Source organism: Methylobacterium sp. GXF4, from assembly GCF_000272495.1.
GTDB classification, from domain to species: Bacteria; Pseudomonadota; Alphaproteobacteria; order Rhizobiales; family Beijerinckiaceae; genus Methylobacterium; species Methylobacterium brachiatum.
Map to the genome: position 1 here is coordinate 1 of NZ_AKFK01000053.1, position 56,040 is coordinate 56,040.

53 protein-coding genes (1 of these 53 only partly in view) are annotated in these 56,040 nt (G+C 69.6%); 31 read left to right on the forward strand and 22 right to left on the reverse strand.

Annotated elements, in window-relative coordinates; all coding sequences use genetic code 11:
* Both WYO_RS32140 and WYO_RS29845 read left to right on the forward strand, forming a co-directional pair.
* The coding region (locus WYO_RS32140) for a DUF1236 domain-containing protein (protein WP_007561973.1) at positions 1-549 on the forward strand (549 nt) is incomplete at its 5' end.
* A 260-nt stretch (positions 550-809) separates the two neighbouring features.
* The gene (locus tag WYO_RS29845; protein ID WP_007561974.1) at positions 810-2,810 is read left to right on the forward strand and encodes a methyl-accepting chemotaxis protein; all 2,001 of its coding nucleotides are present in this window, start codon (positions 810-812) and stop codon (positions 2,808-2,810) included.
* Between the two features lie 21 nt (positions 2,811-2,831).
* Here WYO_RS29845 and hrcA read toward each other — a convergent pair whose 3' ends face one another.
* Positions 2,832-3,887, reverse strand: a complete 1,056-nt coding sequence (gene hrcA, locus WYO_RS10245; RefSeq protein ID WP_007561975.1) for a heat-inducible transcriptional repressor HrcA — start codon at positions 3,885-3,887, stop codon at positions 2,832-2,834.
* Positions 3,888-4,053: 166 nt separating this feature from the next.
* On the opposite strand from hrcA, the gene rph reads away from it, so the two are divergent.
* The 3 genes from rph to hemW are packed head-to-tail and all read left to right on the forward strand — an operon-like array spanning position 4,054 to position 6,607.
* On the forward strand, positions 4,054-4,767 hold the full coding sequence (gene rph, locus WYO_RS10250; protein ID WP_007561977.1) for a ribonuclease PH: 714 nt from the start codon (positions 4,054-4,056) through the stop codon (positions 4,765-4,767).
* The gene (gene rdgB / locus WYO_RS10255; protein WP_007561979.1) at positions 4,764-5,393 is read left to right on the forward strand and encodes an RdgB/HAM1 family non-canonical purine NTP pyrophosphatase; all 630 of its coding nucleotides are present in this window, start codon (positions 4,764-4,766) and stop codon (positions 5,391-5,393) included. The genes rph and rdgB overlap by 4 nt, the downstream gene beginning before the upstream one ends.
* A 38-nt stretch (positions 5,394-5,431) precedes the next feature.
* Entirely contained in the window at positions 5,432-6,607 is a 1,176-nt protein-coding gene (gene hemW, locus WYO_RS10260; RefSeq protein ID WP_007561981.1) for a radical SAM family heme chaperone HemW, read from the forward strand.
* Here hemW and WYO_RS10265 read toward each other — a convergent pair whose 3' ends face one another.
* On the reverse strand, positions 6,608-7,885 hold the full coding sequence (locus WYO_RS10265) for a penicillin-binding protein activator (RefSeq protein WP_007561983.1): 1,278 nt from the start codon (positions 7,883-7,885) through the stop codon (positions 6,608-6,610).
* 135 nt (positions 7,886-8,020) lie between these two features.
* On the opposite strand from WYO_RS10265, the gene rsmI reads away from it, so the two are divergent.
* Positions 8,021-9,007: a 16S rRNA (cytidine(1402)-2'-O)-methyltransferase gene (rsmI, locus tag WYO_RS10270; protein WP_007561985.1), complete on the forward strand. Its 987-nt coding sequence runs from the start codon at positions 8,021-8,023 to the stop codon at positions 9,005-9,007.
* Complete coding sequence (locus WYO_RS10275) at positions 9,004-9,393, forward strand: YraN family protein (protein WP_007561987.1); 390 nt, start codon at positions 9,004-9,006, stop codon at positions 9,391-9,393. Before rsmI ends, WYO_RS10275 begins: the two co-directional genes overlap by 4 nt.
* Before the next feature lie 9 nt (positions 9,394-9,402).
* On the opposite strand, the gene WYO_RS10280 is transcribed toward WYO_RS10275, so the two are convergent.
* The 3 genes from WYO_RS10280 to WYO_RS10290 all read right to left on the reverse strand — a co-directional run bounded on the left by WYO_RS10280 (position 9,403) and on the right by WYO_RS10290 (position 12,129).
* Positions 9,403-9,792, reverse strand: coding sequence for a response regulator (locus WYO_RS10280; protein WP_007561989.1), 390 nt, complete (start codon positions 9,790-9,792; stop codon positions 9,403-9,405).
* Between the two features lie 257 nt (positions 9,793-10,049).
* Positions 10,050-11,150 (reverse strand): L,D-transpeptidase, encoded by a 1,101-nt coding sequence (locus tag WYO_RS10285; RefSeq protein ID WP_007561991.1) that lies wholly within the window; start codon positions 11,148-11,150, stop codon positions 10,050-10,052.
* 82 nt (positions 11,151-11,232) lie between these two features.
* Positions 11,233-12,129, reverse strand: coding sequence for an extensin family protein (locus WYO_RS10290; protein WP_007561993.1), 897 nt, complete (start codon positions 12,127-12,129; stop codon positions 11,233-11,235).
* A 181-nt stretch (positions 12,130-12,310) separates the two neighbouring features.
* On the opposite strand from WYO_RS10290, the gene WYO_RS10295 reads away from it, so the two are divergent.
* Together WYO_RS10295 and WYO_RS10300 are read left to right on the forward strand one after the other, a co-directional pair.
* Complete coding sequence (locus WYO_RS10295) at positions 12,311-14,386, forward strand: M3 family metallopeptidase (protein WP_007561995.1); 2,076 nt, start codon at positions 12,311-12,313, stop codon at positions 14,384-14,386.
* A gap of 84 nt (positions 14,387-14,470) precedes the next feature.
* Positions 14,471-15,340, forward strand: a complete 870-nt coding sequence (locus WYO_RS10300) for a hypothetical protein (protein ID WP_007561998.1) — start codon at positions 14,471-14,473, stop codon at positions 15,338-15,340.
* Positions 15,341-15,347: 7 nt separating this feature from the next.
* Here the strand turns inward: WYO_RS10300 and WYO_RS10305 are convergent, their stop codons facing one another.
* Entirely contained in the window at positions 15,348-15,566 is a 219-nt protein-coding gene (locus tag WYO_RS10305; protein WP_007562000.1) for a hypothetical protein, read from the reverse strand.
* A 223-nt stretch (positions 15,567-15,789) separates the two neighbouring features.
* Positions 15,790-16,182: a DUF2267 domain-containing protein gene (locus tag WYO_RS10310; protein ID WP_007562002.1), complete on the reverse strand. Its 393-nt coding sequence runs from the start codon at positions 16,180-16,182 to the stop codon at positions 15,790-15,792.
* 298 nt (positions 16,183-16,480) lie between these two features.
* Here WYO_RS10310 and WYO_RS10315 point away from each other — a divergent pair, with 298 nt between their 5' ends.
* The 10 genes from WYO_RS10315 to WYO_RS10360 all read left to right on the forward strand — a co-directional run bounded on the left by WYO_RS10315 (position 16,481) and on the right by WYO_RS10360 (position 28,361).
* Complete coding sequence (locus tag WYO_RS10315; protein ID WP_007562003.1) at positions 16,481-17,080, forward strand: cysteine hydrolase family protein; 600 nt, start codon at positions 16,481-16,483, stop codon at positions 17,078-17,080.
* A gap of 227 nt (positions 17,081-17,307) precedes the next feature.
* Positions 17,308-19,038 (forward strand): ubiquinone-dependent pyruvate dehydrogenase, encoded by a 1,731-nt coding sequence (gene poxB, locus WYO_RS10320; RefSeq protein ID WP_007562006.1) that lies wholly within the window; start codon positions 17,308-17,310, stop codon positions 19,036-19,038.
* A gap of 66 nt (positions 19,039-19,104) precedes the next feature.
* Positions 19,105-19,848 carry a (Fe-S)-binding protein gene (locus WYO_RS10325; protein WP_007562007.1) on the forward strand — a complete coding sequence of 248 codons (744 nt, stop codon included), beginning with the start codon at positions 19,105-19,107 and terminating at the stop codon, positions 19,846-19,848.
* Positions 19,845-21,416 carry a lactate utilization protein B gene (locus tag WYO_RS10330; protein ID WP_007562009.1) on the forward strand — a complete coding sequence of 524 codons (1,572 nt, stop codon included), beginning with the start codon at positions 19,845-19,847 and terminating at the stop codon, positions 21,414-21,416. Before WYO_RS10325 ends, WYO_RS10330 begins: the two co-directional genes overlap by 4 nt.
* On the forward strand, positions 21,413-22,000 hold the full coding sequence (locus tag WYO_RS10335) for an LUD domain-containing protein (protein ID WP_007562012.1): 588 nt from the start codon (positions 21,413-21,415) through the stop codon (positions 21,998-22,000). Before WYO_RS10330 ends, WYO_RS10335 begins: the two co-directional genes overlap by 4 nt.
* A 69-nt stretch (positions 22,001-22,069) precedes the next feature.
* Positions 22,070-22,930, forward strand: coding sequence for a transglutaminase family protein (locus WYO_RS10340; protein ID WP_007562013.1), 861 nt, complete (start codon positions 22,070-22,072; stop codon positions 22,928-22,930).
* Between the two features lie 69 nt (positions 22,931-22,999).
* Positions 23,000-24,379: an ethanolamine ammonia-lyase subunit EutB gene (locus WYO_RS10345; protein ID WP_007562016.1), complete on the forward strand. Its 1,380-nt coding sequence runs from the start codon at positions 23,000-23,002 to the stop codon at positions 24,377-24,379.
* Positions 24,376-25,161 carry an ethanolamine ammonia-lyase subunit EutC gene (eutC, locus tag WYO_RS10350; protein WP_007562018.1) on the forward strand — a complete coding sequence of 262 codons (786 nt, stop codon included), beginning with the start codon at positions 24,376-24,378 and terminating at the stop codon, positions 25,159-25,161. Before WYO_RS10345 ends, eutC begins: the two co-directional genes overlap by 4 nt.
* Positions 25,162-25,741: 580 nt before the next feature.
* Positions 25,742-27,472 carry a dihydroxy-acid dehydratase gene (gene ilvD, locus WYO_RS10355; protein WP_007562020.1) on the forward strand — a complete coding sequence of 577 codons (1,731 nt, stop codon included), beginning with the start codon at positions 25,742-25,744 and terminating at the stop codon, positions 27,470-27,472.
* Positions 27,459-28,361 carry a tetratricopeptide repeat protein gene (locus tag WYO_RS10360; RefSeq protein WP_007562022.1) on the forward strand — a complete coding sequence of 301 codons (903 nt, stop codon included), beginning with the start codon at positions 27,459-27,461 and terminating at the stop codon, positions 28,359-28,361. Before ilvD ends, WYO_RS10360 begins: the two co-directional genes overlap by 14 nt.
* Positions 28,362-28,379: 18 nt before the next feature.
* On the opposite strand, the gene WYO_RS10365 is transcribed toward WYO_RS10360, so the two are convergent.
* From WYO_RS10365 to WYO_RS10375, 3 genes are all read right to left on the reverse strand, one after another.
* Positions 28,380-29,003 carry a glutathione S-transferase family protein gene (locus tag WYO_RS10365; protein ID WP_007562025.1) on the reverse strand — a complete coding sequence of 208 codons (624 nt, stop codon included), beginning with the start codon at positions 29,001-29,003 and terminating at the stop codon, positions 28,380-28,382.
* A 124-nt stretch (positions 29,004-29,127) separates the two neighbouring features.
* Positions 29,128-29,751, reverse strand: coding sequence for a glutathione S-transferase family protein (locus WYO_RS10370; protein WP_007562026.1), 624 nt, complete (start codon positions 29,749-29,751; stop codon positions 29,128-29,130).
* A 112-nt stretch (positions 29,752-29,863) separates the two neighbouring features.
* Positions 29,864-30,370, reverse strand: a complete 507-nt coding sequence (locus WYO_RS10375) for a peptide deformylase (protein ID WP_007562028.1) — start codon at positions 30,368-30,370, stop codon at positions 29,864-29,866.
* A gap of 162 nt (positions 30,371-30,532) precedes the next feature.
* On the opposite strand from WYO_RS10375, the gene WYO_RS10380 reads away from it, so the two are divergent.
* Positions 30,533-31,147: an NIPSNAP family protein gene (locus tag WYO_RS10380; protein WP_007562031.1), complete on the forward strand. Its 615-nt coding sequence runs from the start codon at positions 30,533-30,535 to the stop codon at positions 31,145-31,147.
* Between the two features lie 382 nt (positions 31,148-31,529).
* On the opposite strand, the gene xth is transcribed toward WYO_RS10380, so the two are convergent.
* A complete protein-coding gene (xth, locus tag WYO_RS10385) occupies positions 31,530-32,324 on the reverse strand; it encodes an exodeoxyribonuclease III (RefSeq protein ID WP_007562032.1) in 795 nt (264 codons plus the stop codon).
* A 96-nt stretch (positions 32,325-32,420) separates the two neighbouring features.
* Between xth and WYO_RS10390 the strand changes: the two genes are divergently transcribed.
* The 3 genes from WYO_RS10390 to glpX all read left to right on the forward strand — a co-directional run bounded on the left by WYO_RS10390 (position 32,421) and on the right by glpX (position 35,650).
* Positions 32,421-33,107, forward strand: coding sequence for a ceramidase domain-containing protein (locus WYO_RS10390; protein ID WP_039902682.1), 687 nt, complete (start codon positions 32,421-32,423; stop codon positions 33,105-33,107).
* A gap of 98 nt (positions 33,108-33,205) precedes the next feature.
* A complete protein-coding gene (locus WYO_RS10395) occupies positions 33,206-34,522 on the forward strand; it encodes a homoserine dehydrogenase (RefSeq protein WP_007562036.1) in 1,317 nt (438 codons plus the stop codon).
* Positions 34,523-34,666: 144 nt separating this feature from the next.
* On the forward strand, positions 34,667-35,650 hold the full coding sequence (gene glpX / locus WYO_RS10400; RefSeq protein ID WP_007562038.1) for a class II fructose-bisphosphatase: 984 nt from the start codon (positions 34,667-34,669) through the stop codon (positions 35,648-35,650).
* A gap of 26 nt (positions 35,651-35,676) precedes the next feature.
* On the opposite strand, the gene WYO_RS10405 is transcribed toward glpX, so the two are convergent.
* Positions 35,677-36,618, reverse strand: coding sequence for a L,D-transpeptidase (locus tag WYO_RS10405; RefSeq protein WP_007562040.1), 942 nt, complete (start codon positions 36,616-36,618; stop codon positions 35,677-35,679).
* A 341-nt stretch (positions 36,619-36,959) separates the two neighbouring features.
* On the opposite strand from WYO_RS10405, the gene WYO_RS10410 reads away from it, so the two are divergent.
* From WYO_RS10410 to WYO_RS10430, 5 genes are all read left to right on the forward strand, one after another.
* Positions 36,960-37,187: a hypothetical protein gene (locus WYO_RS10410; protein ID WP_128754979.1), complete on the forward strand. Its 228-nt coding sequence runs from the start codon at positions 36,960-36,962 to the stop codon at positions 37,185-37,187.
* A gap of 485 nt (positions 37,188-37,672) precedes the next feature.
* Positions 37,673-38,917, forward strand: a complete 1,245-nt coding sequence (locus WYO_RS10415) for an MFS transporter (protein ID WP_007562044.1) — start codon at positions 37,673-37,675, stop codon at positions 38,915-38,917.
* Between the two features lie 505 nt (positions 38,918-39,422).
* Entirely contained in the window at positions 39,423-40,715 is a 1,293-nt protein-coding gene (locus WYO_RS10420; protein WP_007562046.1) for an MFS transporter, read from the forward strand.
* 7 nt (positions 40,716-40,722) lie between these two features.
* Positions 40,723-41,943 carry a CoA transferase gene (locus tag WYO_RS10425; RefSeq protein ID WP_007562048.1) on the forward strand — a complete coding sequence of 407 codons (1,221 nt, stop codon included), beginning with the start codon at positions 40,723-40,725 and terminating at the stop codon, positions 41,941-41,943.
* Between the two features lie 17 nt (positions 41,944-41,960).
* Positions 41,961-42,773, forward strand: coding sequence for an enoyl-CoA hydratase/isomerase family protein (locus WYO_RS10430; RefSeq protein WP_007562051.1), 813 nt, complete (start codon positions 41,961-41,963; stop codon positions 42,771-42,773).
* 10 nt (positions 42,774-42,783) lie between these two features.
* Here the strand turns inward: WYO_RS10430 and WYO_RS10435 are convergent, their stop codons facing one another.
* Positions 42,784-43,251 carry a YbaK/EbsC family protein gene (locus WYO_RS10435; protein ID WP_007562053.1) on the reverse strand — a complete coding sequence of 156 codons (468 nt, stop codon included), beginning with the start codon at positions 43,249-43,251 and terminating at the stop codon, positions 42,784-42,786.
* A gap of 291 nt (positions 43,252-43,542) precedes the next feature.
* Here WYO_RS10435 and WYO_RS32370 point away from each other — a divergent pair, with 291 nt between their 5' ends.
* On the forward strand, positions 43,543-43,674 hold the full coding sequence (locus tag WYO_RS32370; protein ID WP_007562055.1) for a hypothetical protein: 132 nt from the start codon (positions 43,543-43,545) through the stop codon (positions 43,672-43,674).
* A gap of 188 nt (positions 43,675-43,862) precedes the next feature.
* On the opposite strand, the gene WYO_RS10445 is transcribed toward WYO_RS32370, so the two are convergent.
* The 4 genes from WYO_RS10445 to dctP form a co-directional block, all read right to left on the reverse strand.
* Positions 43,863-44,126 (reverse strand): hypothetical protein, encoded by a 264-nt coding sequence (locus tag WYO_RS10445; protein WP_007562057.1) that lies wholly within the window; start codon positions 44,124-44,126, stop codon positions 43,863-43,865.
* A 74-nt stretch (positions 44,127-44,200) separates the two neighbouring features.
* Positions 44,201-45,553 carry a TRAP transporter large permease gene (locus WYO_RS10450; protein WP_007562059.1) on the reverse strand — a complete coding sequence of 451 codons (1,353 nt, stop codon included), beginning with the start codon at positions 45,551-45,553 and terminating at the stop codon, positions 44,201-44,203.
* The gene (locus WYO_RS10455; protein ID WP_007562061.1) at positions 45,553-46,242 is read right to left on the reverse strand and encodes a TRAP transporter small permease; all 690 of its coding nucleotides are present in this window, start codon (positions 46,240-46,242) and stop codon (positions 45,553-45,555) included. The genes WYO_RS10450 and WYO_RS10455 overlap by 1 nt, the downstream gene beginning before the upstream one ends.
* Positions 46,239-47,261: a TRAP transporter substrate-binding protein DctP gene (gene dctP / locus WYO_RS10460; protein ID WP_007562063.1), complete on the reverse strand. Its 1,023-nt coding sequence runs from the start codon at positions 47,259-47,261 to the stop codon at positions 46,239-46,241. Before dctP ends, WYO_RS10455 begins: the two co-directional genes overlap by 4 nt.
* Before the next feature lie 196 nt (positions 47,262-47,457).
* Between dctP and WYO_RS10465 the strand changes: the two genes are divergently transcribed.
* Together WYO_RS10465 and WYO_RS10470 are read left to right on the forward strand one after the other, a co-directional pair.
* Positions 47,458-48,111 (forward strand): GntR family transcriptional regulator, encoded by a 654-nt coding sequence (locus tag WYO_RS10465; RefSeq protein ID WP_007562065.1) that lies wholly within the window; start codon positions 47,458-47,460, stop codon positions 48,109-48,111.
* 113 nt (positions 48,112-48,224) lie between these two features.
* On the forward strand, positions 48,225-49,166 hold the full coding sequence (locus WYO_RS10470; protein ID WP_007562067.1) for a class I SAM-dependent methyltransferase: 942 nt from the start codon (positions 48,225-48,227) through the stop codon (positions 49,164-49,166).
* On the opposite strand, the gene WYO_RS10475 is transcribed toward WYO_RS10470, so the two are convergent.
* From WYO_RS10475 to WYO_RS10495, 5 genes are all read right to left on the reverse strand, one after another.
* Positions 49,142-49,822 (reverse strand): GntR family transcriptional regulator, encoded by a 681-nt coding sequence (locus tag WYO_RS10475; RefSeq protein ID WP_007562069.1) that lies wholly within the window; start codon positions 49,820-49,822, stop codon positions 49,142-49,144. The genes WYO_RS10470 and WYO_RS10475 overlap by 25 nt on opposite strands.
* 60 nt (positions 49,823-49,882) lie before the next feature.
* The gene (locus tag WYO_RS10480) at positions 49,883-52,783 is read right to left on the reverse strand and encodes an FAD-binding and (Fe-S)-binding domain-containing protein (protein ID WP_244424137.1); all 2,901 of its coding nucleotides are present in this window, start codon (positions 52,781-52,783) and stop codon (positions 49,883-49,885) included.
* Positions 52,784-53,158: 375 nt separating this feature from the next.
* On the reverse strand, positions 53,159-54,964 hold the full coding sequence (locus WYO_RS10485) for an IlvD/Edd family dehydratase (protein WP_007562073.1): 1,806 nt from the start codon (positions 54,962-54,964) through the stop codon (positions 53,159-53,161).
* 11 nt (positions 54,965-54,975) lie between these two features.
* The gene (locus tag WYO_RS10490; protein WP_007562076.1) at positions 54,976-55,710 is read right to left on the reverse strand and encodes an SDR family oxidoreductase; all 735 of its coding nucleotides are present in this window, start codon (positions 55,708-55,710) and stop codon (positions 54,976-54,978) included.
* A gap of 90 nt (positions 55,711-55,800) precedes the next feature.
* Positions 55,801-56,040 carry the end of an SDR family oxidoreductase gene (locus WYO_RS10495; RefSeq protein ID WP_007562078.1) on the reverse strand. It continues 528 nt past the right edge of the window, so only the last 240 of its 768 coding nucleotides appear in the window; its start codon lies beyond the right edge, outside the window — the gene reads right to left on this strand; the stop codon is at positions 55,801-55,803.

Sequence of the window (56,040 nt, forward strand, 5' to 3'; positions counted from 1 at the left end):
CCGGCCGCCCGCGGTGCCGAAGGCCCCGGCCGTGCCGGTCCGGGCGCCGGCGATCGGAACGGTCCTGGCGGCAATCCCGGTGCTGCCGAGCGGGGCGGCCGTGATGGCGGCCCGGCCGAGCAGCGTGGCGGGCGTGACGAGACCGGCCCGGGCCAGCGCGGCGACCGCAACGGGCGCGACGAGACCGGCCCGGGTCAGCGCGGCGATCGCGGTGCGGCAGGCGAGCGTGGCGACCGCGGTGGACGCGACGGAGTCCGGGGTGGCCGCGGCGGCGGCTCCGCCCGCGGCGCCGTCACGCGCCTCGACACCCGCCAGCGCACCGAGTTCCGCAGCTCGATCACCCGCCTCGGCGTCTCGCCGCTGCGGGACGTGGCGTTCGGGCTGGCGGTCGGAACCGCGATCCCGCGCTCCGTCAGCCTGCACCGGCTGCCGCCGGCGATCGTCGAGATCGTGCCGGAATACGAGGGCTACGACTTCATCCTGGTGCGCGACGACATCGTGATTGTCGATCCCGACACCTACGAGATCGTCGACGTGATCCCGGCGTAAGCCGCGCCGTCGTTACAGCGCTGCGCGCAGGAGAATTTTTCCTGCGCGCAGCTACAGTCGTTTTGAACACGACGGAATTAAGTTAGAACAGTTCAATGTTTAAATAATCTTCTCAAAATCGATCAAGTTCACACGAACATAATACTATTTTGCCATATGGTGATATATAAAACTTGAGTTAAGTATAAACTTACATCGTAGATATTCGGCGCGTGACGTGCAATGGAGGTCGATACTCTTTCGTTGCTTGGAATTGTGCCGTGTCGAAGCTGAATGATGGGTCCGTCGAAAGAGAGCAAACCGCGCGGCTGCGCCTCGGTTTGGCCGGCCGGGCGACGTTGCTCATCCTGGCGGTCGTGTGCATCTCTTTCGCGGCGAGCTCAGCCTATCTCTACAGGACACAAGCCTCGGCGCTGCGGACGAAGATCGACACCGAGATGTCGGGTCTCAGTGCCTCCGCCGCGCAAAGCGTCGGCAACTGGCTGCGGGGTAAGCTCGATCTGACTCAACTGATGGCCCAGCAGGCATCGCTCGCGACCGCCGGGGCAGCGGCGAATGCCGTGATCGGTGCCCCCGCCGTCCGGGAGACGTTCTATGTCAGTTATGTCGGCCGTCCGGACGGCTCCTACGATATGGTGCCGCAGGATGAGGTGCCACCCGATTACGATCCCCGCCAACGCCCCTGGTACAAGGAGGCCGTGGCCGCCAATGGCCCGGTCCTGACCGAGCCCTACACCTCCGCCAGCCGGGGCGCCCTGGTCATCACCGCCGCGGCGACCGTACGCGATGCGGGTGGTACCCTGCTGTGTGTCGGCGGCGGCGATTTCGAGGCTGGCACCCTGGCCCGCATGATCGCGGGGGTCGCGACCGGCAGCAGCGGCTATGCCTATCTGGTGTCGGGAAACGGCACGGTGCTGGTCCATCCGCGCGCCGAGCTGATCGGAAAATCGCTATCGGATCTGCTCACTGGGCCGCTGCCGAAGATCGGTGGCGGCCTGAGCGAGACGCGCGAGGGCGACCGGCAGACCTTCACAGTGTTCGCCCGGGTCCCCAACCTGCCGCCGTCGCTCGAATGGTATGTCGCCGTGTCGGTCGACCGCGCCGCGTCGCTCGCACCGATCTCGGCTTTGGCGCACGACTTGGTGGTGACCACGCTCCTGGTGCTGCTCGTGCTCGGGATCGTTGTCAGCCAACTGATGACGATCACCGTCGCACGTCCGCTGAACCGCTTGGTCGGCGCGCTGCAGCGCATGAGCCGGGGCGCCATCGATGCCGAGATCGCCGAGGCGCGCCGCAGCGACGAGATCGGCATGGTCGGCCGGGCGGTCGAAGGCATCAAGGCTCTCGTGGCACAGAAGGCCCGCGACGAGGCCGAGGCGCGGCGCCTCGCCGACGAGACCGCCGCGGCGGAGCGCAAGCGCGCGATGATCGCGCTGGCCGATGGGTTCGAGCGGGCCGTCGGGACGATCGTCGGCATGGTCTCGTCCTCGGCCACCGAGCTTGAGGCGACGGCCCAGACCCTGACGGCGAGCGCCACCCAGGCGGCGGCGCAATCGACCAGCGTGGCGGCCGCCGCCGAGGAAGCCGCCACCAATGTCCGCACCGTCGCCGCGGCCGCCGAGCAGCTCGGCTCCAGCGTGCGGGAGATCGCCGGTCAGGTCGAAGGCTCGGCGAACCTGGCGCAGGCCGCCGTCGGCGAGGCGGACCAGACCGGGCATCTGGTGCAGGAGCTGTCCGAGGCGGTGTCGAAGATCGGCGATGCGGTTGGTCTGATCTCCAGCATCGCGGCCCAGACCAACCTGCTGGCACTGAACGCGACGATCGAGGCGGCCCGGGCCGGGGAAGCGGGGAGGGGGTTCGCGGTCGTGGCCTCCGAGGTGAAAGAGCTTGCGGCCCAGACGGGGCGCGTCACCGAAGAGATCACCGGCTACATCACGCGGATCCAGGGCTCGACCGACCACGCCGCCCAGGCGATCGGCGGGATCGTGACGCGCATCCGCGACATCAACGACGTGACCGGCGCGGTGGCGGCGGCGGTTGAGGAGCAGGGCGCGGCGACCCAGGAGATCGTGCGCAACGTCAGCCAGGCGGCGAGCGGGACGGACGAGGTGACGACGAACATCACCGGCGTCGCCCAGGCGGCCGAGCAGACCGGCGCGGCGGCCCATCAGGTGCTGGATGCGGCCACCGCGCTGTCGCGGCAATCGGCGCAGCTCTCTCAGGAGGTCGCGGACTTCCTGCACACCGTACGGGCCGCCTGAGCCAGCCCCGTTCGTGAGCCGTCAGCGCGCTCCGTCGAGCAGCTTCGAGACCACCCGGGCGGTGTAATCGACCATCGGCACGATGCGGGCGTAGTTCAGCCGCGTCGGGCCGATCACCCCGACGACGCCGACGATCTTCTGGGACCCGTCCCGGAACGGCGCGGCGATCAAGGAGGAGCCCGAGAGCGAGAACAGCTTGTTCTCGGAGCCGATGAAGATCCGCACGCCTTCGCCGCCCTCGGCGCGGGCCAGGAGGTCGATGACGTCCTTCTGGGTCTCCAGATCGTTGAAGAGCAGGCGAATCCGCTCGAGATCCTCGACGGCGCGCAGGTCGTCGAGCAGGTTCGCCTGGCCGCGCACGATGAGCTGCCGCGCCTCGCTCGGACCCACGGGCGTGGCAAGGCCGGCATCGACCAGGCGCTCGGTCAGCGCGTCGAGCTCCCGCTTCATCGCCTTGCGGCCGGCCTCGATCTCGGCCCGTAGGGTCCCGAGGGTGCGGCCCTGCAGCCGGGCGTTGAGGAAGTTCGTCGCCTCCTGGAGCGCGCCGGCCGGCAGGCCGGGGGGGAGGTCGACCAGGCGGTTCTCCACCGAGCCGTCATCCGAGACCAGCACCACCAGGGCGCGGGCGGGGTCGAGGCGGACGAACTCGATATGCTTCAGGTGGACATTGGCCTTCGTGGTCAGCACGACGCCGGCCCCACGCGAGATGCCCGACAGCATGGTCGAGGCTTCGGCCAGAGCCGAATCGAAGGTGTGGCCGGAGGCGGCGGCGCGCATCTGCGCCTCGATCCGGGCCTGCTCCTCCTGCCCGACATCGCCGACTTCCAGCATCGCGTCGACGAAGAAGCGCAGGCCCAGCTCGGTCGGCAGGCGGCCGGCGGAGGTGTGGGGCGCGAAGATCAGGCCGGAATGCTCCAGATCCGCCATGACGTTGCGAATCGAGGCCGGCGACAGGGCCATTGGCAGGATGCGCGCCAGGTTGCGCGAGCCCACCGGCTCTCCGGTCGTGAGATAGCTCTCGACGATCTGCCGGAAGATCTCGCGGGCGCGCTCGTTGAGGGCGTCGAGCGCCTGCATCGATGGGCCTTGTGGAATGTTGGGGTTCAGGTCGGTCACGCGGTCATCCTGTCGTCCGATCATGTCCGCCCGGTGTCGCGGGATCAATCCATCCGGCGATGCTTGCCCGCGCCGGCCCGGCGGCCTAAGAGCCCGGCCCTTACTCTCTCACCAGAAAGGGCCCGCGATGCGGCCTTCGAAGCGCGCCGCCGACGAGCTGCGGCCCGTGACCCTCGAGCGCGCGGTCTCGCGCTATGCCGAGGGCTCGTGCCTCGTCAGCTTCGGCAACACCCGCGTGCTCTGCACCGCCTCCCTCGAGGAGCGCGGACCGCCGTGGCTGCGCGGCTCCGGCAAGGGCTGGATCACGGCCGAGTATGCCATGCTGCCGCGCGCCACGCATGACCGGACGCGCCGGGAGATCAATTCGGGCAAGCCGTCGGGCCGCACCCAGGAGATCCAGCGCCTGATCGGCCGCTCCCTCCGGGCGGTGACGAATCTCCCTGCCATGGGCGAGCGTCAGGTGACGGTCGATTGCGACGTGATCCAGGCCGATGGCGGCACCCGCACCGCCGCGATCACCGGCGCCTGGGTCGCACTCTACGACTGTTTCGCCTGGATGCGCACCCGCTCGATCATCTCGGTGGACCCGCTGCGCGATCACGTTGCTGCGGTCTCGTGCGGTTTGTACAAGGGCACGCCGGTGCTCGACCTCGATTATGCCGAGGATTCGGCGGCGGAGACCGATGCCAACTTCGTGCTGACCGGCACGGGCGGCATCGTCGAGGTCCAGGGCACCGCCGAGATGGAGCCGTTCTCCGTGGATCAGCTCCTCGAATTGCTGAACCTCGCCCGCGCCGGCACCGACCGGCTGGTGGCGCTCCAGAAGGAGGCGATCGCGTGAGCCGCCGTCTCACCGGCAAGGTGGTCATCGCCACCCACAATGCGGGCAAGCTCGCAGAGATGCGCGCATTGCTGGCGCCGTTCGGGATCGAGGCGGTCTCGGCCGGCGATCTCGGGCTGCCCGAGCCCGATGAGACCGGGACGATGTTCTCCGAGAACGCCGCGATCAAGGCCCACGCGGCCGCCCAGGCCACCGGGCTGCCGGCCTTCGCGGACGATTCCGGCCTGTGCGTCGACGCCCTCGATGGGGCTCCGGGGATCTTCTCCGCCCGCTGGGCGGGCCCGACCAAGGACTTTTCCGCCGCGATGGCGCGGGTCTTCTCGGAGCTGGAGCAGCGCGGGGCGACGAACCGGAAGGCGCATTTCGTCTCCGCCCTCGTGCTCGCCTGGCCGGATGGCCACACCGAGCTGTTTGAGGGGCGCGTGTTCGGGACGCTCGTTCCGCCGCGCGGCGATGCCGGCTTCGGCTACGATCCGATCTTCCAGCCGGACGGCCATGCCCAGACCTTCGGCGAGATGACCGCCGAGGGAAAGCACGGGGGCGATTGGCAGAAGGGCGAGGGGCTGTCCCACCGGGCCCGGGCCTTCGTGCTGCTGAGTCGCGCCTGCCTGGCGCCGGCTTCCTGATTGCCAAACCGGGCCGGGACGCTCACATCCCGGCAATCATGACTTCGACCGGCCCGGACCATCCGACCCGCGACGCGGGCTTCGGGATCTACCTGCACTGGCCCTTCTGCGCCGCGAAGTGCCCGTATTGCGACTTCAACAGCCACGTCCGGCACGCCGGCGTGGACCAGCCGCGCTTCCTCGACGCGTTCCGGGCCGAGATCGCCCACAACGCCGCCCGCACCCCCGGCCGCACCGTCACCAGCATCTTTCTCGGGGGCGGCACGCCCTCGCTGATGGCGCCCGCGACGGTGGCGGGCTTGCTCGACGCGGTGGCGGGGCATTGGGCGGTGGCGCCCGATGCCGAGATCACCCTGGAGGCCAACCCGTCGAGCGTGGAGGCCGACCGGTTCCGCGGTTACCGCGCCGCCGGGGTGAACCGGGTGTCGCTCGGCGTGCAGGCCCTGGACGATGCCTCCCTGAAGAAGCTCGGGCGGCTGCACAACGCCGCGGAGGCGTTCGCGGCGATCGGCGTCGCGCAGGCGGTGTTCGACCGGACCTCGTTCGACCTGATCTATGCCCGGCCCGACCAGACCCCCGCTTTGTGGCGGGCCGAGCTGAGCGAAGCGCTCACCCGCGCCGCCGAGCACCTGTCGCTCTACCAGCTCACCATCGAGCCCGGGACGCCGTTCCACGGGCTGGCCGCCGCCGGGAAGCTGGTGACGCCGGACGACGAGACCGGGCGCGTCCTCTACGACGTGACCCAGGAGGTCTGCGACCAGGCGGGCCTGCCCGCCTACGAGATCTCCAACCACGCCCGGCCGGGCGCCGAATCCCGACACAACCTGCTCTACTGGCGCTACGGCGAATATGCCGGCATCGGCCCGGGCGCGCATGGCCGGCTGGTCGCTCCGGCGGGCCGGATCGGCACCGTCACCGAGCGCGGTCCGGAGGAATGGCTTGCCCGGGTCGAGCGCGACGGACACGGCATCGTCGAGACCGAGACGCTGCAGGCCGCGGACCAGGCCGACGAGTTCCTCGTGATGGGCCTGCGGCTCGCCGAAGGGATCGACCCCGAGCGCTACGCCGCCCTGAAGGGCCGGCCGCTGAACGGCAACCGCATCGGCATGCTTGTCGGCGACGGCCTGCTTCACCGCCTGCCCGGCGGGCGGATCGCGGCGACGCCGCGCGGCGCGCCGGTGCTCAACGCCCTGGTGGCCGAACTCGCGGCCTGATCAGGTTCCGGGTTTGGCCAGGACGCGCGGGGCCGGGCTGACCAGGGTCGCGGCGTTGTTGCGGATCTCGTAGACTGCCAGCGACCGGTCGCTCAGCCCGTCCGGCCGGAACCGGAAGGTGCCGTCGGTCCCGGCGAAGCCCGATGGGTTGGTCAGCGTCGTCTCCGCGAAGCGCTGAGAGCCGTATTGCCGTGTCAGCGCCGCCGACAGCATCACCGCGTCGTAGGCCAGCGAGGCGACCCGCGGCGGCACCGCGCCGAACCTTATCTGATAGCGGCCGCTGAAATTCGAGAAGCCGGTCCGGTCGGGCGAGGCGAACCGTCCGCCCTGCAGCGCCGGCAGCGCGAACAGGGCCGGCTCGTTCCAGAGGGCCGTGCCGATCGGCCGGACCCGGGCGGGATTGTAGCCGGCCTTGGTGAGGGACGCGGCGACCGCGGGCATGGCCTCGGCCGTCTCCGGGATGAACAACGTGTCGGCGGTGGCGCCGGCCCCGGTGATCACCCGGGCCAGCCTTTCGACCGCCGGCCCCGGCGCACCGGACGGATAGCGCTCGACCGCCGCCACCCGGGCACCCTTGCGGGCGACGGCCTCGCGGAATTCCGCCTCGACCGCGTTGCCGTAGGCCGTCTCGGGAATCAGCGCCGCGAAGGAGCGGCGGCCGGCGGCCACGGAATCGTCGATGATCCGGTCGACCTCCGGCTGCGGCAGGAAGCTCAGGAGATAGACGCCCCGGGCCGCCACGGAGGCATCCGTCGAGAAGCCGATCACCGGCTTGCCCGCAGCCTTGGCGGGCACGGCGGCGGCCTGGACGTTGGCGGCGAAGACCGGGCCGAGCACGATGTCGGCACCCTGCTTCAGGGCCTCCTGGGTCGCGTCCCGGGCGCCGTCGGCGCTGCCGTGATCGTCCTCGACCAGGATCGTCAGGTCGGGCTGCTGCGACTCGTCGTAGGCGAGTTGGGCCGCGTTGCGCATCGCGCTGCCGACCGCCACGCCCGTGCCGGTGAGCGGCAGGACCAGCGCGACCTTCACGGCGCCGGTACCGATGCGGTTGCTCCCGGCAGCGGCCGGGGTCAGCGGAGCGCCGGCCGACGGGGCGGGCGCGTTGCCGAGCGGGACCTCGGCCGGCGGCGACAGCTCCGCCCGGGCCGGAGCGCCGCGGCGGGCCGCATGCCCCTCCCCGAATCCGCCGACGCAGCCGCCGAGCGCGAGAGCGCTGAGGGCGACGGTCAGGGCGGCGACACGCGCGAGACGGGTCCGCCCACACTTCGGACGCACCATGGCGCGGGCTCCTTCGGGCATGTCCGGCCAACCTGACCGGGCCGATTTCAAATGTAAACGCGGCGCTGCCGGTTTGCCCCCGGTCTCGACGCGCCGCCGCGACGCGAGGCGTGGAGTGTGGCAAGATCGCCCGCGATGACACGTCGATTCGATGCCCCGGGGCCCGCGATCTCAACCAAATCCACCGCCACGCCCCCTGCGCAGAAGCCCGGTGCGGACCGGCCGCGGAACACCACCTTCACGGCCTTCGGGCTGGCCAGCGAGACCGAGCCGCTATCGCCCGGGCTGCACATCGTGGCGACGCCGATCGGCAACCTGCGCGACATAACCATCCGGGCGCTCGCCACCCTGGCGGCGGCCGACGCGGTGCTGGCCGAGGATACGCGCGTCACCCGGACGCTGCTGGCCCATTACGGCATCACGACGCCGCTGCTCGCCTATCACGAGCACTCGAACGACACCGTGCGCGACCGGATGGTGGCGCGGCTTCGGGCCGGTGAGGCCCTCGCCCTGGTCTCGGATGCCGGCACCCCCCTCGTCTCCGATCCGGGCTACAAGCTGGTCCAGGCCGCGATCGAGGCGGGGATCGCGATCACCCCCGTTCCCGGGCCGTCCGCCGTCATGACCGCGCTGGTGGCGGCGGGCCTGCCCACCGACCGGTTCTTCTTCGAGGGTTTCCTGCCGCAGAAGGCCGGCGCCCGGCGCAACCGCCTCGAAGCCCTGACCCAGGTCCCGGGTACGCTGGTCCTGTTCGAGTCGCCCCACCGCCTGCCCGAGATGCTGGCGGATGCCGCTGCGGTGCTCGGCGCCGACCGTCCGGCCGCGGTCACCCGCGAGCTGACCAAGTTCTACGAGACGATCCGCCGGGACACGCTGGGCTCCCTGAGCGAACGCTTCGGCCAGGAGGGCGCGCCGAAGGGCGAGATCGTCGTCATCATCGGCGCCGCGACCCATCCGGACCGCCCGGTCGAGGGGGATGCCGCCCTCGACGGGTTGATCCGCGCCGCGCTGGAGCGGCACTCCATCAAGGATGCGGCGAGCCTCGTCGCGGACGAGACCGGGCAGCCGCGCCGGGCCATCTATACCCGGGCGCTGGCCCTGGCCCGGGACAGCCAGGGGTGAACGAGACCGTGCCGGACCAAGCCCTGCGGCGGCGCGCCGCCCATCTGCGCGGACACCGGGCCGAGTGGCTGGCGATGGCGGCCCTTCTGCTGAAGGGCTACTGGCCGATCGGGCGCCGGGTGAGCTTCGCCGGGGGAGAGATCGACCTGATCGTCCGCCGTCCGCGCACCATCGTGTTCGTCGAGGTGAAGGCGCGGTCCAGCCTGGACGAGGCCCGCGTCGCGATCGACGCGGCCAAGAGGCGGCGCTTCTCGCGCGCCGTGCGGGCCTGGATCGGCCGCAATCCCTGGTGCGCGGGAATGACCCTGCGGGCCGACGCGGTCTTCGTCGGCCCCGGCGAATGGCCGGCCCATTTGCCGGACGTCTTCACCATCGAGGGCTTGTAGGAGGGACGTTCAGCCCCGGGCGGCGCGGATCGCGCCGATCAGCGTGCGCTTGAGATCGGCCTGGCTGAACGGCTTCTGCACCACCGGCCGGTCGCGGAACGGCTCGCGGATGCCGGCGCCGCCATAGCCCGTGGAGAACACGAGCGGCAGGTCGCGCTGCACGATCGCCTCGGCCACCGGGTAGATCGGCTCGCCGGCCACGTTCACGTCGAGGATCGCGATCTCGAACGTCTCCTGCGAAGCCATCTCAAGCGCGGTCGAGAGCCGTGCGGCCGGTCCGACCACGGCACAGCCGAAGTCGAGCAGCATGTCCTCGAGGAGCATCGAGATTGCGGCTTCGTCTTCGACGACGAGCACGCGGACGCCGTTCAGGACGTCATCGTTGGGGTCAGCAGTCACGCCGGGCCGTCTTCCCTTCGATCACCCCCGAACCGGGGATCTTGCCGTGCGGTTGGTATCGCCTCGCGAGCCGCTGGAGTAGCGCTGAGAAGCGCCGGGCGGCATCGCCAGGCGGTCCGCGAGACCACCCGTGGCGTCGCCTGGAATACCGGACGTGTCAAGCGTTCGCTTGCCGTTCCCAGGTGAATGACCGCGTCGATGTTAACCGACGATACATTTTTGCCGGTTTCCGGCCCGGCATCGCGCGACGCGACCGATCATTCGTCCTTGAACGTGACCTTGGCGCCGCGGCTCACATGCGCCGCGAGGTCACGGGCGTTCCAGTTGGTCAGCCGGATGCAGCCGTGGGACTCGGTTTTCCCGACCTTCTCGGGCTCGGGCGTCCCGTGGATGCCGTAGCTTGGGATCGCAAGGTCGATCCAGACCAGGCCGACTGGATTGTTCGGCCCCGGCTTGATCGAGAATTTCTGCTGCGTTTTCACGCCCTTGAACGCGTATTTCGGGTTGTAAGTGTAGTCCGGGTCGAACGCGACGCCCTTCACCTTGGTCTCGCCGCTCGGCGCCGGCTTCTCGGTGCTGCCGATCGAGGCCGGGTAATAGCCGAGCAGCTTCCCGTCGGCCCCGAAGGCGCGGACGTCGTGGCTGGTCTTGTCGACCTCGATCCGCTCGACCTTGGGCTCCTGCGGCAGGTCCTTGCCCTTGGGCTTGTCCAGGCCCATCGGATCGACCGCGGCCACGATGATCGACGTGCCGGCCTTGTCGAGGGGCTTGTCCGGATTGAGGGCGCTGACGAGGTCGCGGCTCATGTGGAACCGCTCGGCCAGCATCTCCCGCGGGTTGGTGTAGCCGAGCTCCTTGAGGTCGGCCTGCTCTTCCATCTTGGGCGGGATCTTCTCGACATAGGGGCCGGACGCGTCCGCGTCGGTGATCGCGTAGTCGGACACGGCCGGCTTGTCGCTCGTCGCCTGGAGCTTGTCCCAGAGCTCCTGCGTCAGGTCCCGGGTCGCGGGCAGCCCCTGCGCCACCGCGAAGGCCGAGAGCGCCTGCTGGTAATTCTCGCCCTTCAAGCCGTCGATCGCCCCCGGGAAGAACCGTGCGCGATCCAGCAGGATCTGCGCCTTCACGATCAGCGCGTCGGGTTTGTCGTCGGATTTCTTGGCGGCCCGGGCCTTCTTGCCGGACTTCTTCTCCGCCTTCTTCGCAGTCTTGTCGGGCTCCGGCGCCTTGAAGGTCGCGCCGTTGATCGCCTCGGCGGTCAGTGCATGCGCCTTGTCGGGCTGCGCCAGGGCGGCCCCCGGTGCCGCCAGGCTCAACACCAGCAGAGCCGCGCAAACCGGCCGCGAGGATCTCCGCATCATGGACGTACAGCTCTCCGGGAGCAGGCGCGCTCCGGTCGCACAAGTATCGAGCGCGCTTGAACGTTCCGCTGCCGGGCCCGGGCTACTCGCACAGGCGATGCCCGGCGTTGCGCTCGCGTTCGTCGAGGTGGAAGTGGTTGGCATGGGCCGCGTTGCTGCCCGGCCCCAGGACCGTGCGGAAGAAGCCGCAGGCCTTGCCCCGGATCGAGGCCAGGAACTCCGCCTCTTCGGATCCCGCCGGCATCGCCTTGACCGGGATGCCGGCGCGACCGGCGAAGGTGAAGCCCATCACGTCGACGGCCGCCGCGAAGGCGTGGTCGCTGAGCTTGGCATCGACATCGTGGTTCTGCCCCCGGCAGACATAGGTGCCGCCGAGTTCGACCCCGGTCAGCGGATGCTTGAGCGTCCGGTCCGCCGCGACCTGGACCTCCGTGGCCCAGCGCGCGAAGGATTCCGCGACCTGGCAGGTCAGCGTCGCGCCCCCCGGCAGCGCGATCCCGTCGGCGAGCTTGGTCACCTTCAGCGGCAGCGGCGCCGTGCATTGGCCCTCGGCGATGGGCGGCAGCGGCTCGAACTCGACGCCGAGGCGCTTCAGGCGTGTCCGGCAGGCGGTGTCGTCCGGGGGGGAGACCTTGAGGGCGAGCGCGGCCTCGCCGGACAATTCCGGAGGGCGCTCCGGCGGGGTCGGGGGCGGCACCGGCATCCCGGGCTTCTGAGCCTCCGCGGCACCGTCCTTGGCCGGCGGGGTCGGCTCGGCAGGACGCGCCGGGGGCGTCGGCTTACCGGATTCGGCTGTGGGCGCAGGCTTCTGCTCCGCCGGCTGGGCCGGCTTCAGCTCGCTCGGCCGCTCGGGCGGAAGCGGCGGTGGCACCGGAACGGCGGGCGCCTCCGCGGCCGAGCCCGGCGCGGGCGCCAATGCGCAGAGGACCAGGGCGAGGGCGCTTGAGGCCAAGAAGATCGTCGGTCGGCGGGGCGGCATGGGACCTCGAAGCGCGGGCATAGGCCGGGGGAAACGAACGGAACCGCATTCGGATCACATCGGCCCGGTTGACGGGGCTGCCGATCGGGCCTCTGTCTTCCGTCAAAGGGCCGCGGACCCCATCTCGCGGCCCGGATGACGGGCCGCACGCCCGTCGGACCAACGCACCATCGAGGACCGAATGCCGGATGTCGCCGATGCCGGGCTCCCGAGCCTGCCGCAGGACAACCCCTTCCGCGACGCGCAGTGGAGCACGCCGCACGGCCTGCCGCCGTTCGAGCGGATCGAGCCGGAGCATTACATGCCGGCCTTCGAGGCGGCGCTCGCTGCCCACTCTGCCGAGATCGCGGGCATCGCGTCCGACACGGCGCCTGCGACCTTCGCCAACACCGTCGCCGCGATGGAGCGCGCCGGCCAGGCCCTCGAGCGGGTCGCCGGCGTCTTCTACAACCTGACCGGCAGCAACACGAACCCGGAGTTGCAGGCGATCGAGCGGACGATCGGACCGAAGCTCGCCCGGCACGGCAGCACCATCTACCTCAACCCGCAGCTCTGGGCGCGCATCTCGGCGGTCGACGCCGAGGCGGAGGGTCTGGGGCCGGAGGAACGCCGGGTCCTCGACCGCTACCGCATCCGCTTCCGCCGCGCCGGTGCCGATCTCGGTCCGGCCGACAAGGCGCGCATCGCCGAGATCGCCGCGCGGATGTCCGAGCTCGGCACCCAGTTCAGCCAGAACCTGCTCGCCGACGAGAGCAGCTTCACCCTGCCGCTCTCCGGCGAGGACGATCTCGCCGGCCTGCCGCCGTTCCTGCGTGCCGCCGCCGAGAGCGCGGCCCGGGAGCGCGGGCTGGAGGGCCACGTCATCACCCTGTCGCGCTCGCTGATCGAGCCGTTCCTGGTGTTCTCGACCCGCCGCGACCTGCGCGAGAAGGCCTACGCCGCCTGGACGAAGCGCGGCGAGAACGGCGGGACCACCGACAACCGGGCGATCATCGTCGAGATGATCGGGCTGCGCGCCGAGCACGCCCGGCTGCTGGGCTTCGACAGCTTCGCGCATTTCAAGCTCGACGACACGATGGCGGCGAGCCCCGATGCCGCCATGGAGCTGTTGCGCGACGTCTGGACCCCGGCCCGGGCGCGGGCGGGCGAGGAGCGCGAGCGGCTCCAGGCGCTCGTCCAGCAGGAGGGCCACAATTTCGCGCTGCAGGCGCATGATTGGCGCCACTACACCGAGAAGCTGCGCCGGGCCGAGCACGACCTCGACGAGAGCGAGGTCAAGGCGTACCTGCCGCTCGACCGGATGATCCAGGCGGCCTTCGACACGGCCTCGCGCCTGTTCGGCCTGACCTTCGAGGAATTGTTCGACGTGCCGCGCTACCACCCGGACGTGCGCGTCTGGCGGGTCGGCAACCCGGACGGGTCCGAGGTCGGCCTGTTCCTGGGCGATTACTTCGCCCGGTCGTCGAAGCGCTCGGGCGCCTGGATGAGCGCGTTCCGCTCGCAGGAACGTCTGAACGGCACGGTCACGCCGGTCATCGTCAACGTGATGAACTTCGCCAAGGCGCCTCCCGGCGAGAGCGCGCTCCTGTCCTTCGACGACGCCCGCACCCTGTTCCACGAATTCGGCCACGCCCTGCACGGGCTCCTGTCGGACGTGACCTATCCGCTGCTCTCCGGGACATCGGTGTCGCGCGACTTCGTCGAGTTGCCGTCGCAGCTCTACGAGCATTGGCTGGAGCAGCCGGAGGTTCTGCAGGCCCATGCCCGCCACCACCGGACCGGCGAGCCGATGCCCGACGCGCTGCTGCGCAAGCTCCTGGCGGCCCGCACCTTCAACCAGGGTTTCGCCACGGTGGAATACACCGCCTCGGCAATTGTCGACATGACCCTGCACCTCTCGGCGGGCGGCGAATCGGGCCTCGACGTGCCGGCCTTCGAGGCCGACGCCCTGCAGCGGATCGGTATGCCGGCCGAGATCAGCATGCGGCACCGGACGCCGCATTTCGCCCATATCTTCTCCGGCGACGGCTACGCAGCCGGCTACTACAGCTACCTCTGGTCCGAGGTGCTGGACGCCGACGCCTTCGACGCGTTCCGGGAGGCCGGCGACATCTTCGATCCGGAGACGGCGAAGCGCCTGCGCACCTACGTGTACGGCGCCGGCAACCTGCGCGACCCGCGCGACGCCTACACGGCGTTTCGCGGCCGCATGCCGAGCATCGCGCCGCTGCTGAAGAAGCGGGGGCTCGCGGCCTGACCCGAGGGCGGCCGGTAAGGGTTTCGTAAACAAACGTCCTTAACGAACGCTTGCAGGGATTCCCTGCAGGTGGAGTTGGGGGCGATGACGAAGATTGAAGCCAAGCCGGCCCTCTCTCCCGACGAGCTGCTCAAGGCCGTCGTGGCGGGCAAGGCGGATCCGAAGCCCGAGCCGGCCCCGGCCCCGGCCGCGCCGCGTTTTCCGATGCCGTCGCTCGCCGGGATCGACCTGCGCCGCTACGCGATTCCGGGCGCTGCCCTCGCGGTCGGCCTGCTCGTCGGTGCCGGCGTCGCCGCCCGCTCAGGCTCGGGCAGCGTGCCGAGCGATGCCGTCGTGGCGTTGAGCGCCACCGTCGATGCCGGACGGACCGAGACCGCGCGTCTCGGCGCCGACATCGCGCAGCTCCACCAAGTCCTCGCGGATCTCCGCGCCGCCACCGACACCGCCCGCAAGGAAGCCGGCGCGCGCAGCTCCGCGTTGGGCGAACGCCTGGCGCAGCTCGACAAGAATCTGAATGCCAAGACGGCGGCCCTGGGCGAGCGCCTCGAACAGGTCGAGCGCGAGCAGAGCGGCCGGATCGCCAACCTCGCCACGCAGCTCGAGCGCCGCACATCCGCCGCGGCGATTGTGAAGGCTGAGCCGACCCAGACCGGGAGCCTCGCCGAAACGCGGACGTCGGACGCGAAGGTCGCGGATGCCAAGGCCGTCGAGGCGAAACCCGCAGAGGCCAAGCCGAAGCCCGCCGTCGCGGAGAAGCTTTCGGTGATCGATGCCTGGGCGGTGCGCGACGTCTATGACGGCGCGGCCATCCTGGAGAACCGGCGGCGGCGCATCGTCGAGGTCGGGCCGGGCGACACGCTTCCGGGCGTCGGGCGGGTCGAGGGCGTCGAGCGCCGCGGCCGCGAATGGGTGGTGGTGACGCGCCAAGGCCTGATCACGCCCCAACCCTGGTAAGGACGGCTCAGCGTCCCTGGAGCGTGGCCGAGGCGAGCTCGTCGGTGGGGGTCGGAAACCGCGGCTCGAGCGACAGCGGGTCGGCCATCGCGGCGGCGCGTTCGGCCCGGCGGCGGCCGTGACGCAGGGCGCGGGTCTGTGCCGCGCGGGTCGGATGCAGAATCGCGGCGAGGAGCGCCTGGCCCTCGAACGCGCTGTCCAGGTTTTTGGCTTCGAAGACGGGCATGGCCGGCCTGCTTGAGTGCGAGCCGGTCATCCGCCGATGGCAGTGGCCCGGATCGCATCCCGAATAACGGGGATCGCGTGGACGGGTTCCGCTAAGCTTTCGCGGCGAAACCACTTTTTTACGATTGTCCAGGCGCGGCCCGAAAACAGTGCGGCGGCACACATAGCACTGGCCGGAGGCGCGTCCCGAAAGGCGGTCTGCCGCTTTCAGGACGCGGGTATCGTCAGACGAACTGGTTGAGCCCCGGGATCGACCCGATAATCGGGCCCATCGCGTCCTCACCGACCTTCTCGCGGCCGAAGGCGAACAGCTCCTGGCCGAGGGGCTGCATCTGGCCCATGGGCACGCCGGCCGCCATCAGCTTCTGGCCGAGCGCCATGACGCCACCGCCGCCCATCATGCCGCCGAGCATGCCCATGAGGCCGCCACCGCCGCTCTCGCCGGCATTCGACTCGGCGATCAGCGACTCAGAACCGGGCAGCGCGGCCAGGAGCTGATTGACCTCGGTCTCGGGACCCTCCTTCTGCAGGAAGGCCAGGATATGCCCGATGGCCGTCTGTGCGGTCGCGGCGTCGAGCCCGGTGCGGGCGGTGACGCGGGCGAGCAATTCTTCCATGGCGCTGATCTCTTCGGAACGTTTCCAGACGTCCTTCGACTCTGAGCCGCCGGAAATCAAGCGCGGGTCCTGACTTCGCGGGCAAACCGCAACCCGGACCTTTCGGTCGGCCCGGGACCGGCAATCGCCGGGCCGGCCTTGCGCCGCGTCGCGCGCCGTGGCCTCGTAGGCGGTGGCGCAGGACAGCGGTAAGCTCTGCGCCCCGGTCGTTCCGCTGCAGCGATTCTCGCCGCCCTTCGGGGCCTTTCCAGCGGATCGACCGAACGCGCATTGGGCGACACGGGTGAGGGAGACACGGGTGAGCGATCTCAAGACCCTTCGCGGCCTGTCCGGGCTCAGTCCGGAGCCTGCGAGCCTGAAGAAGGCCGCGCTGATCCTCATCGATATCCAGAACACCTATCGCGACGGGGTGCTGCGCCTGACCGGGGTCGAGCCGGCGGTGGCGCAGGCCAAGATCCTGCTGCGGCGGGCGCGGGAGGCCGAAACGCCGGTGATCCATATCCGGCACAATGCCGGGCCGGGCTCGCCCTTCGACATCACGGCGGCGAGCGGGCAGATCTGCGAGGAGGTCGTGCCGCAGGACGGCGAGGCGGTGCTCACCAAGGCGTTCCCCAGCGCCTTCGTGGGGACGGACCTGGAGGATCGGCTCAAGCGCGCCGGGGTGACCGACCTGATCCTGGCCGGCTTCATGACCCATATGTGCGTCAACTCGACGGCCCGCTCGGCTTTCAATCTCGGCTTCCAGCCCACCGTCATCGCCTCCGCGACCGCCACCCGCGACCTCCCGGCGCCGGACGGCTCGGTGGTGCCGGCGGCGCAGTTGCAGGCGGCGAGCCTGGCGGCCCTCGGCGACCTGTTCGCGGTCGTCGCCCGCGACGTCGACGCGGTCCGTCACTAGAGCGCAGTTCGCCGAAGTGCTCCGGTCCGACGCGAGCGAGCGCATCACAACGAGACTTTAGAGCCGAGCCCGACTCAATGTGATCGAGCACGGCGCGCGCACGCGCAGCCGCGGCCGCCGCGGGATGACCGTCGCGAGGCACATGCGTGCATTGCACCATGGGGTTGCCGGCGGCGGAACATCGTCGGCGGCCATGCGGTTCCGACCCGAAAATGCGGAGCCGAACCATGCGCATCGAGAACGTCGCCGATCTGATCGCCGAGACCCTTCAGGAAGCGGGCGTCGCGCGCGTCTACGGGGTGGTGGGCGACAGCCTGAACGGGATCACCGAGGCCCTGCGCGCCCGCGGGCGGATCGACTGGATCCACACCCGCCACGAGGAGGCGGCGGCCTTCGCGGCGAGCGCCGAGGCGCAGGTCACCGGCAAGCTCGCGGTCTGCGCCGGCTCCTGCGGCCCGGGCAACCTCCACCTGATCAACGGCCTCTACGACGCGCATCGCAGCCGGACCCCGGTCCTGGCTATCGCGGCCCAGATCCCCTCGGCCGAGATCGGCTCGGGCTATTTCCAGGAGACGCGGCCCACCGAGCTGTTCCGCGAATGCAGCCATTATTGCGAGCTGGTCTCCGACCCGTCGCAGATGCCGTTCGTTCTGGAGAACGCGATCCGCGCCGCCGTGGGCGAGGGGGGCGTCGCCGTCATCGTCATCCCGGGCGATGTCGCCCTGCGCGACGCCCCCAAGCGCGCGCTCGCGCCCCATGCCGGGCTGATCCCGGCCAAGCCCGTCGTGCGGCCGGCCGATTCCGAGCTGGACGCGCTGGCGGCGCTGCTCAATGCCGGCAAACGCGTGACGCTGCTGTGCGGTCGCGGCTGCGCCGGCGCCCATTCCGAGCTGCTCCAGCTCGCCGAGGCGCTGAAGAGCCCGATCGTGCACGCGCTGGGCGGCAAGGACCATGTCGAGTTCGACAATCCCTACGATGTCGGCATGACCGGCCTGATCGGATTCTCGTCCGGCTACGCCGCCATGATGGCCTGCGACACCCTGCTGATGCTGGGCACGGGCTTTCCCTACAAGCAGTTCTACCCGCAGGACGCCAAGATCGCCCAGGTCGACCTGCGCCCGTCCGAGCTCGGCCGCCGCTGCCGGATCGAGCACGGGCTCGTCGGCGATGTCGGGGCGACGATCCGGGCGCTGCTGCCCCGGCTCAAGCCCAAGGCCGACCGGTCGTTCCTGGATGCCAGCCTGAAGCACTACGCCAAGGCCCGGACCGGCCTCGACGAGCTTGCGACGGCCAAGCCAGGCGGCCCGCTCCACCCGCAATATCTCGCCAAGACGATCAGCGAGTCGGCCGCCGAGGACGCGATCTTCACCGCCGATGTCGGCACGCCGACCATCTGGGCGGCGCGCTACCTGGCGATGAACGGCAAGAGGCGCCTGCTCGGCTCCTGGGTCCACGGCTCGATGGCCAACGCCCTGTCGCAGGGCATCGGCGCCCAGGCCGCGGAGCCGAATCGGCAGGTGATCGCGCTCTGCGGCGATGGCGGCTTCGCCATGCTGATGGGCGATTTCCTGACGCTGCGCCAGCACCGCCTGCCGCTGAAGGTGGTGGTGTTCAACAACGGCACCCTCGGCTTCGTCGAGCTGGAGATGAAGGCGGCTGGCTATCTCGAGACCGGCGTCGCGCTCGACAATCCGGACTTCGCCGCGATGTCACGGGCGGCCGGCATCTTCGCCCTGCGGGTCGAGGATCCGGCGGAGCTGCCCGGCGCCATGCGCGAGTTCCTAGCCTTCGACGGGCCCTCGCTGCTCGATGTCCGCACCGCTCGGAACGAGCTCTCGATGCCACCCAAGATCGACGGGCAGCAGGTGAAGGGCTTCAGCCTCTACGTGCTGCGGGCCGTGATGGACGGGCGCGGTGACGCAGTTCTCGACCTCGCCAAAACCAACCTCATCCGGTAGACCTGCCCGGGCAATCTAGACCCGTTCCAGACCGACGGCACGGGCGATCCAGGGAGGTTCCGGACCATGCGGGTCGGCCTGTTCGTGCCGTGCTACGTCGACGCTTTCGAGCCGGAAGTCGGGATCGCTACGTTGGAGCTGCTGGAGCGGTTCGGTTGCACGGTGGAATACCCGTTCGACCAGACCTGCTGCGGCCAGCCCATGGCCAATACTGGCTGCCACGCCGAGGCCGCCGCCACCGAGGCCCTGTTCGTCAAGAATTTTTCTGGCTTCGACTACGTGGTGGCGCCCTCGGGCTCCTGCGTGCACCAGGTCCGCGAGCACCTGACCGCGATCCCGCAGACGGACGAGGTCCAGAAGGTCCGCACCAGCACCTACGAGCTGGTCGAGTTCCTGCACGACGTGCTCAAGGTCGAGTCGCTGCCGTGGGCCGAGTTCCCGCACAAGGTCGCCTATCACGGCAATTGCAACGCGCTGCGGGGCATCCATCACGCCCGGCCCTCCGAGATCGTGAAGCCGTACTTCTCCAAACCCCTCGACCTGCTCCGCTTGGTGAAGGGCGTCGAGCTGGTCGATCTCGCCCGGCCCGACGAGTGCTGCGGCTTCGGCGGGACCTTCTCGGTGTTCGAGCCCGCGGTCTCGGCCAAGATGGGCTACGACAAGGTCGCCGATCAGAACCGCGCCGGGGCGCAATACGTGGTCTCGGCGGATTCGTCCTGCCTGATGCACCAGAAGGGCTGCGCCGAGCGCCTCGGCCTGCCGCTCCGCTACATCCACATCGCGCAAGTGCTGAACGGAGCCGCCGCATGAGCGTCGAGGACCTGAATCCCCGCGCCCGCGAAGGCATCATCCACCCTGAGGTCCGCGCCGCCGACGACGAGAGCGAGCGCGGCCAGGACGGTGGTCGCCTCCAGCACGCCGAGGCCGCGACCAAGCCGATCCGGGCGCCGCAAACCCGGGAGCCGCAGCCGCGCGGCGCCAAGATCCGCGGCGACCGCCCGATCGACCAGGCCGAGGCCGCCGAGCGCTTCCTCGCCGCGCCCCTGCACCAGGCCGCCCATGACGAGCGCCTATGGGACCTGCGCAAGAAGCGCGACGCCTCGGCCCACGGCATCCCGGAATGGGAGGAGCTGCGCGAGCTGGCCTCCGCCATCAAGGCGCACACGCTCACCCATCTCGACCAGTATCTCGAGCAGTTCGAGGCCGCCGCGAAGGCCAACGGCGTCCAGGTCCACTGGGCCGCGGACGGCGCCGACCACAACCGCATCGTCCTGGAGATCCTGCGCAGCCGCGGCGCCAAGACCCTGGTGAAGTCGAAGTCGATGCTCACCGAGGAATGCGGCTTCCGCCACCACATGGCGGCCAACGGCATCGAGATCATCGAGACCGATCTCGGCGAGCGCATCCAGCAGCTCGACAACGAGGAGCCGAGCCACATCGTGGCGCCGGCGGTCCACAAGACCCGCATGGACGTCGCCGAGGTTTTCGCCAAGACGCTCGGCACCGATCCGGACAACGACGACGCCCATTACCTCGCCGAGAGCCAGCGCGAGACCACCCGGCCCTACATCCTGAAGGCGGATGCCGGCATGACCGGCTGCAACTTCGCCATCGCGGAGACCGGCACGGTCGTCACCTGCACCAACGAGGGCAATGCCGATCTGTCCGGCAACGTCCCGCCGCTGCAGATCCACTCGATCGGCATCGAGAAGATCATTCCCAAGGTCGAGCATCTCGGGGTGTTCATCCGGCTGCTGTCGCGCTCGGCGCTGGGCTCGCCGATCACCCAGTACACCTCGCATTTCCGCGGCCCCCGCAAGGGCACCGAGATGCACATGGTGCTGGTCGATAACGGCCGCTCGGCCCGCCTGGGCCTGGAAGAGTTCTGGACCTCGCTGAAATGCATCCGCTGCGGCGCCTGCATGAACACCTGCCCGGTCTACCGGCGCTCGGGCGGCCTTTCCTACGGGGCGACCTATTCGGGCCCGATCGGGCTGATCATCGACCCGACCTTCAACAAGCGGAAATACTCAACCCTGCCATTCTCCTCGACGATGAACGGCTCCTGCACCAACGTCTGCCCGGTGAAGATCAACATCCACGAGCAGATCTTCGCCTGGCGCAAGGTGCTGGTCGAGGAGCACCACATCCCGGCGCTCAAGCAGGGGATGATGAAGGCCGCGGGCGCGGTCCTGTCCCGGCCGGCCGCCTACCGGGCGGCGATCGGCGCCGCCGATTCGGCGCTCAAGGTGCTGCCGCGCTTCGCCGTCTACAACCCGCTCAACACCTGGGGGAAGAAGCGCGAGATGCCCGAGGCACCGCGCCAGACCTTCCACGCCTGGTACAAGCAGAACCGGATGAAGGACTCCGCCCGATGAGCGCGCGCGACGGCATCCTGGCGGCGCTCAAGGCCAACCGCCCGGCGGGCGAGTATCCGCTGCCGAGCGTGCCGACCTTCACGCCGCTGGTCGGCGACGATCTCGTCGAGGAGTTCGGCGACCGGCTGAAGCGCATGGGCGGCCGCATCGAAGACGGCCGCACCGGCGAGCCCCTGGCGGGCGTCCGTGAGCGGCTGGCCGAGGCCAAGGTCATCGCCTCCGCGGTCCCGGAGATCGAGGGCAACCGCGACCTGCGGGCGGTGCGCTACCCGCAGGAGGTCGAGGATGTCGACGTGGCGGTGGTGCGCGCGGTGTTCGGCATCGCCGAGACCGGCTCGGTGCTGTTCACGGAAGGCGAGCTGATCGTGAACGCGGTCGCCTATCTGGCCCAGCACCTGATCGTGCTGCTCGACCCGGCCGACATCCTCCCCAACGTGCAGGCGGCCTACAAGCGACCGGAATTCGGCCGCTCCGCCTACGCGGTGCTGCATACCGGACCCTCGGCGACCGCCGATATCGAGGGCGTGCTCATCCACGGGGCGCAGGGCGTGCGCTCGCTGACGGTGCTCCTGCTGCCGCGCTGACCGGGAACCGCGATCGGGCGCGCCGCTTGCTTGGGCAGCGATCATCTCGTCGCCCGGCAAGGAGATCCGATGCGCTATACCCTCGGTTGCAGCCTGTCCTACAATATTCTCTCGGACACGACCTTCATCTTCAACCTGGAAGTCGCCAAACTGAAGAGCGTCGAGATCCTCAGCGAGAGCCTGGTGCTCACGCCGAACCTCAAGCGCGATGTCTACACCACGCCGGACCTGTTGAACCGCTATCTCGGCGTCAACGTGCCGATGGGCCAGTTCGCCCTGGAGTACAACGCCGAGGTGGAGCTGACCGTCCATCGGGCCGACCCGGCGACCATCAACGAGACGCCGATCGGCGAGCTGCCGCTGGACATCCTGCCGTTCCTGCTGCCGAGCCGGTTCGTCTCCTCCGACCGGCTGACGCCCTTCGCCCAGGCCGAGTTCGGCGCGCTGCCCAAGGGCCATCAGCGCGTGAACCAGATCTGCAACTGGATCCACGACCACATCACCTACAAGCCGGGCACCAGCGACGGCGAGACCACGGCGGACGAGTCGCTGCTGAAGCGGGCCGGGGTCTGCCGCGACTTCGCGCATATCGGCACGGCCTTCTGCCGAGCCCTCGGCATCCCGGCCCGGTTCGTCAGCTGCTACGCCCACGGCCTCGTGCCGAGCGACTTCCACGCGGTGTTCGAGGCCTATCTCGACGGGCGCTGGTGGCTGTTCGACGCCACCCGCCAGGCCGATCTCGACGGGCTGGTCCGGATCGGCGTCGGCCGCGACGCCGCCGAGATCGCCTTCTCGACGCCCTTCGGCAACATGCAGCCGGTCAACCAGCAGGTCCGGATCCAGCGCACCGACGGCCAGGGCAGCCCGATGCCGCGCACGGTGGACGCGATCTCCACGGAAGTGCCCGCGCCGAATGCCGGCGCGGCCTGACCGGACATTCGCACCGGATCACGGTATCCTGTGATCCTGATCCTTGGATCCCGCACGGGGTGAAACCGCATGGCCTACCGCCACGTCGTCGGCCCACGCACCCACGTCTTCGCCGACCTGGCCACGCTGATGGCCAAGGCGACGCCGATCCGCTCGGGCGACCGGCTCGCCGGCATCGCGGCCGAATCCGCCGAGGAGAACGCCGCGGCGCGCTGGTGCCTCGCCGAGGTGCCGCTCGCCGACATCCTGGCCCGGCCGCTGATCCCCTACGAGCAGGACGACGTCACCCGGCTGATCCTCGACACGCACGACGCCGGCGCGTTCAAAGACATCGCCCATCTCACGGTGGGCGATTTCCGCGAGTTCCTGCTGACCGCCACCCCGGATGTGCTCACCCGGATCGCCCCCGGCGTCACCCCGGAGATCGCGGCGGCCGTCTCGAAGATCATGCGCAACCAGGATCTGATCTCGGTGGCGCGCAAGGCCCGCGTGGTCACCCGCTTCCGCAACACGATCGGGCTGCCCGGGACGCTCGCGGTGCGACTCCAGCCGAACCACCCGACCGACGATCCGAAGGGCATTACCGCGGCGATCCTCGACGGGCTCACGCTGGGCTGCGGCGACGCCGTGATCGGCATCAACCCGGCTTCCGATTCTGTCCAGGCGCTCGGCGACTTGCTCCAGCTCCTCGACGGGGTGATCCAGAAGCACGCGATCCCCACGCAGGCCTGCGTGCTCACCCACGTCACCACCACGCTCGCCGCCATGGAGCGCGGCCTGCCGGTCGATCTCGTGTTCCAGTCGATCGCCGGCACCGAGAAGGCCAATGCCGGCTTCGGGGTGACGCTCGCTCTGCTCAAGGAAGCCCATGAGGCGGCGCTGGCGCTCAAGCGCGGCCCGCTCGGCGACAACTGCATGTATTTCGAGACCGGCCAGGGCTCGGCGCTCTCGGCGGATGCCCATCACGGCATCGACCAGCAGACCCTGGAAGCCCGGGCCTACGCGGTCGCCCGGCCGTTCCGGCCGCTCCTCGTCAACACCGTCGTGGGCTTCATTGGGCCCGAATACCTCTACGACGGCAAGGAGATCATCCGGGCCGGGCTGGAGGACCATTTCTGCGGCAAGCTGATGGGCGTGCCCCTCGGCGTCGACGTCTGCTACACCAACCATGCCGAGGCCGATCAGGATGACATGGACACCCTGCTGACGCTGCTGGGCGCAGCTGGCTGCACCTACATCATGGGCATCCCGGGGGCCGACGATGTGATGCTGAACTACCAATCCACATCGTTCCACGATTCTCTTTACTTGCGCGAGGTGCTGGGCCTGAAGCGCGCCCCCGAATTCGAGGCCTGGCTGCACGGCATCGGCCTGACCGACGGATCCGGCGCGCTGCTGCCGGGATCGGGCGCGCCGCTCCTCGCCGCGGCTCCGGATCTCGCCGCATGAGCGACCCTAGAGAGATCTGGGCCAGGCTCGCCGGGCTGACCCCGGCCCGGATCGGGCTCGGCCGCGCCGGCAGCGGCCTGCCGACCCGGGAGGTGCTGCGCTTCGGTCTCGACCACGCCCAGGCCCGGGATGCCGTGCACGCACCGATGGATGCGGAGGCGCTCGCCGGATCCATCGCGGCGCTCGGCTTCGCCACGATCCCGGTCGCCTCCCAGGCCCCCGACCGGGCGACCTACCTGCGCCGCCCCGATCTCGGCCGCCGGCTCGATCCGGCCGATATGTCGAAGCTCCAGGCTGCGGCCGAGCCCAGCGACCTCGCCCTGGTGGTCGCCGACGGTCTCTCGGCCCGGGCGGTGCACGAGAACGCGGCGCCGCTGCTGAAGGCGTTCAAGCCCCTGGCGGAGCAGTCCGGCTGGCGCCTCACCCCTGTAGTGATCGCCAGCCAGGCCCGTGTGGCGCTCGGCGACGCGATCGGCGAGGCCCTGAAGGCCCGGGCGGTGGCGGTGCTGATCGGCGAACGGCCCGGCCTGTCCTCCCCGGACAGCCTCGGCATCTACCTGACCTTCGGGCCGCAGATCGGCCGCTCGGATGCGGAGCGCAACTGCATCTCGAACGTGCGCGCCGCCGGCCTCACCCACGAGAAAGCGGCGTTCAAGCTGCACTGGCTGCTCGCCCGCGCGCTGACCCTGGGCTTGAGCGGCGTGACGCTGAAGGACGAGAGCGACCGCGCGTTGGAAACGGGCGCAGCGGCGCCGGCCCTGCCGGAGCCGGAACGTCGTTGACCCGACGTGACTGTTTCGCGATCGGCACAAGGCCAGATCCGTCGTCTCAACATTTGATTGACCAACCCCGTCATCCCGGGGCCGCGTAGCGGAGCCCGGGATCCAGAAACACTGCTAGATCAGGATCTTGCGCCGTCGGTTGCTCTGGATTCCGGGCTCGCCTGCGGCGCCGCGGAATGACGGCGGCGGGGTCTCGGCTGCATGGCGCCAGTGGTACGGCGCGTCTCTAAGCCTTGGAACCCGTCTCGTTTAAGCCTGATCTGCCGCGTTAAGCAGCCGAAGGATTATCCTTAACCTAATCTCATGCCGGCAATCGACCCGAAGCGTGGCTGTGGCGGGGTCGCAACACCGTAAAACGATCCCGGGTCTGCCCTGAGACCTGCCCGCAAACGCCGCGATCCCGCCATAGTCCGAGCCCACCTCAACAACTGCGGTAAACGGCAAGTTCGACAACGATTTACCGTTTCGAAACGAGGATTTCCCGAGCACGCGGACGGCCCTCCCGGCGCATCGCGAACGGCGACGCGCCGCGGTCTCCTGCACCCTCGGGACTGGCGGCGCGAAGGCTTGGTTCGGGTAGATGGACACGCGTTTGAACGACAAGTCGAAGCTGCCCAGCCGTCACGTCACGGAGGGGCCTGACCGGGCTCCGCATCGCTCGTATCTCTACGCGATGGGCCTGACCCGGGAGCAAATCCACCAGCCGCTGGTGGGTGTCGCCTCCTGCTGGAACGAGGCCGCCCCCTGCAACATCTCGCTGATGCGCCAGGCGCAGGCGGTGAAGAAGGGCGTCGCCGCGGCCCACGGCACCCCGCGCGAGTTCTGCACCATCACGGTCACCGACGGCATCGCCATGGGCCATGGCGGCATGCGCGCCTCGCTGCCGTCCCGCGAGGTCATCGCCGACTCGGTCGAGCTGACCATGCGCGGCCACGCCTACGACGCCCTGGTCGGCCTGGCCGGCTGCGACAAGTCGCTGCCCGGCATGATGATGGCGATGGTGCGCCTCAACGTGCCGTCGATCTTCATCTACGGCGGCTCGATCCTGCCCGGCTCGTTCCGCGGCAAGCCGGTCACCGTGCAGGACCTGTTCGAGGCGGTGGGCAAGGTCGCGGTCGGCGACATGAGCCTCGAAGACCTCGACGAGCTGGAGCAGGTCGCTTGCCCGTCGGCGGGCGCCTGCGGCGCGCAGTTCACTGCCAACACCATGGCGACTGTCTCCGAGGCGATCGGCCTGGCGCTGCCCTACTCGGCCGGCGCCCCCGCACCCTACGAGATCCGGGACAAGTTCTGCGCCACCGCCGGCGAGAAGGTGATGGAGCTGCTGGCCAAGCAGATCCGCCCGCGCGACATCGTCACCCGCAAGGCGCTCGAGAACGCCGCCACCGTGGTGGCCGCCTCCGGCGGCTCGACCAACGCGGCGCTGCACCTGCCGGCGATCGCGCATGAGTGCGGCATCGAGTTCACCCTGTTCGACGTCGCCGAGATCTTCCGGCGCACGCCCTACATCGCCGATCTCAAGCCCGGCGGGCGCTACGTCGCCAAGGACATGTTCGAGGTCGGCGGCATCCCGCTGCTGATGAAGACCCTGCTCGACCACGGCTTCATGCACGGCGACTGCCTGACGGTGACCGGCCGCACCATCGCGGAGAACATGGACCGGGTGACCTGGAACCCGGACCAGGATGTGGTCTACCCGGCCAACCGCCCGATCACCCCCACCGGCGGCGTCGTCGGCCTCAAGGGCAACCTCGCCCCCGAGGGCGCGATCGTGAAGGTCGCCGGCATGGCGGCCGAAAAGCAGGTCTTCACCGGCCCGGCCCGGGTCTTCGACGGCGAGGAGGCCTGCTTCGAGGCGGTGCAGTCGCGGACCTACAAAGAGGGCGACGTGCTCGTGATCCGCTACGAGGGTCCGCGCGGCGGCCCCGGCATGCGCGAGATGCTGTCCACCACCGCGGCCCTCTACGGTCAAGGCATGGGCGACAAGGTCGCGCTGATCACCGACGGGCGCTTCTCCGGCGCCACCCGCGGCTTCTGCGTCGGCCATGTCGGCCCCGAGGCGGCGGTGGGCGGCCCGATCGGCCTGATCCGGGACGGCGACATCATCACCCTGGACGCGATCCAGGGGACGCTCAGCGTCGCCCTGTCCGACGAGGACTTCGCCGAGCGCCGCAAGGCCTGGGCGCCGCGGACGAACGCCGCGACCTCGGGCTACCTCTGGAAATACGCGCAGGGCGTCGGCCCGGCCCTGTACGGCGCCGTCACCCATCCGGGCGGCGCCAAGGAGACGGAGAGCTATGCGGACGTCTAGGACTGACCTCAGCCGGCGCAGGGCGCCGGCCGGGGCCGATCCCGGTCGGTCCCGCTTCCTCAGCCAGATCGCGGCCGCAGCCGGCGTCCTGGTCCTGCTCGCCCTGCCCACCGACGCGCCGCGGGCGCTCGATGCGAGCGTGCGCGCGCCGGTCCAGGTGCCGGTGGCGGATAAGAGCTACCGCTCGGCCAAGGACGCGCTCCGGGCCGGCGTGCGCGAGTACAATGCCGGCGACAAGCAGGGTGCCGCCCGTGCCCTCGAATACGCCGCCGGCCAGGGCCACGCCCTCGCTCTGTGGAAGCTCGGCCGGATGTACGCCGAGGGCGACGGCGTGCCCCATGACGACCTGAAGGCGTTCGAGTTCTTCTCCCGGATCGCCGATGCCAGCACCGACGATGGCCCGGATCCGCAGAACTCGGCCGTGACCGGCAGCGCGTTCACGGCGCTGGGGACCTACTTTCTGGAGGGGATCAAGGGCACCTATGTGCGCCCGAACCCTGAGCGCGCCTACGACATGTTCAACTACGCGGCGTCGTATTACGGCGAGCCCAACGCCCAGTACAATCTCGCCCGCCTCTACCTCGACGGCACCGGTGTCGAGGCCGATCCCCGGCAGGCGGCGCGGTGGTTCAACCTGGCGGCCGAGAAGGGCCATCACCCGGCGCAGGCTTTGCTCGGCGACATGCTGATCAACGGTCTGGGCGGCGTGCCGGTGCAGCGCGTGAAGGGCCTGATGTGGCTGTCGCTCGCCCGCGAGGGTGCGGAGGGCCGCAAGGACGACTGGATCGTCGCGCTCTACGAGAAGAACTGGGCGGCCGCCAACGAGGATGACCGGGCCGAGGCCCAGAGCCAGCTCCAGACCGTCGGCTCGATCCGGCGGCGGCACTGAAGCCGCCGCCGGTCGGGCTCAGCCCTTCTTGGCGTCCTGCGCGGTCTTGAAGGACGGGCGCGCCAGCGTCTCGGCGATGTAGGCCGCGAGCTTGGGCCAGCGTCCGGCATCGACCTGCGCGTCGGCCAGATGGAAATTGTAGAAGCCCGTGGCGACCGAGATGTCGGCGATGCTGAACGCGTCGCCGACCAGGTAGGGGCCGGAGATCTCCCGCTCGAGGCAGTTGAACAGCGGCGGCAGATCGTCGTTCAGCGCCTTCGCGACCGCGGCGTCGTCCGTGGGCTTGCCCATCATGTTGGGCTTCAGGATCCGCTCGACGAACGGCACCACGAGCTTGGCGAACAGCTCCGTGTCGCCGAACTTGTCGAACCACACCGCGCGGCCCAGGGCCTGCGGGTCGGACGGGACCAGAGCCGGCGTCGGGTGCTTGCGCTCCAGATACCAGAGGATCGCCGAGGAATCCGCGAGCTTGAACCCGCCATCCTCGATGGCCGGGATCTTCCCAAGCGGGCTCGCGGCCTGGAAATCCGCGTCGGGCGCGTGGAACATCACCGGCCTGTGCTCATAGGGCACGTTCTTCTCGGCGAGCGAGACCAGGACTTTGCGGACGTAGGGCGAGTAGCCGGTGCCGTAGACGATCATCACATTTCCATCGGGGAGGGGACCGGCGGATGTCGATCCGTCGGTCCAGGGTGATGAAGATAGGGCCGATCGGCCTCCTGCCGACCGGGCCCTGCGCAGCGTTCGCGCAAAAGGCCGCGCCGGCTCACCAGGCCGGGGCCGCGATCGCCGTGACGAAGGCGGGTCGGTCGAGGGTCAGGGCCACCCAGCCGGCGAGCTTCGGCCAGCGCGCCGCATCGACCTCGACCTGCGCGAGCCGGAGATTGTGGAACGGCGCCGCGACCGCGATGTCGCCGATCCCGAAGGCGCCGCCGACCAGGAACGGGCCGGAGATCTGGGATTCGAGATAGTCGAACAGCGGCGGCAGATGTGTGTCGAGCGCCTGCTGCGCCAGCGCCTCGTCGCCCGGCACCTTGAACAGCCGCGGCTTCAGGAACCGCTCCGTAAAGACGACGGAGAGCTTTCGATCGAGCTCGACCTCGCCGAACTTGTCGAACCAGCGGGCGCGGGCCGCGCCCCGAGCGTCGGCCGGGATCAGCGCCGGCTGCGGCGACAGGTGCTCGATGTAGTCGAGGATCGCGCTGGAATCGGCCAGCCGGAAGCCGTCATGGTCGATCGCCGGGATCTTGCCCATGGGGCTCGCCGCCCGGAAATCGGCATCCTCCGCCTGCGGCGCCACCGGCCCGTGCTCGTAACGGATGCCCTTCTCATTCAAGGCTACAAGGACCTTGCGCACGAAGGGCGAGATGCTGCTGCCGTAGATGATCATGATCGAATCCCCCGGAAAGGCGGCGCCTTTCTAGGGTCGTGACCAGCTACGTTGCAATCGCAGCTTTCCCAAGCCTTCGACTCGACATGGGCGTTGACGGTAAACCGATAAGCTATACTGCTTTCGTCGACTTCGTCTTCTCGAACCGCTTGAGCAGACGGTCCCGTTTCAATCGCGACAGGCGGTCGATCCAGAAGATCCCGTCGAGTTGATCGATCTCGTGCTGGATCACTGCGGCCGGAAAGCCGTCCGCTTCCTCCTCGTGGGTCGATCCGTCGAAATCGCGATAGCCGAAGCGAAGGCGGGTGGGCCGCGCGATCCGCTCGCGCACGCCCGGCATGCTGACGCTGCCCTCGTCATGCATCGCCGTGTCGGGCGACGCCCAGAGGATTTCCGGGTTCACGTAGACGCGCAGGTCCTCATCCGGTGACAGCCTGATCACCACGACGCGCTCCGGAACGCCGATATGCGGAGCCGTCAGGCCGATAGCGCTCACGGCGAGCAGCGTGTCCCGCACGTCGTCGGCGAGGGCTTTCAGGCTGGGCCCGAAATCGTCGACCGGGCTGGCCGGCCGGGACAGCCGGGCATCGGGAAACAGGATGAGGGGGCGGGCCGGCATGTCGGGTCAGTCCACCTGTGTGGGTGCGGGGCGCCCCTGTCCTCCACCGGAGCCGCGGGGCGCAGTCAACCGGTTTGGCGGATGCGGCTGGGTCGCCGGGCGCTTTTGCGGGCAACCGAACGGCCGCCCGAGCTTTGGAGGCTCGAACACGCCGAGGTGCCCATGCTCTACGAACTCGCCACGCTCTCCTGCCCCCTGCTTGCCCTCGGGCAGGCCTCCGAGGGCGTCCATGCCTGGGTGGATGACGCCGAGGCCAAGGGACAGCTCCTGGGCTGCTGGCGAACGGAGTTCGGGGCGCTGGGGCGGCTCATCGTGCTGCGGGGATTCGCGGCGCCGGAGGACATGACCGCCGAGCGCCGACGCGCCCTGCTCAGTGCCAACCCGTTCAATGCGGGGAACGTGGTGACGGCGCTGGAGATGGACAGCTACGCGCCGTTCCCGTTCCTGCCGCCGATCCGCACCGGGGATCGCGGCGGGGTGTACGAGGTCCGGACCTACCGCCTCAAGCCCGGCGGCCTCGCGCCGACGCTGGCGGCGTGGGAGGCCGCGATCGCGCCGGCTCAGGCCTACACCGCGCATCTCGTCGTGAACCTGTACGCCCTCGATGGGCCGCCGCGGATCACGCATATCTGGGCCTTCGACAGCCTGCAGCAGCGGGCCGAGTTGCGCGCTCAGGCGATTGGCGCCGGCCTCTGGCCGCCGAAGGGCGGCCCCGACCAGATCGCGGACGCGACCTCGACGATCGCGCTGCCGCAGGGTGCCTCGCCGTTGCGGTGAGGCTGCGGTCAGCCGCTGGTGGATGCGCTCATCGTCGATTCATACGGGAGGGACGCGAGCCATCCGGGCTGTGGCGCGGGTTCCCTCTCCCGTGCGGGAGAGGGACAGGGTGAGGGATGCGCCGTATCCGGAAAGATCGAGCCCCTCACCCCAACCCTCTCCCGCACGGGAGAGGGGGCGTGTCGCGGCCTGCCAAGCCGCTGCGCCAACCTTGTAGCCCCTGCAAGCGGAGGGGAGCTGTCGCGACATCTCCCCATCGCGCGGAGGAGCCTCTCAACCCGCCCTGGGGCGGCCCGCGGTTCCGACGAGCGACGATCCAAGATCCATTCGCGTGGCGGATCTATCCCGTGCCGAAGCCCGATCGCTCCCTCGCGGCCGCGCGCTACCCCGCCGTCAGCTCCACCGTCACCGGCACATGGTCGGACGGCTTGTCCAAACCGCGCAGGTGCTTCTGCACGGCGGCCGAGACCAGGCGGTCGGCGGCGTGCGGTGAGAGCAGCAGGTGATCGATGCGGATGCCGGCATTCCGCTGCCAGCACCCCGCCTGGTAATCCCAGAAGGTGTAGAGCCCGTCCCGCGGATCGCAGGCACGCAGGCCGTCGGTGTAGCCCTCGGCCAGGATGGCCCGGAACGCCGCCCGGGTCCCAAGCAGGAACAGCGCGTCGGAGCGCCACGCCTCCGGATCGGCCGCGTCGGCGGGGTCTGGGATGACGTTGTAGTCGCCCGCCAGAACCACGGCCTTCTCGTCCTCCATCAGGGCGCGGGCGTGGATCCGCAGCCGTTCCATGAAAGCGAGCTTGTAGGGGTATTTCGGGCTGTCCACCGGATTGCCGTTCGGCAGGTAGATCGAGGCCACCCGCACCGGCTTGGTGTCGGGCCCGGAGATCAGCGCCTCGATGTAGCGGGACTGCTCGTCGGATTCGTCGCCCGGCAGGCCGCGGCGGATCTCGGTCATGGCCAGCGGTGCGCGCACCAGCAGGGCCACGCCGTTATAGGCCTTCTGGCCGAGCGTCTCGACCGCGTAGCCGGCGCCCTCGATCTCGGCGCGCGGGAACGCGTCGTCTTGGCACTTCAACTCCTGCAGGCAGACCACGTCGGGCTTTGCCTCGTCGAGAAACCCCAGCAGATGCGGCAGCCGCTGCTTGATGGAGTTGACGTTCCAGGTCGTGATCCGCATCGCCTCGCTTCCGGTCGCCACCCGGCCGTCATCCGCGCTTCGCGCCGCGCTGACAAGGCCACGACTGCGCAAGATTGGGGAGGTATAGGCACCGGAATGACGATGGGGTGGTTCGAGCCGGTCATGGCTTACTGCGAGCGGACCGGGCCGGATTTCTGGGCCGAACCGCTCAACGCGGCGTCGAACGTCGCCTTCCTGGCGGCGGCGGCGGCGTCCGCGCGCCGCGCCCGCGCGGCCGATCCGCCGGACCGCGCCTGCCTGGGGCTCGCGGGGCTGATCGCCGTGGTCGGGATCGGCTCATTCCTGTTCCACACGCTGGCGGTGACCTGGGCGATGTATGCCGACGTCATCCCGATCACGCTGTTCATCGTCGCCTACCTGGCTTTGGCCCTCCACCGGTTCCTGAAGCTGCCGCGCCTGCGGGTCGAGGCGGCGACCGCCGGCTTCGTGCTGTTCAGCTTCACGCTGGTGCCGACCCTCGACGGGCTGACCGGGTCCGACGTCTCCGCCCTCACCAACGGGTCGATCGATTACCTGCCGGCGGTGCTGGCGCTGTTCACCGTGGCGGCACTCGACCGCCCGGAGACCCGGTTCGTCGGGACCGGCCGGCGGCTCCTGGTCGTGGGCGTGCTGTTCCTGATCTCGCTCACCGCGCGCACCATCGACCGGACCGCCTGCGCGGTGCTGCCCACCGGGACGCACGCGCTCTGGCACCTGCTCAACGCCCTGGTGCTCTACGCCCTGGTGGCGACCGCGGTTCGGCACCGCACCGTCCTGGGCTGACCGGGCCGGCGGTTTTCTTGCGGGCGGGCCGGATTTCTTGCAGAGATGCGGCGCATCGGAGGCCCGGTCACCTGCGGGCGCCCGGCACGGAAGGAATCATGACAGTGAGCTACCGCATCGGCGTCGCCGGGCTCGGCACCGTCGGCGCGTCCGTCGTCCGGATGATCGCCCGCCGCCGTGACACCCTGACCGCTTCCGGCCTCGACATCCGCGTCGCCGCCGTGTCGTCCCGTGACCGCAGCCGCGACCGCGGGCTCGATCTCGCCGGCGTCACCTGGTTCGACGATCCGGTGGCGCTGGCGCGCTCGGGCGAGGTCGATTGCGTGGTCGAGCTGATCGGCGGCGCCGAGGGGCCGGCCAAGGCCGTGGTCGAGGCGGCGCTCCAGGCCGGCAAGACGGTGGTGACCGCCAACAAGGCCCTGCTCGCCCGGCACGGCGCGGCGCTCGCCGCCCTCGCCGAGGCGAACGGCGTCGCGCTCGCCTATGAGGCGGCGGTGGCCGGCGGCATCCCGGTGATCAAGACCCTGCGCGAGGGCCTGCCCGGCAACGCCGTCGCCCGCGTCTACGGGATCCTCAACGGCACCTGCAATTACATCCTCAGCCGGATGGAGCGCGAGGGCCTGACCTTCGAGGCCTGCCTGAAGGATGCGCAGGCCCTGGGCTATGCCGAGGCGGACCCGACCTTCGACGTCGAGGGCTTCGACACCGCGCACAAGCTCGCGATCCTGACGAGCCTGGCCTACGGCACCGCCATCGATGCCGACGGCGTCTCGGTGGAGGGCATCTCCCGGGTCCAGCCCCTCGACCTGCGCATGGCCGACGAGCTCGGCTACCGGATCAAGCTGCTCGGCGTCGCCCAGGCCTCGGAGGCCGGGATCGAGCAGCGCGTCCACCCGACCATGGTGCCGAAATCCTCGGCCATCGCCCAGGTGATGGGCGTGACCAACGCGGTCACGATCGACGCGGACGCGGTCGGCGAGCTGACCCTGATCGGCCCGGGCGCCGGCGGTGAGGCGACCGCTTCCGCGGTGGTGGCCGACATCGCCGACGTCGCTCGCGGGATCGTGCGCCCGACCTTCGGGGTGCCGGCCGCCGCGATGCGCGCCAGCGAGCGCGTGGAGATGCAGCGCCACGAGGGCGGCTACTACATCCGCCTGACCGTGCATGATCGCCCCGGCGTCGCCGCGGGCGTCGCCCAGCGGATGGCCGAGCGCGAGATCTCCCTGGAAAGCATCCTGCAGCGCCGCACCGAGGGGGCTGGGTCCGATCCGCGCGGACGGTCGGGCCGGCCGGTGCCGCTGGTGCTGATCACCTACGCGGCCACCGAGGGCAGCATCCGCGCGGCCCTCGACGCGATCGGCGCCGACGGGCTGCTCGCCGAGCCGCCCCAGGTGATCCGCATCGAGCGTGAATAAGAATGCAATCTCCGCGCGTTGCGCCTCACGCCTGATGCAAGATAAGTGATATTCTTGCGGCACGCGTAGGCCGACAGGCGTCGGTCGACGACGATCCAACCGGGATCCGACCTCAAGATCGGGCCCGGACACAGGCAGGAAGCGATGGCCGTGGCCCCCAAGTCCGAACCGCGCGGCGTTCCGCGCACGCTCGCCCTCGAGCTCGCCCGCGTGACGGAGCGGGCCGCCATCGCGGCGGCGCGGCTGCGCGGCAAGGGCGACGAGAAGGCCGCCGACCAGGCGGCGGTCGACGCGATGCGCGACGAGCTCAACGGCCTGCCGATCCGCGGCACCGTGGTGATCGGGGAGGGCGAGCGCGACCAGGCGCCGATGCTGTTCATCGGCGAGCAGCTCGGGCGCGGCGAGGGGCCCGAGGTCGACATCGCGGTCGATCCCCTCGAGGGCACGACCCTCTGCGCCAAGGACATGCCCGGCGCGATCGCCGTGATGGCCATGGCCGAGCGCGGCTCGCTGCTGGCCGCCCCCGACGTCTACATGCAGAAGATCGCGATCGGCCCCGGCTACAAGGCAGGCCTGGTCGATCTCGACGCGAGCCCAGCCGACAACATCGCGGCGCTCGCCCGGGCCAAGGGCGTCGAGCCCGACCAGATCACGGCACTGATCCTCGACCGGCCGCGCCATGCCGGCCTGATCGCCGAGGTGCGGGCGGCCGGCGCCGCGGTGCGGCTGATCTCGGACGGCGACATCGCCGGGATCATCTTCACGGCGAGCCCCGCCGAGACCGGCATCGACATCTATCTCGGCACCGGCGCCGCGCCCGAAGGGGTGCTGGCTGCCGCCGCGATGCGGTGCATCGGCGGCCAGATGCAGGGACGGCTGATCCTCGACACGCCGGAGCGCCGCCGACGCGCCGCCGAGATGGGCATCGAGGATCTGAACCGGAAATACGATCTGGTCGATCTCGCCAGCGGCGACGTGATCGTGGCCGCCACCGGCGTCACCGACGGGGCGCTGCTGCGCGGCGTCCGGTTCCGGCCCGACCGGATCCAGACCGAGACGGTGGTCTACCGCTCCGAGGCCGGCACGGTCCGGCGGATCCTGGGGGAGCACCGCCGCGGCCTGAGCTGACGGCGCCCCCCAAGTCCCGAACGGGATCAGTTCAGGACGACGACCTTCGAGCCGACATTGACCCGGCTGAACAGGTCGATCGCGTCCTGGTTGATCATCCGGATGCAGCCCGAGGACACGCTCTTGCCGATGGAGAACGGCTCGAGGGTGCCGTGGATGCGGAACAGCGTGTCCTTGTTGCCCTGCCAGAGATACATGGCGCGGGCGCCCAGCGGGTTGCGCAGGCCGCCGGCGACGCCGAGCCCGCTCTGCAGCTTGTCGACCTCGCTGGCGAGCTTCGGGCTGCGGGCGATCATCTCCTTGGGCGGGTACCAGTCCGGCCAGGCCTGCTTCGAGTTCACTGTCGCGGTGCCGGACCAGGAAAAACCCTGCTTGCCGACGCCGACGCCGTAGCGGCGCGCCCGCCCGCCCGGCTCGACCAGGGTGAGCTGGTGCGCGCGCGGGTCGACGATGATCGTGCCCGGCTCGTAGGGGCCGTTATAGGCGATCTCCTGCCGGAGGAAGGCCTGGTTCATCTTCTTGTAGTTGAAGGCCTGGATCGGGAACACGTCGTCAGTGATGGGCCCGTAGGCCTTGGCATAGTCGATCGGCCCGTCATCGGGGGCGCGCAGCACGGCCTTGGCCTTGGCCGCCTCGATCGGCGACAGCCCTTCGGCCGGAGGCGCTCCGGCCTGGCGACGCTGCACCGTCGGATCCTCGTCCTCCGGGGCGTAGACCGGGGCGGATTGCGGCGCCGGAGCGGCCTGCGGTGCGGGGCGGACCACCGGGGGCCGGCCGGTATAGGGCAGGTAGCGGTCGCCGCGCCGCACATAGAGCGCGCCGTTCTGGTCCTGGTAGAGCTGGCCGTCGTCGCCGAACCCATCGATGCCGGACTCGGCGACCGGGCCGCGGCCCTGGGCGTGCGCTGCCGAGGCGAGCGCGAGGACGGTGAAGCCGGCCAGGAACAGGCGGCGGATCGGGGCGGACATGGCTCGGTTTTCCCTGGATGGCGCGGCGTCACCGAAATCGTGCGGCGGCGCGCGATCGAGCTGACCGACACGAATACAAGGCCACGCTCATTCCAGGCCTTAGCAAGGATCGCGCGGCATCGCCAAGTTGCGGAAGTCCCCTATGACCGTCGTCCGATGTCTCGTCTGGTACTTCTCTTCACCTGTGTTGCGTTCCTGCCTCTACCGGTTGCGCCGCCGTTCACCCTGCCGGAGGAACGGACGGGACGGCGCCGGGTCCGGAGCGGTTCGGGCTTGCTTCGTCCCTCAACGCAAGGTTGATGGCGACGGCCGGCATCTGCGCCGTGCGAGGGATCTCGGTCGTGCGTGCGAACATTCTATGGGGCGCGGCGATCCTGGCCGCCGCCCTGGTTCTGGGGCCGAGCGCCGAGGCGCGCCGCGCCGCCACGGCCGAGCCGCCGAGAGCCTCCGCGCCGGCCGGAACCTGGACCGCGGGAACCCAGCCCGAGCGCGATTGCGGCCGCGCCCGCCGCAAGTTTTGGGTGCCGCAGGAAGGCTGGATCGTCCGCACCGTCGTGTCGTGCCGGTGATCGGGACGTTTTCTTGGCACGCCCGATTCCCAAGCAATGCTGCCTGGATCACGGGCAATCCCGCTTTCGGGCGTGATCAGGTTTGACGGCTGGCTGTGCCGTCTCGCCAAGGTGAGGGGCCTTCACGAAAATTTGCCTGACCATCCCACGCGCCGCCTTATCCTGATATGTGGGGCGAAGCGTAGCCCTCCTTTGAAGCCTCTGCCGCGCTGCGGCGCCTCATGATAGGGGAGGGCGCGGGTCGTGCGCGGCGCGGGCTGCCGTCCGCCGGATCCTTGCGCGCGCAAGGACGGGTGAGGCGATTGAGGGCCACGCTGGGGCCGCCTCCGATCCTTCGAAGCTGGCACGCATGCTGCATTGCGGTTCAGGCCGCGCCTGCTGCGGCGGTGGAGCAACGGCGCTCTCAAACAGCGGACGGTGTGAGTCCGGATCCCCGGCATGAGCGACCGCGTGGCGGTTCGCCTCTCATAAGACGAGCACCTGCTATGGCCAGCTTCAAGACGGCGATGAAGTCGGGTCACCCCCCGACGCTGTTCGCGGCGTTCCTCTACTTCGATTTCTGCTTCGCGATCTGGGTCCTGAACGGCGCCATGGGCCCGTTCATCACCGAGACCTACAAGCTCACCCCGGCCCAGACCGGGTTCATGATCTCGCTGCCGATCCTCGCCGGGGCGCTGATGCGCTTCCCGCTCGGGATCCTGGCCCAGTATATCGGCCGCAAGAACGCGGCGATCACGGAGATGACCGTGATCATGATGGCGATGGCCTACGGATACTTCGTGGTGTCGTCCTACAACGACGTGCTCGCCATGGGCGTGCTGCTCGGCATCGCCGGGGCCTCCTTCGGGGTGGCTTTGTCGCTCGGCTCGGGCTGGTTCCCGCCGGAGCACAAGGGGCTGGCGATGGGCATCGCGGGCGCCGGCAATTCCGGCACCGTGCTGGCCGTGCTGTTCGCCCCGCCGCTGGCCCAGGCCTATGGCTGGCAGACCACCTACGCCTTCGCCGGCGTGGTGATGCTGATCCCGCTCGCGGTCATGATCGTGTTCGCCAAGGAGCCGCCGGACAACGCCCACCAGTCGTTCAAGGAGCACGTCTCCTGCCTGTTCACCAAGGACGGCTGGGCGTTCTCGCTGATCTACGTGATCACCTTCGGCGGCTTCGTCGGCTTGTCGAACTTCCTGCCGACCTTCTTCTACGAGCAATTCTCCGTGACGAAGGTCGAGGCTGGGCGGCTGACCATGCTGGCCGCCTTCATGGGCTCGGGCATCCGGATCGTCGGCGGCTACTACGCCGACCGGATGGGCGGGATCGCGGTCCTGTCGGTGGTGCTGCTCGCAGCGATCGCCACCTTCCTGTCGCTGATGGCGACGCCCTCGCTCGCCGTGACCACGCTGCTGTTCATGCTGTGCTTCGCGGCCCTCGGCGCCGGCAACGGTGCCCTGTTCCAGCTCGTGCCCCTGCGCTGGCCGACCAACACCGCGGTCGCCGGGTCGATGATCGGCGAGGTCGGGGCGCTCGGCGGCGCGATCCTGCCCAACGTCATGGGCCTGTCGAAGCAATATACCGGCTCCTTTTCGCTGGGCTTCATCGGCTACGCGGTGTTCACCGCCGCGGTGCTCGGCTGCCTGATGCTCTGGCAGCGCAAATGGGTGGGCAGCTGGGTCGGCCCCCGCGGCAAGGCGCTGGGCACCGAGACGGAGACCGGGCAGCTGCAGCCGGCCACGGTCTGAGCAGGATCCTGAGCGGGGAGGTCGTGGAGATCCACGCCTCCTCTTCATCCTGAGGCTTCAGCATCGAACTTATCATTCCGAGCTCCGCTTTGCGGTCCCGGAATGACGGCGTGGTGCTTGAGCTGTCTCTGCGAGGGCTTGTGTCGGCCACACGCACGATAGCCTACGGCAAACACCCCAACGGACAGAGCGTCCACACATCGCACGGCTGGCTGGAGGGGTCGCTCGGATGCGGCGCCGCACGATAAGATCGTCGGTGAGAGAGGCCGCGTTCGGACCCGCTCCGAGCATCTGCACTTCCTCAATCGATAAACCGAAACGGGAGCCCCACGGCTCCCGTTTCGCGTTTCCGCCGACAGATTGAATTCGTGCCCACCCCCCTCGACGCACGGTTGCCTTCCGGTGCAAGAGGCGTTTGAATAACGAATACCAAAGAGCGCCCGTCCCCGTGACGAGGCGCCGGGCGACCGGAAAACGCGGCGCCGTCAGAGCGGAGGAACCGTCGATGCTCAAGCGCATGAGCGCCACCAATGGCGTGCTCGGCCTGCTCTGCGTGATGTATTTCATCACCTATCTGGACCGGGTGAACATCGCGACCGCCGGCGCCGAGATCATTCGCGAATTCGGCATGTCGAAGACCGATTTCGGTCTGATCCTCTCGGCCTTCGCCTATCCCTACGCGATCTTCCAGGTCATCGGCGGCTCGGTCGGCGACAAGTTCGGCGCCCGGCGCACGCTCCTCGTCTGCGGCATGATCTGGGCCTCGGCCACGATCCTCACCGGCTTGGTCGGCGGGCTGATCAGCCTGTTCCTGGCGCGGGTGCTGCTGGGCTTCGGCGAGGGCGCGACCTTCCCGACCGCGACCCGGGCGATGCAGAACTGGACGGCGCCGGGCAAGCGCGGTTTCGCCCAGGGTATCACCCACGCCTTCGCCCGGCTCGGCAACGCGGTGGCGCCGCCGATCGTGGCGTTCCTGATGTACCATTTCGGCTGGCGCACCAGCTTCGTGATCCTGGGCGGGGTCAGCTTCGTCTGGGTCGCGATCTGGTACCTGTATTTCCGCGACGACCCGTCCGATCACCCGACCATCACGGCCAAGGAGCTCGAGGCCCTGCCGCCGCCCAAGAAGGTCGGGGCCAAGCAATCGGTGCCGTGGGGTGCGCTCACCCGGCGCATGCTGCCGGTGACGATCACGTATTTCTGCTACGGCTGGACCCTGTGGCTGTTCCTCGGCTGGCTGCCGAGCTTCTTCAAGGAGAATTACGGCCTCGATCTCAAGAACTCGGCCCTGTTCGCCTCCGGGGTCTTCTTTGCCGGCGTCGTCGGCGATACGGTCGGCGGCATGCTGAGCGACTCGATCCTCCATCGCACCGGCAACGTGAAGCTCGCCCGCCTGTCGGTGATCGTGGTGGGCTTCCTCGGCGCGGCCGCGAGCCTGGCCGGGGTCTTCCTCACCCGCGACCTGACCCTGGTGGCCTTGCTGCTCTCCTCCGGCTTCTTCTTCGCCGAGCTGGTGATCGGGCCGATCTGGTCGGTGCCGATGGACATCGCCCCGAAATATGCCGGCACCGCCAGCGGGCTGATGAATACCGGCTCGGCGGTGGCGGCGATCGTCTCGCCGATCGTGTTCGGGCTGATCGTCGACCTGACCGGCAGCTGGACCTTGCCCTTCGTCGGCTCGGTCGGGCTCTGCCTGCTCGGCGCCGCCCTGGCCTTCACGATGCATCCCGAGCGCGAATTCGTGGATCCCGTCACCGGGCCGGTCGGCCCCGTGGCGACCGTGCCGGCTGGGGAGTAGCGCCGCGATGGCGGAACAGACGGGACGTTCGGGGCCGCTTGCCGGCATGCGGGTGATCGAGCTGGCCCACATCATGGCCGGCCCGGTCTGCGGGCTGATGCTCGCCGACATGGGCGCGGAGGTGATCAAGGTCGAGAAGATGGAGGGCGACGACACCCGTCGCACCGTCCCGCCGGCGCTCGAGGGCGAGAGCGCCGCCTACATGATGATGAACCGCGGCAAGCGCGGCCTCAGCCTCGACCTCAAGAACCCCGACGGCGTCGCGGTGCTGCGCCGCCTGCTCGCCAATGCCGATGCGCTCATCGAGAATTACCGCGGCGGCACCATGGAGCGGCTGGGCATCGGCTACGAGACCCTGCGGCAGGAATTCCCGGCCCTGGTCTATTGCTCGCTCTCGGGCTTCGGCCGCACCGGGCCCTATGCCGACCGGGCCGGGTTCGACCTGGTCGCGCAGGGCATGAGCGGGCTCATGTCGGTGACCGGGGAGGGGCCCGGCCGCCCGCCGATGAAGTGCGGGCCGCCCGTGACCGACATCACCGCCGGGATCCTGGCCGCCATGGGCGTGCTCGCGGCCTATGCCCACCGGCTCAAGACTGGGCAGGGCCAGGCGGTGGACACCTCGCTGTTCGAGGCCGGGATCACCCACACCTACTGGCAATCGGCCATCGCCATGGCAACCGGCATCGCCCCGGGACCGATGGGCTCGGCCCATCCGCTGAACGCGCCCTACGAGGCGTTCGAGACGGCGGACGGCTGGATCACCATCGGGGCAGCCAACCAGACCAACTGGCTGCGGCTGCTCAAGGCGATCGGCTCGGAGGCGCTCGCCGAGGATCCGCGCTTCGCGCTCAACCGCGACCGCATGGCCAACCGTCACGACCTCGCCGCCACCCTGGCGCCGATCTTCAGGGCGGAGACGTCCGAGGCCTGGCTCGCCCGCCTCGAAGCCGGCGGCGTCCCGGCGGGGCCGGTGCTCGACGTCAACGCCATGCACCGCGATCCGCAGACGCTCGCCCGCGAGATGGTGGTGGAGGTCGAGCACAGCCGGGTCGGCCGGATGAAGACGCTGGGCCTGCCGGTGAAGTTCTCGGACACGCCCGGCCGGGTCCACGGCCCGGCGCCGTTGCTCGGCGAGCATTCCCGGGCGATCCTGGCGGAAGCCGGCTACACCGCCTCCGAGATCGACGGCCTGATCGACCGGGGCGTGGTCCGCGAGACCGTGGCCTGAACCCCAGAGGACCTGCGATGAGTGCCACGCCCGCCACCGACGAGCTGCTGTTCACCACCGACGAGGCCGGGATCGCCCGGATCGTCCTCAACCGGCCGCAGGCCCGCAACGCGCTCACCTTCGCGATGTACCAGGGGCTGATCACCTGCTGCGAGGCGATCGCCGCCGACCCGGCCGTGAAGGCGCTGATCATCACCGGCGCCGGCGACAAGGCCTTCGCGGCCGGCACCGACATCGCCCAGTTCCGCGGCTTCGCGACCGCCGACGACGCGCTGGGCTACGAGCGCTTCATGGACCGGGTGCTCGGCGCCCTGGAGCGGCTGCGGGTGCCGACCATCGCGGCGATCGCGGGCGCCTGTACGGGCGGCGGCGCGGCCATCGCGGCGGCCTGCGACCTGCGGGTCGCGACCCGCGACGCCCGGTTCGGCTTCCCCATCGCCCGGACGCTCGGCAATTGCCTGAGCCAGGGCAATCTCAAGCGGCTTTCCGGGCTGATCGGCCCGGCCCGGGTCAAGGACATCATCTTCACCGCTCGGCTCGTGGGCGCCGAGGAGGCGCTGGCCATCGGCCTCGTCGGCGAGGTCGTGGACGATTGCGCGGCGCTGACCGTCCGGGTCGACGCCCTGGCGCAGCTCCTGGCCGGCCACGCGCCGCTGACCATGCAGGCCACCAAGGAAGGCTTGCGCCGCCTCGCCGAGGAGGAGCCGACCGCCGACGGCGCCCCGCATCCCGGCGATGACCTGATCCTGATGTGCTACATGAGCCAGGATTTCCGCGAGGGCATGGAGGCGTTCCTGGGCAAGCGCACCCCGGCCTGGAGCGGGCGCTAGGAGCCGCCGCTCACCCCGGCTCCTGGCAGACATCGACCCAGGCGGCTCCCGTCAGCGTTGCCATGCGGTCCGGTGCGATGCGGACCGCACTGTGGGTGCTGCCGGCAGCGGGGACGACCTCGTCGAAGGCCTTCAGCGACACGTCGCAATAGACCGGCAGCGGCGCGATCAGCCCGAACGGGCAGACCCCGCCGACCGGGTGGCCGGTCGCCGCCTCGACCTCGGCGAGGTCGAGCATCCGGACCTTGCCGCCGAACACGGCCTTGGCCTTCCTGTTGTCGAGCCGCGCGTCGCCGCGGGTGACCACGAGGGCGACCTGGTCGCCGATCCGGATCGACAGCGTCTTGGCGATCTGTGCGGGGGCGACGCCGTGGCCGGCAGCGGCCTCGGCCACGGTGGCGGTGCTGGTGGTCAGCTCGATCACCGCGATGTCGGGCGCCCTCTCGGCGAAGAACGCCCGGACAGATTCGAGGCTCATGCAAGTGTCCCTGAAATAGAGGCGGCCCGAGCGGCGATGCGCGCCAGATCAGCCACGCATTATGGCAAAGCTTGTGCCGTCCGCCAGGGCCGTTCAAAGGGTTGCGGCCGAACAGGCTTCGCGTGGTGAGGACACTATCTTTTGCGGTCGTTCGGGCGCAGGCTCGCCGCATTACCGGAACGGCGGCTTCAGGCTCCGGTGACTGCGGATCGTAGGTCCCCGCCTGTGACGGGCGGCCGTACGGGTCGGCCCGGCGCAAAAAACCGCCGTCACGCTCCGGAGGACGGCCCCATGAGCATCGAGAAGCAACGCGGCAACCGCGAGACGAAGAAGCCGAAGAAGCCGGTGCCGAAGATGAACGCTGCGGCCCCGTCCCAGAAGAACACCGTCGCGTCGGTTGTGAAGCGGTCCGAGGGGCGCTGAGCCGGATCGCAGCCCGGGGCGCCGTTGCGGTCCAAGAACACCCGCGGCTCCGGGTTGCTTCGCCGCGCTCGCAATGACGGGATCGGCGCTGTCGAGGCGAGCGAGATCCGAGATGCTCTCCTCGTCCTGAGGTGGCGCCTGCTTTGCGGGCGCGTCTCAGGATGAGAGCGTGCGCGGGAGACGCGCGCTCACCCCTTCATCGGCCGTGCCTGCAAAATCGCCGCCCGCACGAACGGCCGCTTCAACAGGGTGCCGACATTGGCCCGGCCGACGAATTCCTGCGCCCCGGGATGGCTGCGCACCGCCTTGACCAGGTTGAGGCGGTGGCCGCTGCGGAAGCGGTAGGGTTCGGACACTGCCCCGCTCAGGAACGCCTCGACGCTGGCGTCGATCTCGTCCTCGGCGATCACGTTCGCCGTGCGCAGCATCTGGATGGTCTGAAGGTCGGTCATCGTCGTTAGATAGGGCGGCGGCGCCGGTCACGCAGCCAAGGTTACCGGCGCCGCCATTCGCGGGGAAGCCTTTCCTACCGCGTCGTCGCCAGCAGCAGGTCCGGCAGCCACATGGCGATGCCCGGGACCAGGCACAGGATCAGGATCGCCACCGCCATCAGCATCACGAAGGGCAGGGTGCCCCAGATGATGTCCGAGAGCGGGATGTCGGGGGCGATGTTCTTGATGACGAAGATGTTCAGGCCCACCGGCGGGTGGATCAGGCCCATCTCCATGGTGATGGTCATCACCACGCCGAACCACACCAGATCGAAGCCCGCGGCCTTGAGCGGCGGCAGGATGATCGGCGCGGTCATCAGGATGATCGAGACCGGCGGCAGGAAGAAGCCGAGCACGATCACCAGGGCGAGGATCGTCACCAGCAGCACCCAGGGCGAGAGCTGCATCGCCACGATCGCGGCCGCGGCCGATTGCGACAGGTGCAGGTAGCTCATCACGTAGGCGTAGAGCAGCGACATGCCGATGATCAGCATCAGCATGGTCGATTCCCGCAGGGTCGCGACCAGGATCGGGCTGACGTCCCGGAACCGCCAGACGCCGTAGATCGCCGCGATCAGGCCGAGCGCCAGCAGGCCGCCGAGGCCGGCCGTCTCGGACGGCGTCGCGTAGCCGCCGTAGAGCGCCACCATCACGCCGGTGAGCAGGACCACGAAGGGCAGCACCCGCGGCAGCGTCGAGAAGCGCTGGGCCATGCTGTACTGCTCGTCGGCCAGGATCGGCGAGGCCGGGCCGCCGCGCTCCACCACCGCCTTGGCGGCGGAGAATTCCGAGCGGAACCGATACATCGCCCAGGCGGCGAACAGGGCGACCAGCAGAAGCCCCGGCCCGATCCCGGCCAGGAACAGGCGCCCGAGCGATTGCTCGGAGGCGACCGCGTACAGGATCATGGTGATCGAGGGCGGCAGCAGAATGCCGAGCGTGCCGCCGGCCGCGATGATCCCGGCGGCGAAGCCCGGCGAGTAGCCGCGCTTGCGCATCTCCGGAATGCCGGCCGATCCGATCGCCGAGCAGGTCGCCGGGCTCGAACCCGCCATGGCGGCAAACAGCGCGCAGGCGAAGACGTTGGCGATGCCGAGACCGCCGGGAATGCGGTGCATCCAGGCATGCATCGCCGAGTAGAGGTCCTGGCCCGCCCGGGACCGCCCGATCGCCGCGCCCTTCAGGATGAACAGCGGGATCGACAGCAGGGTGATCGAGGCCATCTCCTCGTAGACGTTCTGGGCCACCGTATCGAGGGAGGCACCCGGCATGAACACGACCATGAAGGCCAGGGCCACGGCGCCGAGCGCGAACGCGATGGGGATGCCCGACAGCATCGCCCCGAGGGTGGCCCCCGCGTAGAGGAAGCCGATCGCCGCCGTGCTCATCACTTCACCCTCGCGTCGATCGTCTGGCCCATCGGATCGGGCCCCCGGGGCGTGACCCCGGGCGCGCCGTGCATGTCCTTGTTGACGTCGGCGCCGATGCCGATCTTCGGCTTGGCCCAGCCGGCCGCCCGAGGCCCGTAGAGCAGCGCCTCGGCGATCTGCAGGATGAACTGAAGGCACAGCAGGCTCATGCCGGCGGCCATCAGCGTGTAGGGGATCCAGAGCGGCGGCCCCCAGGTCGATTGCGAGGTCTGGCCGTCGATCCAGGCCTCGTGGTCCAGCGTCCAGCTCTTCCAGGCGAAGAACGCGCAGAAGGCGAGGCTGACCACGTCGACGAAGATCAGCCGCATCCGGTTGACCGCCGGCGGCAGCAGGCCGGTCAGCGCCTCGATCGCGACGTGGCCGCGCTTGGCCTGGACCCCGGCGGCCGAGAAGAAGGTCGCCCCGACGATCAGGAAGACCGCCATCTCGTCCTGCCAGTCGGTCGGCTCCTTCAGCAGGTAGCGGACGACGACGCTGTGGCTCAGCACCAGGCAGGCCGCGACGAGGCAGAGCCCGCCCAGCCCGAGGATCACGCGGTTGATGCCGCGTAGCGCCCGGTCGAAGAGGCCGAGCAGGCCGGGGAGCCGGGGCTCCTCCGCGCCTTTCGCATCCGGGATCGCGGTGGCCGCGTCGAAGCCGTGGCTCACGCGACCTGCTCCGCGAGCTTCAGCAGTTCCGCGCAGCTCGCGTTGCGGCCGGCATAGTCCTTCCAGGCTGTCTCGCGGGCGAGCTCGCGCCACTGGCCGAGCACCTGCTCGTCGAGCTGCGAGACCTTGGCGCCGGCCTTGGAGAAGATCTGCTCGACCCGGGTGTCGTCCTCCTTGGCCCCGGTCTGGCCGAAGGCTTCGAGCTCCGCGCCCACCGCCATGATCAGGTCCTGCTGGTCCTTCGGCAGGCCGGAGAACACGGTCTTGGACATCATGATCGGCTCGAGCATGAACCAGTAGGAGCGCTCTCGACCCGAGGTCAGGGCCTTCGACAGTTCTTCCAGCCGGAACGAGATCAGGCTGGTGGACGAGGTGATCACCGCGTCGCAGGCGCCGGTCTGCATGGCCGCGTAGGATTCGTTCGACGGGATCGAGAGCGTCGCGGCGCCGGCCTGCTTCATCATCAGGTCCATCTCGCGGGAGCCGCCGCGGACCTTCATGCCCTTGGCGTCGGCCGGCGCGACCAGCGGCCGCTCGCGGCTGGCGACGCCGCCGGCCTGCCAGACCCACGAGACCAGGACGATGCCCTTCGATTCCAGCAGCTCGGTCAGCTTCCGGCCCACGGGCGCCGACTTCCACGCCACCGCCTGGGCGTAGGAGGTCACCAGCGCCGGCATCAGGCCGATATTCAGCTCCGCCACCTCGCCGCCCGCGTAGGGGCTGGGGTAGAGCGACATGTCGAGGGCGCCCTTGCGCATGGCGCCGAACTGGGCGTTCGTCTTCATCAGCGACGAGCCCGGATAGACCTGGACCTCCAGGGCGCCCTGCGAGCGCTCGTTGATCGCCTTGGCGAATTTCCGGCACATGCGGTCGCGGAAATCGCCCTCGTCGATCGTCCCGCCCGGGAACTGGTGCGACAGCTTCAGGGTCGTGGCGGCCTGGGCGGCGCCGAGGCCGAATCTCAGGATGGCGGGCGCCGTGAGGGCGGCCGCGACCAGCGTGCGACGTGTCGGCGTCATTGCTCTCTCCCGCGCCGCACTCTTGGCGGCAATGATTTTGTGCGCCGCAATATTGTCTTGCAGTGCTTGTATGCAAGAAAAACCGTCTTGTATATTTTGTCAACGGTGGAGCATATTTGATTGGCATCAAGCCCGGCGGTGAGCCAGGGATCGGGCAGATGCGGCGCCGGCCTGTCGGCGCGGAGGGACCGGAGGGATGAGTCACGCCCAGCGGCTGCGGCAGCGGATCGAGGACGAGATCGTCTCGGGCGAGCTCGCCCTCGGGTCGCGGCTCGACGAGAACCAGCTCGCGGCGCGCTTCGGAGTCTCACGCACCCCGATCCGGGAGGCGCTGCTCCAGCTCGCCGCCACCGGCCTCGTCCAGGCCAAGCCGCGGCGCGGCGCCATCGTGAGCGCGCCGGAACCGCACCTGCTGCTCGCCATGTTCGAGGCCATGGCGGAGATGGAAGCCGCCTGCGGCCGGCTCGCCGCCCGCCGCCTGGTTCCGGAGGATGCCGAGGCCCTGCAGGTCGCGCTCGCCGGCTGCAAAGCGGCGATGGCCCAGGAGGATACCGAGAGCTACTACGCCGAGAATTACGTGTTCCACACGGTGGTCTACCGGGCGAGCCGCAACGCCTTCCTGGCCGAGCAGGCCCTGTCGCTGCATCGCCGCCTGGCGCCTTACCGCAGGTTGCAGCTGCGGGTCCGCCAGCGACTCCCGCAATCGCTCGCCGAGCACGAGGCGATCGTCGCCGCGATCGTCGCCGGCGACGAGATCCGCGCGGCCGAGGCCCTGCGCAGCCACGTCATTGTCCAGGGCGACCGCTTCACCGATCTGGTCGCCGGCCTTTGGGCGCCGAACGCTGCCTGAGCCGGCGAATGCGCGCCCTATCGTGCGCACCGGGACGATTGCGTAGCCCCGCGTTCTGACTCGACTAGAAGTTGCAGCTTGAGCAAGGTCGCCTCGTGAGAGCGAGGACGGGCATGCTGAAGGACATCGTGAGAAGCGCGGGGCGCCGGGCCGGCGTCGACATCTTCCGGGCGAGCACGGAGCCGTTCCGCTGGAGCCACACGGTCCACGATTACCACCCGGTGGTGCCGTCCTCCCGCTGGACGCCCGGCAGCCCGCCGCACGGCCAGCTCCGCTCGATCCTCGCCCGGGAGAGCGTGGCCTACGAAGCCTTCCTCGACGCGCTGGAGGGCCAGGCCGACCTGCTCCACAGCATCCCGCACGAATCCCGCGTCGCCGACCCTGTGACGCCGCACTGGAACAACACCTGGTTCACCGCGCTCGACGCGGCCGCCTTGATGACGATGCTGGCTTGGAAACGGCCTGCTCGCTACCTCGAGATCGGCTCCGGCTGCTCGACCTGCTTTGCCCGCTACACGATCGACGCGCTGAACCTGCCGACCACGATCACCTCGATCGACCCGATGCCTCGGCGGGAGATCGACGCGATCTGCGATCAGACCCTTCGCGCGCCCCTCGAAGGCTGCGACCTCACACTCTTCGAAGAGCTGCGGGCCGGGGACATCGTCTTCTTCGACGGATCGCACCGCTCCTTCGCAAATTCCGACGTGACGGTGTTCTTCTTCGAAGTGATGCCGCGGCTCGCGCCGGGCGTGATCGTCCAGATCCACGACATCTTCATCCCGGACGACTACCCGGCCGCGTGGAACTGCCGCCTCTACAACGAGCAGTACCTGCTGGCCGCCATGCTGTTATGCGGCGCCCCGCCGTTCCGGGTGACCGCCCCGGTGATGTATCTCTGTCAGGATCCGGCGACGAGCGCCCGGGTGAAGGCGGTCTTCGCCGCCCGCGGCGCCCGCCCCGACATCCCGTTCCTCTACCCGAACGATTCCCGCACGCCGGGCGCCTCGTTCTGGTTCGAGATGACCGCTCAGCCGGCCTCTGCGACCCCGTAATTGGCGGCGATCACGGACTTCTTCCCGCGGATGTGCTCGCGCATCAGCACCGCCAGGGCGGCCCCGTCCCGGGCGCGCAGCAGCGCGATCATGCGCTCGTGCTCCGACACGGCCCGGGCCCATTGGTCCGGAGTCTGCCGGGCGGAGTAGCGCGACCGCTGGATCCGGCCCGACAGGCTCTCGTAGATGTTGGCCAGCACGCCGTTGCGGCTGGCCGCCATGATGCCTTCGTGGATCCGCCGGTTGTAGCTGAAATACCCGGCCTCGTCGCCGCTCTTCCAGGCCGCCACCATCGCGTTGTGATCGACCTCGATCGCGTCGATCTCGGCCTCGGAGATCGTCCGGCAGGCGAGGTCGCCGGCGGTGGCCTCGAGCCCGGCGATCACCTCCATCATCTCCTCGAGTTCCGTCTCCGAGATGCTGGCGACCCGCGCCCCGCGGTTCGGCAGCAGCTCGAGCAGCCCCTCGGTCGCCAGAATCTTGATGGCCTCCCGCAGCGGCGTGCGCGAGATGCCGAAGCGCTCGGTCAACTCGCCCTCGTTGATGCGCGCCTTGGGCTCCATCTCCCCGGAGCGGATCAGTTCCCGCATCCGGTCCGCCACCTCGTCATGGAGATAGCGGCGGCTGATTCCGATGCCGGTGTCGATTTTGTTCATGAGCCGACGGTGCACGCAAGGTCAAAGCAACCCGTCCGGCATGTGTAGGTGCACGACAATTCAGTGTCGAGGCAGGGGGGCGTGCACGAGAGCGTCATCGAGAACGCGCGCCACGTGTTGAGCCTCCAGCCCCAAGCCGTCGTGGATCTGGTGGCGACAGCTGGTCCCATCGGCCACGACAAGGTCATCCGGCCCGGCCGCGCGCAGCGCCGGGAACAGCGACAGCTCCGCCATGGCGAAGGAGGTCTCGATCGTCTCGGACCCGTAGCCGAAGGCGCCGGCCATGCCGCAGCAGCTCGACTCGATGACCCGCACATCGAGGCCCGGCACCGACCGCAGCACGGTCTCCACCGAGCCCATCACGCCGAACGATTTCTGGTGACAATGCCCGTGCAGATGGGCGACCCGGCCGCCCTGGTCCGCCAGCGGCAGCGCGATCCGGCCGGCCGCGAGGTCGCCGGCCAGCAATTCCTCGAACAGCAGCGACTGCCTGGCCAGCAGCGCTGTGTCCTCGCCCGGCAGCAAGGCGGAGAACTCGTCCCGGAAGGTCAGCAGGCAGGACGGCTCCAGGCCGACCACCCGGGCGCCGGCCCGGACGAAGGGCAGCAGCGTGTCGAGGGTCCGGCGCGCCTCGGCGCGGGCCCGGTCGGTCTGGCCCGAGGCCAGCCAGGTCCGGCCGCAGCAGAGCGGCCGCCGCCCGCGCGTCGGGTAGGCCCGGTGGATGCGGTAGCCGGCAGCGTGAAGAACCCGCTCGGCGGCTTCCAGGTTCTCCCGCTCGAAGGCGCGGTTGAACGTGTCGCCGAACAGGATGACGTCGCGGAAATCCCCGGTCACGTCGCCGGGATGGGCCGCCTCGCCCTGCTCGCTCCACGGGCGGCGCCAGCGCGGCAGCGAGCGCTTGGCCGAGAGCCCGACCATCCGCTCCGACAGGGCGGCCAGCGCCGGGTGCCGGTCGCGCAGGTTGAGGAGCGGCGCGAGCTTGGCGGCGATCCCGGCGTAATGCGGCATCAGGCCGATGATCCGGTCGCGCAGGGGCAGCCCGTGGCGGGCATGGTAGTGGTGCAGGAACTCGACCTTCATCTTGGCCATATCGACGCCCGTCGGGCATTCCCGGCGGCAGGCCTTGCAGGAGACGCAGAGGTCGAGGGTGCGCTTCATCGCCTTGCTGGTGAAGGCGTCGGGCCCGAGCTGGCCCGAGATCGCGAGGCGCAGGGAATTGGCCCGGCCGCGGGTGAGGTGCTCCTCCTCCCGGGTCGCCCGGTAGGATGGGCACATCGCGCCGCCGGCGAGCTTCCGGCAGGTGCCGTTGTTGTTGCACATCTCGACCGCCGCGCCGAAGCCGCCCCAATCCGACCAGTCGAGGGCGGGCTTGAGCGGCTCCGTCACCGCGTAATCAGGCTTGAACCGGAACAGGCTCCGGTCGTCCATGGTCAGCGGGCGGACGATCTTGCCGGGATTGAGCCGATTCTCCGGGTCGAACGCGTCCTTCACGGTCTCGAAGGCGCGGGTCAGGACCGGGCCGAAGAGCGGGGCGATGTATTCCGAGCGCGAGATCCCGTCGCCGTGCTCGCCGGAATAGGAGCCTTTGTAGCGGCGCACCAGCTCGGAGGTCTCCTCCGCGATGGCGCGCATCCGCTTCACGTCGCCTCCGTCCTTCATGTCGAGGATCGGTCGGACATGGAGGCAGCCAACGGAGGCGTGGGCGTACCAGGTGCCGCGGGTGCCGTGCCTGGTGAAGACGTCCGTCACCGCATCCGTGTAATCGGCGAGGTGCTCCAGCGGCACCGCGCAATCCTCGATGAACGAGACCGGCTTCGCGTCGCCCTTCATCGACATCATGATGTTGAGGCAGGCCTCGCGCACTTCCCAGACGGAACGCTGGCGCGCCGGCTCCAGGATCTCGACGACGGCGTCCGGGAAGCCGTGATCGGCCATGCAGGCATCGAGGCGCTTCAGGTCGCGCTTCAGAACGGCAAGGTCGTCCCCGGCGAATTCCGCCAACAGCAGGCAGTTCGGCTTGCCGCGGGTGATGTCGGCGAGCGTGGTCCGGAACAGGGGGATGTCGGCGCCCAGCACCAGCACGTTGTTGTCCACCAGCTCCACCGCCACGGGGTCGAGGGCGACGATATGCTGCGTCGTCTCCATGGCGGCCCGGAACGACGGGAAGTGGCAGACACCCATGACCCGGTGGGCCGGCAGGCGCGACAGCTTGAGGGTCACCGAGGTCGTGGCGGCGAGCGTCCCCTCAGAGCCGACGAGGAGATGCGCGAGATTCGGGCGCGGCTCGACCAGGGCGTCGAGATTGTAGCCACCCACGCGCCGCTGCACCTTCGGGTAGCGGGCCTCGATCTCGTCGCGGTGAAGCACGGCGAGGGCGCGCATGCGCTCGGCCAAGGATTCCGCGTGCGCCGAGCCGGTCACCCCCGAACTCGCATTGCCGGTCAGGCCGAAGCCGAAGGCCTCACCGCCCGGCAGCAGCGCGTCCATTGCCAGGACGTTGTCGCTCATCTTCCCGTAGCGCAGCGAGCGGGCGCCGCAGGAATTGTTGCCGGCCATGCCGCCGATGGTGCAGCGGGTGGCGGTCGAGGGTTCCACCGGGAAGAACCAGCCATCGGCCTTTACGCGGCTGTTCAGCCGCTCCAGCACCATGCCGGGCTCGACCGTGATGGTGCCGGCCTCCGGGTCGTAGGCGCGGATGCCGTTGAAGTGGCGCGAGCAATCGACCACGAGGCCGGAGCCGATCGGCTGGCCGTTCTGCGAGGTGCCGCCGCCGCGCAGGATCACCGGCGCGCCGTGATCGGCGGCGATCCGCAGGGTCGCGGCGATGTCGGCGGCCGAGCGCGGCAGCACCACCCCGGCCGGCATGATCTGGTAGATCGAGGCATCGGTGCTGTAGCGGCCGCGGGTGAACGCGTCGAACCGCGCCTCCCCCTGCAACTGTTCCGCGAGCTTGCGGGCCAAGCCCCCGTCCAGACGCGCCGCCGCGCGCGGCGAGGCCGCACTTCGAGCCTTGGCTTGCGTCACGGCCGATCCCTCCCGAGGGCGCGTCCCCGCCCGTCGGGAGAATTGTATTCAAAATTCAACGAAGAGGGAACGGGCGGTTGAGGGAGGGACCTTTGGGCACACCCTGTCGATGTCGCCGCCTGCGGCTTGTCTCGACGCCCAAGCGATCCGCCCTGTCATCCCGGGCCGCATAGCGGAGCCCCGGAATGACACAGTGATCTCTCCTACCGCGGATACAAAATCTCAGCCCGTAAAGAGCTCGGAAATGCCAGGGTTGCGCAGCAGCGTAGTCGTCCCTGCTGTCGCCGAATGTTCTTCAGCCGCAAGCCCGCCTCAGTGATTGTCCCGTGGCACGCCCGACGTCTGCGCCACCTTCTGGAACTTCACCGCCCCCTTCAGCACCATGCCCTCGTTGAGCTGAGCCACCTGATCCCGGTAGATCTCCTGCCAGGGCGTCTGGGTCGCCGGGTAGGGGAAGCCGCCCCGGCTCGCCAGATCGGACCGGCGGCGCTCCAGCTCCTCGGGCGGGAGCAGGATGTCGGCGCGGCGGGTGTTGAGGTCGATGCGGACCCGGTCACCGGATTGAAGCAGCGCCAGGCCGCCGCCCACCGCCGCCTCCGGCGAGGCGTTGAGGATCGCGGGCGTGCCCGAGGTGCCGGATTGGCGACCGTCGCCGATGCAGGGCAGGGAGGTCACGCCGCGGCGGATCAGCTCGCCCGGCGGCTGCATGTTCACCACCTCGGCCGCGCCGGGATAGCCGACCGGGCCGGCGCCGCGCATGATCAGGACGGTGTTCTCGTCGATCCCGAGCGCCGGATCGTCGATGCGGTGGTGGTAATCCTCCGGCCCGTCGAACACGACCACGGGGCCCTCGAAGGCCATCGGGTCCTCGGGGTTGCGCAGGTAGCGGGCGGCGAATTCCTCCGAGATCACGCAGGTCTTCATGATCGCCGAATCGAACAGGCTGCCCTTGAGGTTGAGGAAGCCCGCCCGCTCCATCAGCGGCGTCTCGTAGGCCCGGATCACCTCGCGGTTCCAGCTGTGCCGGCCGCGATAATTCTCGCCGACGGTCAGCCCGTTGCAGGTCGGCGCCTCGGTGTGGACCTTCCCGGCCTCGATCAGCTCGGCGAAGACGGCCGGCAGGCCGCCCGCGCGGAAATACTCCTCGCCGAGCCAGCGGCCGGCGGGCTGCATGTCGACCAGCAGCGGGATCTCGAAGCCGACCCGCTCCCAGTCGTCGCAGGTCAGCGGCACGCCGATATGCTTGGCGATGGCATTGATGTGGATCGGCGCGTTGGTCGAGCCGCCGATGGCGGCATTGGCCACGATCGCGTTCTCGAACGCCTCTCGGGTCAGGATGTCGGAGGGCTTGAGATCTTCCCAGACCATGTCGACGATGCGCAGGCCGGTGGCGTAGGCCGCCTGGCCGCGCTCGCGATAGGGCGCGGGGATCGCCGACGAGCCGGGAAGCGCCAAGCCGAGCGCTTCGGCGAGCGCGTTCATGGTCGAGGCCGTGCCCATCGTGTTGCAATGGCCCGTGGACGGCGCCGAGGAGCCGACGATGTCCATGAATTGCTGGAAGTCGATATCGCCGGCGGCGTGGCGCTCGCGAGTCTTCCAGACGATCGTGCCCGAGCCGGTCAGCTCCTTCTGGAAATAGCCGTTGAGCATCGGCCCGACATTGAGCGAGATCGCCGGAATGTTCACGGTGGCGGCCGCCATCAGGCAGGCCGGCATGGTCTTGTCGCAGCCGGTGAGCAGCACGACCCCGTCGAGGGGATAGCCGTACAGGACTTCGACCAGCGAGAGGTAGGCGAGGTTCCGGTCCAGGGACGCGGTCGGCCGTTTCCCGGTCTCCTGGATCGGGTGGCACGGGAACTCGAAGGCGACGCCGCCCGCCGCCGTGATGCCGTCGCGGACGCGCTTGGCCAACTCCAGATGGTGCCGGTTGCACGGGGACAGGTCGGAGCCGGTCTGGGCGATACCGATCAGCGGCTTGCCGGACCGCAGCTCGGCGGGCGTGAGCCCGAAATTCAGGTAGCGCTCGAGATAGAGCGCGGTCATGCCGGGGTTGTGGGGATTGTCGAACCACGCCTTCGAGCGCAGGTCGGCGGGGGTCACGCGGCGCTTCTCGCTCATGGTCGAAATCCTCAGATCGTCATGCCACCGTCGATGGAATAGCTCTGGCCGGTCACGAAGGCGGCCTCGTCGCTCGCCAGGAACACCACCAGCGGGGCGATCTCCTCGGCCTTGGCCAGCCGGCCCATGGGCTGGCGGGCGATGAAAGCCTTGCGGGCCTCCACGGGGTCGTCGAACGCGTTGATCCGGTCGGCGAGGGAGGGCGTGTCGACCGTGCCCGGGCAGACGCAGTTGCAGCGGATCCCGCGGCCCACGTAATCCGCCGCCACCGACTTGGTCAGGCCGATCACCGCGGCCTTGGTCAGCCCGTAGACGAAGCGGTTCGGCAGGCCGCGCAGCGAGCCGGCGACGCTCGCCATGTTGACGATACTCCCGGCGCCCGCCTCAAGCATCCGTGGCAGGACCGCGCGGATCGTCCAGAACTGCGACCGGACGTTGAGGTTCACCGCGAAGTCGAAATCGGCATCGCTGGCGTCGAGCACCGTGCCGGCATGGACGTAGCCGGCGCAGTTGAACAGCACGTCGATCCGGTCGAGCGTGCCGGCCACCGCCTCGATTTGCGCCCGGTCGAGCACGTCGAGGGGCGCGGTGGTGACGTTCTCCACGCCGTCGAAGGTCCGCAGCGCCTCTGCCCGGACGTCGGTGGCCAGCACCCGCGCGCCCTCGCGCGCCATCGCCAGGACGCTCGCCCGGCCGATGCCCTGGCCGGCGGCCGTGACCAAGGCAGTCTTGCCCGAAAGACGCATCTCCCGATCCTCCCAGTCTCGCGGTCGTGGTGCCGCTCCGGTCTCAGTCTGCCGCGGTCCGCGCCGCGGCGTCACGTGTCGCGCGGCCGATCAGGACAGCATCCGGGTATCGCCGTCGATGGAGATCGCCTGCCCCGAGATGGTCCGGCCCCGGGGTGAGCAGAGCAGCAGGATCTGGTCGGCCAGCTGGCGGGCGGTGACGTAATCCTTGACCGAGACGAACGAGAAGGCGCGGGCCTCCATCTCGGCAAAGCTCGTGCCCTGCTGCTGCGCCTTGGCCTCCAGGACCCGGCGCTGCCGGTCGCCAGCCACCAGGCCGGGCAGGATCGC

Excerpts from the sequence above, each read along its gene's own strand:
- ilvD (WP_007562020.1), top strand. The coding sequence starts at position 25,742 with ATGGACACGCGTTTGAACGACAAGTCGAAGCTGCCCAGCCGTCACGTC.
- WYO_RS10465 (WP_007562065.1), top strand. The coding sequence starts at position 47,458 with ATGAGTCACGCCCAGCGGCTGCGGCAGCGGATCGAGGACGAGATCGTC.
- hemW (WP_007561981.1), top strand. The coding sequence starts at position 5,432 with ATGACTTCGACCGGCCCGGACCATCCGACCCGCGACGCGGGCTTCGGG.
- WYO_RS10380 (WP_007562031.1), top strand. The coding sequence starts at position 30,533 with ATGCTCTACGAACTCGCCACGCTCTCCTGCCCCCTGCTTGCCCTCGGG.
- WYO_RS10435 (WP_007562053.1), bottom strand. The coding sequence starts at position 43,251 with ATGAGCCTCGAATCTGTCCGGGCGTTCTTCGCCGAGAGGGCGCCCGAC.
- dctP (WP_007562063.1), bottom strand. The coding sequence starts at position 47,261 with ATGACGCCGACACGTCGCACGCTGGTCGCGGCCGCCCTCACGGCGCCC.
- WYO_RS10295 (WP_007561995.1), top strand. The coding sequence starts at position 12,311 with ATGCCGGATGTCGCCGATGCCGGGCTCCCGAGCCTGCCGCAGGACAAC.
- WYO_RS32370 (WP_007562055.1), top strand. The coding sequence starts at position 43,543 with ATGAGCATCGAGAAGCAACGCGGCAACCGCGAGACGAAGAAGCCGAAG.
- WYO_RS10485 (WP_007562073.1), bottom strand. The coding sequence starts at position 54,964 with ATGAGCGAGAAGCGCCGCGTGACCCCCGCCGACCTGCGCTCGAAGGCG.
- WYO_RS10335 (WP_007562012.1), top strand. The coding sequence starts at position 21,413 with ATGAGCGCGCGCGACGGCATCCTGGCGGCGCTCAAGGCCAACCGCCCG.
- WYO_RS10445 (WP_007562057.1), bottom strand. The coding sequence starts at position 44,126 with ATGACCGACCTTCAGACCATCCAGATGCTGCGCACGGCGAACGTGATC.
- hrcA (WP_007561975.1), bottom strand. The coding sequence starts at position 3,887 with ATGCAGGCGCTCGACGCCCTCAACGAGCGCGCCCGCGAGATCTTCCGG.
- WYO_RS10345 (WP_007562016.1), top strand. The coding sequence starts at position 23,000 with ATGGCCTACCGCCACGTCGTCGGCCCACGCACCCACGTCTTCGCCGAC.
- WYO_RS10325 (WP_007562007.1), top strand. The coding sequence starts at position 19,105 with ATGCGGGTCGGCCTGTTCGTGCCGTGCTACGTCGACGCTTTCGAGCCG.
- WYO_RS10420 (WP_007562046.1), top strand. The coding sequence starts at position 39,423 with ATGCTCAAGCGCATGAGCGCCACCAATGGCGTGCTCGGCCTGCTCTGC.
- WYO_RS10415 (WP_007562044.1), top strand. The coding sequence starts at position 37,673 with ATGGCCAGCTTCAAGACGGCGATGAAGTCGGGTCACCCCCCGACGCTG.
- WYO_RS10365 (WP_007562025.1), bottom strand. The coding sequence starts at position 29,003 with ATGATCGTCTACGGCACCGGCTACTCGCCCTACGTCCGCAAAGTCCTG.
- WYO_RS10340 (WP_007562013.1), top strand. The coding sequence starts at position 22,070 with ATGCGCTATACCCTCGGTTGCAGCCTGTCCTACAATATTCTCTCGGAC.
- glpX (WP_007562038.1), top strand. The coding sequence starts at position 34,667 with ATGGCCGTGGCCCCCAAGTCCGAACCGCGCGGCGTTCCGCGCACGCTC.
- WYO_RS10305 (WP_007562000.1), bottom strand. The coding sequence starts at position 15,566 with ATGCCCGTCTTCGAAGCCAAAAACCTGGACAGCGCGTTCGAGGGCCAG.
- xth (WP_007562032.1), bottom strand. The coding sequence starts at position 32,324 with ATGCGGATCACGACCTGGAACGTCAACTCCATCAAGCAGCGGCTGCCG.
- eutC (WP_007562018.1), top strand. The coding sequence starts at position 24,376 with ATGAGCGACCCTAGAGAGATCTGGGCCAGGCTCGCCGGGCTGACCCCG.
- WYO_RS10490 (WP_007562076.1), bottom strand. The coding sequence starts at position 55,710 with ATGCGTCTTTCGGGCAAGACTGCCTTGGTCACGGCCGCCGGCCAGGGC.
- WYO_RS10360 (WP_007562022.1), top strand. The coding sequence starts at position 27,459 with ATGCGGACGTCTAGGACTGACCTCAGCCGGCGCAGGGCGCCGGCCGGG.
- WYO_RS10370 (WP_007562026.1), bottom strand. The coding sequence starts at position 29,751 with ATGATCATCTACGGCAGCAGCATCTCGCCCTTCGTGCGCAAGGTCCTT.
- WYO_RS10290 (WP_007561993.1), bottom strand. The coding sequence starts at position 12,129 with ATGCCGCCCCGCCGACCGACGATCTTCTTGGCCTCAAGCGCCCTCGCC.
- WYO_RS10470 (WP_007562067.1), top strand. The coding sequence starts at position 48,225 with ATGCTGAAGGACATCGTGAGAAGCGCGGGGCGCCGGGCCGGCGTCGAC.
- WYO_RS10330 (WP_007562009.1), top strand. The coding sequence starts at position 19,845 with ATGAGCGTCGAGGACCTGAATCCCCGCGCCCGCGAAGGCATCATCCAC.
- poxB (WP_007562006.1), top strand. The coding sequence starts at position 17,308 with ATGCGCATCGAGAACGTCGCCGATCTGATCGCCGAGACCCTTCAGGAA.
- WYO_RS10395 (WP_007562036.1), top strand. The coding sequence starts at position 33,206 with ATGACAGTGAGCTACCGCATCGGCGTCGCCGGGCTCGGCACCGTCGGC.
- WYO_RS10475 (WP_007562069.1), bottom strand. The coding sequence starts at position 49,822 with ATGAACAAAATCGACACCGGCATCGGAATCAGCCGCCGCTATCTCCAT.
- rsmI (WP_007561985.1), top strand. The coding sequence starts at position 8,021 with ATGACACGTCGATTCGATGCCCCGGGGCCCGCGATCTCAACCAAATCC.
- rph (WP_007561977.1), top strand. The coding sequence starts at position 4,054 with ATGCGGCCTTCGAAGCGCGCCGCCGACGAGCTGCGGCCCGTGACCCTC.
- WYO_RS10450 (WP_007562059.1), bottom strand. The coding sequence starts at position 45,553 with ATGAGCACGGCGGCGATCGGCTTCCTCTACGCGGGGGCCACCCTCGGG.
- WYO_RS10375 (WP_007562028.1), bottom strand. The coding sequence starts at position 30,370 with ATGCCGGCCCGCCCCCTCATCCTGTTTCCCGATGCCCGGCTGTCCCGG.
- WYO_RS10300 (WP_007561998.1), top strand. The coding sequence starts at position 14,471 with ATGACGAAGATTGAAGCCAAGCCGGCCCTCTCTCCCGACGAGCTGCTC.
- WYO_RS10425 (WP_007562048.1), top strand. The coding sequence starts at position 40,723 with ATGGCGGAACAGACGGGACGTTCGGGGCCGCTTGCCGGCATGCGGGTG.
- WYO_RS10430 (WP_007562051.1), top strand. The coding sequence starts at position 41,961 with ATGAGTGCCACGCCCGCCACCGACGAGCTGCTGTTCACCACCGACGAG.
- WYO_RS10390 (WP_039902682.1), top strand. The coding sequence starts at position 32,421 with ATGACGATGGGGTGGTTCGAGCCGGTCATGGCTTACTGCGAGCGGACC.
- WYO_RS10405 (WP_007562040.1), bottom strand. The coding sequence starts at position 36,618 with ATGTCCGCCCCGATCCGCCGCCTGTTCCTGGCCGGCTTCACCGTCCTC.
- WYO_RS10310 (WP_007562002.1), bottom strand. The coding sequence starts at position 16,182 with ATGGAAGAATTGCTCGCCCGCGTCACCGCCCGCACCGGGCTCGACGCC.
- WYO_RS10285 (WP_007561991.1), bottom strand. The coding sequence starts at position 11,150 with ATGATGCGGAGATCCTCGCGGCCGGTTTGCGCGGCTCTGCTGGTGTTG.
- WYO_RS10265 (WP_007561983.1), bottom strand. The coding sequence starts at position 7,885 with ATGGTGCGTCCGAAGTGTGGGCGGACCCGTCTCGCGCGTGTCGCCGCC.